This window comes from Methanococcoides alaskense (genome assembly GCF_027594145.1).
Taxonomy (GTDB): Archaea; Halobacteriota; Methanosarcinia; order Methanosarcinales; family Methanosarcinaceae; genus Methanococcoides; species Methanococcoides alaskense.
Genome location: NZ_JAQFFK010000001.1, coordinates 288358 through 346028, shown reverse-complemented (window position 1 = coordinate 346028; position 57671 = coordinate 288358). Strand labels below are relative to the sequence as shown.

The window sequence follows — 57671 nt, the reverse complement described above, 5'->3', positions numbered from 1 at the left end:
AAGATCAGATTATTATAATTCTACGGTGGAACATTAAAATTTCATTAAATGAGGTTTTATTTTTCAGTAGCTTTTGCACGCTCTTCTTGTGTCATATTAGCGAGACGCTCAACTTCCTTTATATCCAGACCCAACCCTTCAGCCACACGGCCACCATAATCTGGATCGGCTTTGAAGAATATAGCAGTCTGTCTGAGTTGAATGCGTTTTTGTGCACCTGAGAGATGGGACACGATATTACCCACAAGGTTCTTACGAGCCTGATCATCCATAACGTCACGATACAGGTTACCTGCCTGCACAAAGTCATCGTTGGGGTGAACATAAGGCGTACGGTCTGCTTTACCGGATACTTCGAATGCTGGCTTCAGAGCATCAGGGTCTGGTGCAGGACCACCAAAGCTGTTAGGCCAGTAATTTGGTCCGCCGCCTCCATTGGCATCAATTCGCATGAACCCATCACGCTGATAGCTGGTTTCTGGGGCATTCTTAGGAGCATTCACAGGGATCTGATGGTAGTTGGGACCCAGACGGTGAACATGGGAGTCATGATAAGAGAATACCCTGGCCTGCAACATCTTATCCGGAGAAATATCAATTCCTGGTACCAAATTACCGGGACTGAAGGCAGATTGCTCCACTTCGGCAAAGTAATTGGCAGGATTCCTGTTAAGGACCATTTTACCGATCTTGATGGTCGGGAAGTCACCATGTGGCCAGACCTTGGTTATATCAAGGATATCAAAACGATATTCTTCGGCCTGTTCCGGAGTCATTATCTGCATCTCAAGGGTCCAGGAAGGATAATCTCCCCTATCAATAGCATCATAAAGGTCTCTTGTAGCATGGTCAGGATCTGTAACGCTCAATTTCTCTGCTTCCTCGCGGGTAAGGGTCTTTGTACCTTGGTCAGTCTTGAAATGATACTGCACCCAGAAGTAGTCCCCATCATCATTGTACCACTTGTAAGTGTGACTTGAGTATCCGTTCATGTTGCGGAAGGTTGCAGGTGTACCCCTGTCTGAAAAGAGGATCGTGACCTGATGAATTGATTCTGGAGTAAGAGACAGAAAGTCCCAGAACATGTTTGGATCTTTGCAGTTTGTGGCAGGATTTCGCTTCTGTGTATGAATGAAATCAGGGAACTTTAAAGGGTCCCGAATGAAGAACACAGGTGTATTGTTACCAGTAAGGTCATGGTTTCCATCTTCGGTATAGAACTTTATGGCAAAACCACGTGGATCTCTTGCTGCATCGGCAGAACCTTTTTCCCCACCTACAGTGGAAAAGCGGGCAAAAACTTCAGTACGTTTACCAATCTCAGAAAGGAATTTGGCTTTTGTGTACTTGGTCACATCGGCAGTCACTTCAAAATAGCCGCCAGCACCTGCACCTTTTGCATGCACAACACGCTCAGGGATGCGTTCACGGTTAAAATGACCAAGTTTCTCCAAAAGGTGAACGTCCTGTATGAGAACTGGACCACGTTCTCCGGCCGTGAGGCTGTTCTGATCGTCCCCCACCGGAATTCCAAAAGCAGTAGTTAAGCTGGAAGTATTTTCATCACTCATTAAAATTCACTCCTCGATTTTATAGATAGGGTATATTGAAGAAACTGATCAAGTAATAACTAAATCAAATTCTTGATCATGCCCACCAAACCCCATGAATAATCTTGTTATTCGACTATAAATAGATTCACATTTTTTAGAGATCTGCGTGTTGAGGAATATAATTAGGTATTTAGTCTCCTTTACAAAAAATAAATGCTGTCTGCTAAAGACAGTCACATTCGAATTAAGATCAATTAAAAAGATGTATTTTCAGAATTCATTGGAATTGAAAATGTGAACGTACTTCCCTTTCCAACTTCACTTTCGACCCAGATCTCGCCACCATGCATTTCAACAAATTTCTTGACAATTGCAAGACCAAGACCAGTGCCACCATAACTTCTGGCAATCGAAGAATCCACCTGTTTGAATGTATCAAATATTTCATCGTGTTTATTTTCGGGAATACCAATACCATTATCCGATATAGATATCTCCAACATATTATCGCAATTGACAGCATTTATCTATATGCAACCATTTTCAGGTGTGAACTTCAAGGAATTACTTAGTAGATTATACAATATTTGTTTCATCCTTAATCTATCAGCATACACTTCAATACTTTTAGAACGAAACTGATTACAAATTTCAATGTTCTTAGTATATGCCATATGTTTAATTATATTCTCCACATCACAAAGGAAGGAAGATAAACTAAACTTTTCACATTCAAGTTCTATTTTCCCACTTTCGATCTTTGAGATCTCAAGAATGTCATTGATAAGGTCCAACAAGTGTTTACCACTATCCATAATATTGTATGAATATTTAGTTTCCTTTTCATTCAGATTACCGGAAGGATTGCTATTTAGCAACTGTGAGAAGCCGATGATAGAATTAAGAGGCGTGCGTAGCTCATGACTCATGTTTGCGAGGAATTCAGATTTGGTACGGTTAGCAGTTTCTGCCATAAGTTTTGCATGGAACATTGCTTTTTCTGCTTGCTTGCGTTCAGTGATGTCTACGAGTATTCCTCTAATGCCTATTGTTCTATCATTATGAAAAATTCTGTTTGAATATATGCTGACAGGAAATGTACTGCCATCTTTTCTCAGAGCTGTGTATTCGCTAGACCCTTGATCATCTCCACACACGACCTTCTCTAGATTCAGTTTAGCCCTGCCCAGATCATCAGAAATTAGCGTCTGATAAATATTTGATTCTTTGGAAAAGTCTTCCTGCGTGTAACCAAACATTTCAAATGCATAACGGTTGACGAATATGATATTTCCTTGTAAATCAGTTTCAAAAACCGTTTGGGGCAAGGAATCAGCCAACTCCTTATACTTGATCTCGCTTTCTTTTAGTGCCTTTTCAGCAAGCTTCTGTTCTGTAATATCATCAGCAGTGAGCAAAACCATTGGTTCATTGTTTTGTTTTATCAGGAGCGTTGAAATTAAAAGATGAAGTGTTACAGACCGGCCATTGGTAATTATTTCCAATTCACCTTCCTTTTTGTAAATGTTCTCACCTGTCTCAAAAGTGTACATTACAGAGTTTCGCACAGTACATTCTGAGCATTCTCTGTTTTTCCCACATCCTTCATCTTTCAACGAATTCATGCATCCAAATAATTCACCACCAAGAAGACCAATACTATCCGTTTTTTCCTTTCCTAATGTAATGGAAGTAGCTTGATTGATGTTTTCAACTCTGCCCTTCTTATTGATAAGGATCAGAATAAGAGGAAGATTCTCAAAAATAGAATTTAAGACCCCATGATTTTTAAACGATTCAGCTGGAATATTATAAGATTCTTCGGCAGATAAATTACTCAGAACATTTTCTATTCCATTCATTTTTTATTATCTCTCAACAGGTCATATTTTCAATATGAAATAAATAAATTTATATTATATATAGTAGTCGTCATAATATTGAATATATTTTGTAATTTTCAAAGAAAATGTAGAATTAAGTTGGCATACAATTTCAAACTGAGATAAATATGATCGCAATCAAAGCAGCAGCTAAACCTAACCATTGTTTTGAAGAAAGCTTTTCTTTGAGTATAACCCATGCAAGCAACACTGTCCCTGCAGGGTAGAGGGAAGAAGTGATAGATGCTATGTCAAGTCGACCTGCCTGAGATGCAAAAGCAAAAAAAGTATTTCCTCCTGTATCAAAGATCCCGGCAATGACGATGATAGGAAAGACACTTTTGGGTGGGATATAGACCTGCTTTTTCAGCGCTATAAATATGATCAATGTTATAGCTGCTGCTATCCTTGCAGCAGTAAGAGGCCAGAGTACAGCCGTATCGCTAACCTTGTCGATGGATATGAAAAATAATCCAAAACCCATCCCAGCGATCAGTGGAAGTATGAGATCGGTGCGTTCAATTTTACGATTCCCATCTCCTCCACTAGCAATGAGCCAGACTGCTACAAGTGCGAAAGCAAAGCCTACCATTTGATGAGCAGCAGGAAGTCCTTCGTAAAAAGTGCCGTAGATGACTGGTACAGAAGCTGCTACTATTGCTGAAATGGGTGCAACAAAACCCATATTACCTTGTGAAAGACCACGATAAAGGGCCAGAAGCCCAATGCCTATGAAAACTCCTGCAACAACACCCCAGACCATACCACCAAAAGGTGGCATCTCTTCTGCCATTAAATGGGCTGAAAATGCAAGAAGGAAAATACCAACTATCTGGGTTATCAGAACAACACTATAGACATTTGCACGTTTTGATGCAAATCCTCCACTGAAATCTCCGGCACCCCAGCACATAGCTGACATGAGACCAAAAAAAACCACAAGGAATTCGACAGGTATCATAGATCTGATTCTCCGAGAATAACTATATTATATTAGATCTGCTTGGATTTATATCCTTACTTTTCTGTATGGGCAAAATACTGTTAATTAGTTCAGCAACAATATGAACTACTATTTTGAGATGCAGAGCTTGTTGAAACTACTGTGAATCTCTTCACAGAAAATAAGTGGAAAGTGGTCCTGTACTGAAATAAAAAGGTAAAAATGGTTATTCATCAAATGATATACTGATATCTTGAAGGTTCGAATTCAGAGGAGCGGTTGGCATTGTAAATGTGAACGTACTTCCTTTTCCAATTTCACTATCAACCCAGATCTCACCACCATGTATTTCAACAAATTTCTTAACGATCGAAAGACCAAGACCAGTGCCCCCATAACTTCTAGTAGCTGAAGATTCCACCTGAAAAAAAGGATAGAACAAATTTTCCTGGTCCTTTGCTGAAATGCCAATGCCATGGTCTTTTACAGAAATATGCATGAAGTCATCTGAGATATTCCCTCCGACCTTCACTGCTCCCCCTTGATAGCTGAACTTAATGGCATTGTTCACGAGATTGTAAACTATCTGCTTGAATTTGATCATATCTGCTTTTATAGCAGGCATTCCAATGTCAATTCCATAGCTCATGTCAATATTTTTTACTGATGCAATAGGTTCCATCAATTCTTTTATTTCATTAATAGTATCAGATACAAAGAATTCATTCATATGAAGTTCCATTTTGCCAGCTTCTATCTTTGAGATAGAGAGGATGTCATTGATAATATTCAAAAGATGTTTTCCATTACTAAGAACATTAGACATGTATTTTCTCTGATATTCATTCAAAGAGCCATGACTTTCATTGCAGATCACATCCGAAAAACCAATTATCGAATTTAGAGGTGTCTTCAATTCATGGCTAATGTTTGCGAGGAATTCACTCTTGGACTGGTTGGCAGTTTCTGCAACAAGTTTTGCATGCATTATTGCATTCTCTGCTTTCTTGCGTTCAGTAATATCCCTTATAATTGCCATGTCTGCTGGCCTACCTTCATATTCGATAGCAGATGGGCTTACGTCCACTGGAATTCTCCCCCCTTCCTTTGAGATTATCTCGATCTCATAATTAGTGGAGACCTCTCCCCCATTCAATCTCTTCATATACCTTTCTTGTACCACTTCTTTGTATTCAGGTAGAATAAAATCAATGAACGGTTTTTCGAGTTCTTCTTCAATAGAGAAGCCAGTAATACTCGCTATCGTTTGGTTCCCGAATTTTATTAGACCATCTTGAAGAATGATAATTCCATCGTTTCCTTTTTCGACTAGCGTGTGGTACTTATTTTCACTAGCCTTAAGTGCCCTCTCTGCTTGTTTGTGCTCAAGACTGGCCCCGATAATGTTGGCCACCATACGTAAAAGGCTAATGTCCTCTTCTGCCCACTCTCCAATATCAACCACATTGTCCAAACCGATAAACCCAGCAAGCTTATTATTCATATGAATGGGGAAAACAAGCAATGATCTTACATCCTGTATTTCAAGGAGTTCTTTCTCTGCCGCTGCTTCTTCGGGTAAAGCTGAAACATCGCTAATGCAAATTGATTCGCCATTATTGAGTTTTTTCATCCACCAAGGGAACATGTCTAAAGGAAGATTCTGAAGGTTTTCTTTTTGGCATGAATTACCCCCTTTGCAATATTCATGCGTATTATCCATCGTAGTTCCATCATCATTAAACAGAAAAATATAACTTCGACAGCTCTCACATATTTTGGAAATATCCTCAAGAGCTTTATCGATATTAAGATCAATATCATCAGAAAAAACAAACAAAGAGGAAATAGAAGATACTGCTTTTTCAATTTCAAGCTTCTTCACAAGGCGTGATTCTATATTCTTTATACTTGAGATGTCAATAAAACTTTCGACAATAACCTGACAATCCTTTTTATTTACCAACGTTACAGTTTTCAAAATGGGAATTCTTTTGTCACCTTCGATCAACAGTTCACTTTCTGATCTATCGATAGTTAGCTTCATATCACTAATTGGACATTTTCCACATTCTGTAGGACAGATGTATTTGTGACATGTATGACCAATAATTTGTTCTCTTGGTCTACCGATCATCTCAGCAGCTGTAGCATTCACATCAATTATTTCATGAGTTTCCAGATCAATGATCACAATGCCAGCAATTAAAGAATCCACTAGGGGTGATAAATATTGATCATTTTCAAATTCCATGTACACTCCCCTGCAACGTAGTAAATTTACCAGTAACACAAAAATACTTGCCCCCAAAACTTAATCGTTCTTATTTAATATAAATAATGCCCCATATATAGTATTTTCTTATTATAACCCTATCAATAGAATCACAAAAACACAGAAAAAAGCTGTCAAAATATCAGCTTCTGACCAATCAAACGAAGGGATTAGAACTTTCAACTTCACGCATTATTCTGGAATTTTTTAACTTGGTCTATACTGGTGTATGGAAAACTACAAAAAGGTCAACGAATCAATGATCTGGGAGGAGATCGAGCACATTCTGAGCAGGAACTGGTTTTAATTAAGTGCCTGCCGATATACCTCTCCAGTCTTCTTTGCTATATCTTGCCAGTCAAAGGATGAAATTACCCTCTCGCGCCCTTTTTTCCCCATCATTCGCCTCTTTTCCGGATCATTGTATAATCTAGCAATCGCTTCTGCAATATTTGCACCGCTTTCCGGCTCCACCAGAAGCCCGGTCCTGTTGTGGTTAATTATATCTGGTATCCCTCCGACCCGTGACCCAATGCATGCGGTCTCACATGCCATGGCTTCCATGAGCACAATACCGAAAGGCTCATAGATGCTTGGTAGCACGAACACGTCGGAGAGAGAGTATAATTTAATGAGTTCATGCTTCCCCACATGCGGAAGGCAGAGGATATGCTTATCATGATATATATCCGGCTGGCCGACCAGAACCAGAATTACCTCTGGAATATCTTTCTGGAGTCTTCGCACGGCATCAACCAGATACCTCACACCCTTTTGTGGGTCATTCCTTCCAACAAACAGCACAACGAATCGGTCATCAAGTTTGTATTTTCTTTTGAGGTCATCCGCATTTTGGTGTTTGAATGTCTCAGTATCCACACCATTTGGAATGATCGTAATCCTATCAGGTTCGATCTCAAATGTTTGCTCCAGTTCTTCTTGTATGGACTTTGATACTGCAATGAACCTGTCCACCATGCCCACAACATTTTTCTCCATCATGACACTCAGACCGTCTGGCTTCGTTCTGTTGACATCTATACTGTGAGCTGTCATCACCAGTGGCAACTGGGTGCTTTGCTTTGATAATGTAGCAGCTAACTGGATCAAACCACCATGCGAGTGCAACAGATCCAGACTGCCATCTAAGAACTGTTTCTTCACCATAGCAGCTACAGTGGTGTTGGTCAGTATCTTCTTATATACCGCACTAAAATCATTAGATGCCTGATAATGAAGTTCTGGTGGTCCGTGTACACATACATTTTTAACCAACTGTTCATTCGATTCCTGTACATTGGCCGTAAACACATGTACCTGATCATTTCCGATTGCAAGACTTCGGGTTAGCTCACCTACATGAATACCCACACCACCAAAAAAATAAGGAGGATACTCATAAGAAAGGATACCAATATTAGCACCAAACTCTGTCTTTTTTAGACTAAAACCCATACTTATACCCCACCACTTAATTCCGTTATAATATCAAAGCTAATTTGATATCTTGACCCTTTAAATTAGAACCCCAATAATTTAATGGCGTCATTTCTCGTTTCCCATAAAGCAGGAAACTACTTTAGCTCATGATGCGTAATTATACGTGAGAATCTACATTAAAGGTGACGCTCAAATGCCTAAACCACTCGTTGTTGGAAACGGTTCACTGCTAGTGAATCTTGATATGAATGAAAGCATCCGGGACATGTATTTTCCCCACATAGGAAATGAGAACCATGTGAATGGACGACATTGTAGGATAGGGGTGAAAGTAGATGGGAAAAATCTTGGTCTGGTCTCTCTGATAGGGGATGATTGGAGCCACAAACTTGGTTACCAAAATGACAGGTTAGTAACTGATACCTACTATCGCAATGATCGTCTTGAAATTGAGTTGAGGCTCAACGAATGTGTACACCCTCATGAGAATATATTCATTCGAAAGATAGCAATAACCAATACCGACACCATAGACGTGGATATGAAGCTACTTTTTAGCCATGATATTGCCCTTTACGAGAACCCGAATGGCGATACGGCTATCTATGATCCTGCACTACGATCCATAATACATTACAAGGACTCACGCTACTTCCTTATCAGTGGTTCACCATACTTTGACCAGTATGAAGTAGGTCAAAAAGGGACGGATGAATCTGGTGCTATTAGGTCTGGAGAGCTTAACATGAACTCCATTCAGGTGGGGGCAGTGAACAGTTTAATAAGTTTCTCCCAGCAGCTGGCAGCTGGAGAAACAAAAATAATACATTACTGGATCGCAGTAGGGAAAACTTTCTTTGAAGTCAAGCGACTCAACGAGCTTGTCCTTGATGCAACACCTGAAAAGATCATGAGTGAAGCAGGACAGCACTCTTATTCATGGGTGAACAAGGAAAAGTACGATTTTTATGATCTTCCAACAAAAGTGGGTGACTTATTCAAACACAGTCTGCTTATTATGAGGTCACAGATCGATAACGGTGGCGCGATAATAGCTGCCAATGACAGTGATATTCTTGAAAGGTTCAACATGGATTCATACAGTTATATGTGGCCACGAGATAGTGCATATATCGCTATGGCACTGGATATAACACGTTACTCCGGGACTGTACAGAAATTCTTTGAATACTGCCAGGGACTTATCCATGAAAACGGGTATTTCCTGCAAAAATACAATCCCACAGGTACCCTTGCAAGTGGTTGGATGCCTTGGCTAACACCTGAGGGAAAGATCCAACTTCCGATACAGGAAGATAGTACAGCGCTTATTATCGTTGCTTTGTGGAACCATTATAAAATGACAAGATCCATCGAGAACATCGATCCGGCATACCACTCACTAATAATACCGGCCGCTGAGTTCATGATCAAGTACAGGGATCCCTCTACCGGACTCCCAAAACCCAGTTATAATCTGTGGGAGGAGAAAAGAGCGGTTCACAGCTATACATGTTCAACAGTGTATGCGGGGCTCATATGTGCTGCCAAGTTCGCGACAATGTATGGCGACACGGATCTCGCAGAAAGCTACAACAAGGCTGCTCTGGAAATAAAAGAGGGGATCGAGAATCACCTATATGATAAAGAACTGGGGAGGTTCCTGCGAAGCATCAATCCTAGGGATGAGACCGTAGATGCCAGTCTCTACGCCGTATCCCAGTTCGGGGTGCTTCCTCACGACGATACCAGAATGGTTAGCACCATGAAAAGTATAGAAAGCATACTTTCGGTGAAGACTAAGGTGGGAGGCATCGCTCGCTTCTATAAAGATAAATATCAAGAGGTTTCACAATACGATCCGGAGATCGTTCCAGGCAATCCCTGGTTCATATGTACCTTATGGGTAGCAGAATGGCATATACAGATGGCAAAGAGCATCGGCGACCTGCAAAAAGCAAGGGAAATGATACTGTGGGCCACAGATAGAGCCACAGAGACCGGGATGTTGGCAGAACAGCTGAATCCGTTTGATGGGAGTCCTTTAAGTGTGAGTCCTCTCACTTGGGCACATGCCACTTTTGTACTAACTGTCATGGCCTTTGTCGAGAAAGCAAGATCATTGGAGTAACAACAGTTGATTATCGATATCCGAGATACTATGCAATAGGATCTTATGATCAATAACAGAGAAATAAAAGAGATAAAAGATCACTTCAATAAGGGCATATGAGCCAATTATAAGAGAATACCACCTTTTCGGTAATTCTCATCCCCCATAAGTCCCCAAACTCGCTTCGTATTATAGACTCCCACACCCATTTACTATATTGGTTTATAGGTTAAAAACGATTACGATTAAATACTTAATTATTTTAAAAGGTAGTTATTTCCTTGTAACTATTATTCGAAATTAAAATGAAATGATAGCTTGAAAACACTAATGGATAGCTGAAGAGAAAATGCTCCCATTTCCTTTTTTAAATTTTCAAAAATTTGAATAGAAGTACCATTTTGCACCTTAAATCATCTCAAGAAAATAACACAGTCTTATATTTTTTAAGTAATGTACACTTATATTGATCAATGGATCTTGTCGGTTATTTCATTTATTCATTTATCACATTGTTCGTCATTATGAGCCCAATTACCGCAGTAATTACATTTATAACGCTCACCAATGATCTGACCCTGGGTGAAAAGAATGTAATTGCAAAGAAATCGGTTGCTTTAGCTTTTGTCATTGCCGTATTTTTCATGTTTACGGGAAACATTATCCTGGATGTTCTTGGGATCAGTCTTGATTCACTGAAAGTTGCTGGTGGCCTGTTACTTATTATGATAGCTTTTGAAATGATGCAGGCTAAGACCTCAAGAGAAAGCATTACTGATAAAGAGATGGATGAATCTTCTAAACGTGACGATATCTGGATCTTCCCAATTGCAATGCCTATACTAACAGGTCCTGCCACCATAACAACAGTCATAGTTCTTACAGAAACCGCTGGATTAGTTCAGCAAAAAACGCTCATTATGCTCGCATTGGTACTAACTTATTCAATAACCCTGGTAACATTTCTCTTTTCCAGGAGAATACACAAAAAAATAGGATATAATGGAATGCTGGTACTTACCAGACTTTTTGGTCTGTTCCTAGGTGCAATTTCAGTGAGTATGGTCGCCAGTGGGATATGGGGAATTTATTTGAGTCTGAATCCACTATAAATGTAACCTCCGAGATATTTTGGAAAGATCGATGTTGATTTCTATCCTGAATCTTTTTTCTTTCACCAATAATTAGAATTATTTTTCAACTTTCATTTATATAGTCAAACGTTACCCCACTGAATAAACAATTCGGTGGACCTACAAAAATTGATGGAAATATCCGGCATATGTTATCAATTCTGTTACCATTTTATATCTATTAGTATCCAATCATGGGGTCAAAAACCGTTATCAATCAATAAACCAACTTTCAAGAATATATCATAACACAGGAGAAATGAAACATGTCAAATTCACAAATATTATCAACAGAAGAGCTTTTTGCACTCCCAAAGAATGAATTCATTAACAGGTGCAAAGAATGGTGTAATGAGTTCAATGATGGACAACCTATGAAAACAAATGAAGATAATCCATGCCCTGTTCACGCATGGGTAGCACTTAATGGGAAGAAATGCGCTCATGAGACCGTTGCCAACATTGCACAGTGTCCCGTATGCGATCAACCAATGTGCCCGGATTGTATGAATCATAATGTACACCAACTCTCAAGAGTAACCGGATATATATCAAATGTTAGTGGATGGAACGCTGCAAAAAGGCAGGAACTTAAAGACCGGGTGCAATCTGATATAAAATGATGTGATCTACAGATAAAGGGACAATTGGGGGGCCTATTTATCAATCTGTTTTCTAATTCATTATGATCACATTCGAATTAGATATATCATCAGAATATTCATTGTGCTCTCTAACATATCCATTGATTTCAGAGATCAAAATAAAGGAAAAAACCAAATGATCAAAGCACAAAGTTTAAACTGACATACTCATATATTTTTGAATGGTAAATATAAATTATTTATTACAGAAGATATTTGTCCACAATTAAATGTTGAGTAACTAAATGTCTGTATAAGACATAGATACCAACAGAGTGGGGGGAAAAGATAATGATATCAAGAAATGCAAGTAAAGCACTAATGGTGATACTGTCGGTGCTCATAATACTAACATCCGGCTGTGTTGAAGACGAAGGGGAGGTCGGATCAGAGCAGCTATTCGATCAAAGTAAACTGAATGTTATCGAGGTCACAAATTTGCCAGTAGTGGATGGTGAAGTGGATGATCTATGGGTTGATGCTCCGGAACTGAACGTGCCGCTTGGTGAGACATACGATACACAAGACCCTGAAAGTATTACCGACTGTGCTGGATGTCATGCCTATGACAGCGACACAACAGTTACACTAAAAGCTCTTCATGATGACACTCGTCTTACCGTCTTGGCGACCTGGCCTGACCCAACAGCAAGTTTCACCCGCGGAGGTTCCTGGTCATTCATTGATGGAGCATGGATGAAACTGAATTCGGAACAATCCGAGGACCGCATATCTTTCTTCTGGCCTATCGGAGAGATACAGGGCGAACCTTTTGATACCGGGGGATGTATGGCTAAATGTCATATGTATTATCCAACGGACACTGACCCTCATGTCAGTACCCATGGAATCATTGATGATTCATGGTTAAAGGACGGAAGAGCGGATATGTGGCATAGTAAGGCAGGAAGAGGAACAGGGCTGACATCGACCACAACCTCAGACCTTACGGTAGATCCAGATTCTCATGAGGTTGTTGCTGGAACTATCTCTATGATCGGGTATGCTGATGACAAGTACGTTGATGTTTGGGCAAACGATACCATCAATGGAGAAGATGGTGGCCGCTATGGTGATGACGGTACCAGTGCATATTCGCATAATCGTATTGCTGATAAGTCACGTCCAAAATACATGGAAAAGGACCCTCTCGATTTTGCTGATGCCATGGTCCTAACTCAAGCAGAGATCGATGCGGGCGAGACCATCGGAAATGAAGACACAGGCCTTAGCGATGAAGATGCCGTCACTTACTGGCCTAACTATGAGGTTTTGGATGCCATAGTTCCAGAACGAGTCCTCAGGACTCCAGACAGTAGCCGTGCTGACATACAATTTGGAGCTGTGTGGAAAGATGGGATATGGACTGCTGAACTAGGAAGGGACCTTATCAATGCCAACGAAGATGATGTTCAGTTCAATACAAGTGAAGAACATTTCTTCGGGGTTGCCATATTTGATAACTCCCGGCATGGTTATCAGCACATGACCTCCCGGATGTATTACATGAAGTTCGTCTGAGTTCTTCATTTGATACGGATCGTTGAGAGGATGTGGTTGTGCAAAGGCGATCACTTCCTCCTTTACTATTTAGTTAAGAACTGTGCTCTTTTTGCTCCTCAATAATATGCAGCTTCGAATTCCAGGACGAAGTCTAACCTTATATATACTTTAAAGAAAAAAATAGAGTATAGTGATATTGTGGGGGAAAGGCAATATTTGCTTTAAAGAGGGGGAATTTACAATTACAAAAGATCCAGAAAAGATTCCAGATGTAAATCGATCGCCTCAAAAAGACTTAGTGAGTGGTGAACGTATTGCAGGAACATCAAAAAGCGTGTGTCCTGAATGTCTTGTATAGATTGCCAGATAATACTGCGTGAGAACATGGTCTTCTTGCGTAACCATTGTGTGGACCATGGTTCTTTCGAAGTCCCTGTATATTCGGATGCCAATGATTATCTGGATGCGATAAAGCACAACAAACCCGGTTCAAAACCCTTGCACCCAACTCCTGTTTCCAAGGGCTGCCCTCATGATTGTGGATTGTGCGAAGACCATCAACAACACACATGTGTAGGGATCATAGAGATAACTGATATGTGTAATCTGAATTGTCCGGTTTGTTTTGCAGATTCAAAAGGACTTTTTACACTGCCTTTTGAAAAGGTAAAGGAGATGATAGACCTTTACGTTGAGCATGAGAAGGAACCCGAGGTACTTCAGATCAGTGGAGGTGAACCTACATTACATCCGGATATCCTTGGGATTTTGAAATACATGGGCCAAAAAAATATCCTTTATCCGGTCCTGAACACCAACGGCCTAAAATTTGCTGACATGGATTTTGCAAAACAGGTAGCATCCACCGTACAAAATGATGTATCTGGAGTCGGTAAGCCAGTCATATATTTTCAATTCGATGGGTTCGATAACAAGACCTATACAGCCCTTAGAGGAAGGCCACTTATCGATATAAAATTGAAGGCGCTTGAGAACTGTGAAGAACTGGGGTTAACGGTTGCTCTGGTAGCTACCATTGTCAAAGGAGTAAATGAGCACGAGATGGGAGCTATTATAGATTATGTGCTGGGGAAAACAAACATAAAAATGGTCAATTTCCAACCAGCTACACTGACAGGAAGGTATGAACTGGATAAGAAGATAGAAACAGCGCTTACAATTCCTGAAGTGTTACATGAGATCGAGAACCAGACAGGAGGTCTATTGAACAAAAAGAACTTCATTAGCATCCCCTGCCCCCATCCAACCTGTTCAGTTTGCTCCTATGTTTATAATCATAAAGGAAAGAACATCTCGCTGACCAAATTCCTGAATTCCAGTGCCTGCAGGGATTATCTTGTTGACCGCACGATTGCAGATATTAAGGTCACTTCCAAGATAGAAAGATCGATCAATGCTCTCAATATGGTCATGTCCAAAACAAACAAGTGTTGTGGCGATGGTGAACAAAAGTGTGATTGTACATTGTTTCAGGGCATGGTTTCAGATACCGGAAAAATAATCGATAATGTAACCCTTATCTCGGTCCATGCATTTATGGATGAATTTAATTTCGATCTGGAAAGGGCAAAGAAATGCTGCATAACAGAGATCCTTCCTAACGGACAGATGATACCATTCTGCGTATACAACATCCTCTACAGGAAAGGATTGACCGAACAGCTCAGGAACGTGTATCATAACGAGTTCATGAACATTGGCGATCATACAAATTAAACCGGGGGTTGATTATGGATCCAATAGAAATAAAAAAGATGGTAAAACAAGGTTACTCCGAAGTTGCAAGAACCGGATCATCCTGCTGTTCAACGAAAAGTCCATGTTGCAGTTTGAGTGGAGTAGCAGAGGAAATAAGCAAGAATATCGGCTATTCAGAGAAAGAACTTGATGAGATCCCGGAAGGTGCAAACCTCGGTCTTGGCTGTGGGAATCCCACTGCATTAGCATCTTTGAAATTGGGTGAGACTGTTCTTGACCTGGGTTCGGGTGCAGGCTTTGATTGTTTCCTTGCAGCCTCCAGGGTGGGAAAGGAAGGAAAGGTCATAGGTGTGGATATGACACCGGAGATGATAAAGAAAGCCAGAGAAAACGCCTCAAATGGTGGCTATACGAATGTGGAATTCAAGCTGGGTGATATTGAAGAGATACCCATTGCTGATGCTTCCATTGATGTTGTGATCTCAAACTGTGTCATCAACCTGACTCCTTCAAAGGACAATGTATTCAGGGAGATATTCAGGATATTGAAGAACGGTGGACGTTTCATCATATCGGATATGGTTCTTTTGAAAGCCATCCCTGCCAAGATAAAAACATCAGCAGAGGCCTACATTGGCTGTATTTCGGGTGCGATACTGAAGGACGATTATCTGGATACGATCAAGAATTCGGGATTTGAGGATATTGAGATAATGGAAGAGACAAACTATCCTTTCGAACTGATCGTTGAAATGGTATCTCCTGATGAGATGACTGCAATACTGAAGGATATGGAACTTTCCATGGAAGAAGCAAGAGAGATGGTTGAATCGGTAATTAGTATTGAAGTGCGTGGAATCAAACCATTCTGATCTTCGGTTAGCTGCTGTATCCTGCTTTTCAGGCAGCTGCTGAGCAGGCAGGTTTTGGATTACTTGAGTTGGAGAACCTTGATGTTGCAACTGTACTGACAGCTTCATTTGGAAGCATTGAGAGTACTGGCAAGGACTAAAGAACTGGTTTACACAAAAATTGATAAAGCAGAAAAATAATGGTGACATAATATGAACGAATTAGATGCAATAACAACTGAAGCACCTGAATGTATAGAGTGTAAACATTTCATCGAATCGATTGGTAGGCCCGCATGTAAAGCATTTCCATATGGTATTCCATCAGAGATATGGCAGGGGTTCAAGAAACACCATGAATCATACGAAGGTGACCATGGACTTTGTTTTGAAGCTATTGTTCAAAATTAGTGAAAATTGTGGAATATTGAATTTAATTCTAAATTTTGATATTGAAGTAGTAATGAATAAAGTTCTTTTAGAATTTTACCTACTTCTCTACCGTACTTAAATTCTTCTTACCTCTTATTATTTTCATCTTCAAGAACTGATTTTAATGTCCATCCCTTGGCAAATTACTCTTAGCATTGTTGATACAGCACTAAATGATAAGCTCGCAGTTATTCCGAAATATCACTTTATTTTTGTCTATCCTGATAAGTCCATGGTGCAAGGAAAATTATCATAATTTCCTTTTTGTGCTATTTTTTAGTATTAATTTTCCATGTGTCTCGGCGTTCTTTTCCGAATCCATGCACAATAAGGTAAAAATCCCGCATTAATTATCGCGCCAAAAAATAAAGAATTTATTCCATATTTATGTACTTACGTATAAATCGCCAAAGCATAACTAAGCTAACAACAACAACAACTCCACAGAAAAGAAATGGAAACAAGAATATATATATATTAAAAGCAAACAAAAATAGTACTGCTATAATCATACTATCAGGTCTATGTGAACCTTCTATATGTACGATATAATAGGTTAAAACTCCCGATAAAAATAAGCCAATTAATAAAACACCATTAATGATATTGGGTAGTAATTCTGAGTAATCTTCGTTTTTCAAATAAGTGTGTATAATAATTACACTTATAATTAATATTACAAAACTTTGAGCTATAGCTCCAATTTGGTTATCTATCAAAGAACTATCCATAGTAATTATAATTGCGGCAAATATTGAAATTAAAAATGAAACAAAGGCAATGCCTTTTTTATAACTCATAATTGCATAAAGCAATTTAGCATATAAATCTCTTTTTAATTATTATATGATTGATTAAAGATATTCAAATTCTGCGTCAAAAAATAGTTATATAGTTTGCAATATAACCATCAGTTAAGAGCAAAAATATTACAAAAGGGGTTTCAGGCTTTCAAATATCTTCGTTTTGAGTTCCTTTTCAACTTCTATAATGGTATCCGAGATAGATGTGAGCTTTTCAGGATCCTCTGCAATTTCATTCAGGATATTCGCTTCAACCCAGATATTTGCGCTAAATTGATGCCCCCTTGGTTTTACCTCTACAAAATAACGGGTCGAACCAAGTGGTTCTAAAATTTCACTTAATTTAGAATGTATATGCTTTTCCAATAGTGTTGAACGTTTCATAGGTCTGATTTCCTTTATTCATTTTATAGCGGTTTAGACAGAGTCTCTACAGAGTCCTTATTAATTAAATAAAATTCTCTTTATAGGCCTATATATGTTCGATATAAGCCTGATTTAACTTGTACTCGACGGCTGACAACTGTTTACACATTAAAACTCATTGATAGTATTGAGATTGATCCTGAGGATTATGAAGTGACCCACATGAGCCATACTATACATCCATGTCAGATGAAAAAAGTCAAAGATCATTTTAATAATGGGTATAGGAGCCTTTAATCAGAGAATACACATTAAAGTGAATTCTTTCCCCATAAGCCCCAAGCTCGCTGCATATCATACGACTCCCACACCCAGGCAAAGTATTGTCCTGTAAGTTAAAATCAATTACGGCAAGATGTTTAATTATTTTAAGATATATTTATTTCCTTAACTATTATTCAGAAATGAGTAAGGGGATGGGTGTGAAAAGGAAGGTGATGAGTGAGTTTAAAATGGACAAGAATTCGGAAATGGAGCATGAATTGGAAACTATCCTTGGAGAACTCAATAATAGAAACTGCCATTTTTTTGCATATATACCTATCTGCAACGAACAACTGAAGAGGAATGTGATAATGATTGGAATAAGGACATAATTTATGAAGAAAAAGAAGTTTTAGATGAGTTCTAAAAGAGCAAAAAAGAAGTTTTGGGGGGTGGGGGGTAATGCCCTTAAAGAACTCGCTAAATCCACTAAACTTCATGCATCTATAAATAGATTTCCACATAGAATAATCGAAGAGGAACATGTCAATGATCGAAATAATAGCACAACCCGGTCTGCAACACCAGTTCCCGGGATCAACTGCTGATATCGTACTATATAGAGGGGCTACCGGCTCTGGAAAATCGTTTTGTGAACTGATGGAACTCACGCGACACATCAACCACAAAGAATTCGGTGCCGTCATCTTCCGTGCAGGTACGTAATGAAGGTGGCCTGTGGGATACATCCGAACTGATCTATCTGGAGACTTGGCGTAATCCCAAAAGAATCATTCCTCGAATGGGAGCTTCGCTTAATTCATGAGATAGGTTATGAGATTGGAATAAGGCATACTATGGAGGAGGGATTTGTTATGCATCCTTGTAGTCATAAAATAGGTAAAAGATCACTTTGATCATGGGCATGGAAGCCATTTATCAGAGAATGCCACCTTTAGTGGAATTCTCGTCCCCACAAGTCCCCAAACTCGCTCTACGCCATATAACTCCCACACCCATGTAATATATTGGTTTGTAGGTTAAAGCAGGTTACGTCCGAATGTATAATTTATTATACAAGATATATTGTTTTAGAGAATCTGATAAAAATATAAGCACTGAATTGTAATTTATTTTTGTAAAATAAGCAGTAAAATAAAAAGGACTCACAAAAAGAATTTCGCAGTCCCTCCTTTTTTAATATTCACAATACCTGATCGTTACGATCAAGCAGACTTATCCCGCAAAGGGCCTCAGCAAATGTTATTGTTAAAGATAGGATCACGCATCGTGTGAATTAACGAGAACATCTTCTCCCAGGACCTTTCTTTCTGTTTCACGTTTTGAGTGCTCGAAACGTTCTTGCATTGCTGGTTTCTTTCCACCCACCCATTTGTCCATAATAACACAGGTAACAAGGTCCCCGGTGACGTTCACGGATGTCCGGCACATGTCAAGGATCCTGTCCACTCCAATTATAAGTGCTATACCTGCAGTGGGGACACCGACATTGCTCAATATCAAAGCAAGAATAACGATACCTACACCAGGAGTAGAAGGAGTACCTATGGAAGCACCTACCACGGTGACCATAAGCAATAGAAGAGCACCAAAACTAAGCTCCACACCAAATACCTGTGCCAGGAAAACTGCTGCTATACTCTGATAGAGAGCTGTTCCATTCATGTTTATAGTTGCACCCAGCGGGATGACAAATTGGGAAATGGAAGGTCTCACACCTAATTTATCCTCAGCGGTCTTGATTGACAAAGGCATGACAACAGCAGAGCTGGATGTTGAGAACGCAAGTAACAATACCTCCCTTACAGATTTCATGAAATCAATCGGCCCCCTTCTTGAAACAATGAAAACTACCAGCAGGTAAAAGACAAGTAGCAACAGGAGCCCTAAAAGTACAGTCCCTACATACACCAACATTCCCATAAGTGCAGCCACTCCAAGGTTCAACGTGAACTTGCTGATAAGACCAAACACAGCAAACGGAGCAAGTAACATGCTCCATCGTACGATGGTCATGCTTACTTCCTGGAGTGAACCCAGCAGGTCAAGTAGAGGTTTTGATTGTGCAGGTGATATGGATACCAGAGCCAGACCTATTATGACAGAGAAAACCACCACCTCAAGCATCTGTCCTGTAACTAGGGACCCGAGCGGATTGGTAGGTAGTATGTTCGTGACCATACCAGGAACATCTGCAATGCCAGGGGTTGTGGTACTGATCTCATTGACCTGAGTTATTTCCGATCCCATTGTGCTCTGGACCAGTTCACTGCTGATATAGCTACCCGGATTTATAATTAAAGCAAGTGTCAGACCGATAAGTATGGCAATTGCCGTGGTCGCGAGGAAATATGCAACCGTACGCAACCCTATCAATTTGAGCTGCTCTATATCCTCACCTGAAGCTATACCCCGGATAATAGATGCAAAAACAAGAGGAACAACTATCATCTGCAATAGTGCCAGGAAAATATAGCCAGGTAGCGCCAGCCATTCACCAATTGTATATGAGACAGTTTGATTCACCAATCCTGTCGATGGCCCGAGTACCAGGCCGACAATGATCCCAAGAAACATCCCGATCATGATCTTTAGCCAGAGTCTTCCCCTAACTAACGACTGCAGCTCGAAGCTAAGGTGTTTCAATGAACGTGGATGTATCAAAGTAAGTGGTTCGGGAATATGGTATCTTTTTGACATATTGGCAAATTGAATTGTCTGTTCGTTTTTTAGATATTAGTTATACGCACATGGAGAAATATTTGTACTTAAATAATGATTTATCTCTTTATGCCCCCCTCTAATAAATAGTTATTTTGTATAATTTAAAGTCTTTGAATTAAAGAACAACTGTAATTTAGTAAAGCATGAAAAGAAATTAAAAAATGCATTGTTAATTAAACATAGCTAACTCTTTATTTCTGTACTTCATTAAAAGAAGAACAGAGTACTTCAGCATTTCAAGACTCTTAGTATAACACTTTGACTTTATTCTCAATCTTGCCAGAAAGTGCCTGAATATGATGAGATAATGAACACCAATGCCAAGGGTATGTTCCTCTGCACAAAATACGCCCTTCCAAATATTCTTAAAAGCGATTCAGCCAGAATCGTTAGCATATCTTCTGGTGCCGGAAATGTGCCTCCCTAATTCAAAAGTACCGTCAGGCTCATCGATAGAATTCTACAGTCCACCTTTCTAAGAGAGATGGAGGGATTCCCATATTCAAGAACAGAAAAGAAGCAGGAGACAAGCTTGCCATAGCCCCTGATAAATAAAGGAAAGAAAAACCAATCGTCCTACCATCCCGCAGTCATTTAATGAAATCCCTGTTTAGGAGGATAGCTCCAAGCCTTCAAACTTATTCCCTTTATGGAACAGGTCTTATTTCGTTGTCCGCAAGCGTGGTTGTAGCATATCTTCGAAGAAAGTATATTGAGTAAAAGTTATCAAAAAGACAAAGGGATCTTCTCGATTTATTTATTTATTTATTTATTTATTGAAGCCCACGTTTGATACATTCATTATGGTTGAATAAATTTGGATGGGATAATTTTAAAATAAGCATCAAAAAAATAGGACTATCAAATAGAATTTGGTAGCCCGGCACGGATTCGAACCGAGGTTGCGGGATCCAGAGTCCTGCATGATTGACCACTACACTACCGGGCTGCTTAATGATTACAGCACCTACATTGCAAACCTATTTAATAAACCTATCGCTTGGGAATTATAAATCCTTAAGTAAAATTAGGAATTGTCCGGATTTTCACCCAGAATAGCGGTTTGCCACCATCTGGCAAGGTCCATAAGATCACGACTGAACTGACCGGAGAGACGATATTCATTGTTTCTGTTTGAAATAAGACCGGCACCAAGAAGCTTATTACGCATTGAATAGAACGAAGCACGACCAACATCTAGCTCCTTGATAAGATCCTCCCATTCGCTGGTCTTGACCGGATTGCCACTTTTTTGCCTTTCTTCGACCATCATCAGGAACTTCTGCCCACGCATAGCAGTGGCATCTTCCTGAAATAATCGCCGCATTAGACTGAAATAAGGATCTCTTGAACGAGTTATGCGTGCATTTGCATCGGAACGTATGACTATAGTTGTAGAGGTCCGAGGAGCATCTTTTACTGATACCATGATCGATCAAAGCCGACTGACCGAAGGATCAGGATAAAGCGATTCCTTTAGAATTAAGTTCAGCTTTTAAAAGATCGGCATACTCTTCCTTTAAAGAGTAGACGATCGGGGTCTTGTAAGACTCCTTGTGAGATCGTAGAATACCAAGCTTTGAATGGATATATCCTACCATAGAAGCTACTGCGCTCCTGGAAACATCGTACTTTTTAGTAATGGCCTGGTGCAATTCATCTACTGTGGACTTTTTAACACTCAAGAACACAGATAAAACATAGCTCCGAAGTCCATTTACATCCAGCTCAATGAACTTATTAAGCCGGTCCTTAATTCTAGATCGAATAGATGCCATGATAGAATTCTCCCCAATAAAACAGTAAACCTATTATGCAGATGACACTATATATATGTTTGCGAACTGATTCCTTCATAATAAGTAAGCCACAATACCCGCAGCGAGATAGTACCATGAATATACCGGACACAACAAAATACACCTACGACCATAAGAAGAAAACACTTCACATCGAGCATCAGATACCAGCTACTGAGTCCGAAGAAAATGAAGTAGGTACCTGTTCTAAATGCAGATCGCCCATTGTAAGCCTGAGCTATCATGCCATTGACAAGGAATTCATAATCGTAGGTAAGTGCACTAAATGCGGAAAACTCACTGCAAACATTTACGATCAGGACTGGAATTGGGTAAGCGAAATACCTAACTCTCACTTTTCCGGGTATGTTGCTAAAGCAGGAACTCCAACCCCCATGGAGAATGAGGTAGAAGATGGCCAGCAACTATCAGGCATAGAGCTGCTTGAAAGCATTCCAGATAAACAATTGCATACCGTTTTTTCATCCACAGAGATCACTGCCATGTTCGCACGTGCAAAAGGAGAAAGCTGCGTACGACAATACCTCTATAATGCAAGGAAGAAATATCAGAAATTCGAGGATATTTTTGGATTTAAAATAGAAGTATAATGTTTAGTATATACTTTTGCGTAAGTTTATTTTGTTACACAAATTTAAATTATCCTGCAAGTAACATGTTTTAATTACATAAAGAATATTTGACGGTAAATAAATATGTACGAAGTTATTATTTTAAAAATTATAACTTCCCATATATAAATAAAATACATTTTAAAATCAACCACTACATAAATATAATATTATAAAAGACATTTAAAACATATTTTATTCGCATAACAAAATAAATAAAAGTAATACCAAATCAACTTTTTATTTGAACATAGATAACTAGTGCAAAAGGTACCCTATAAGAAGCAAGGAGTTTTCAAAGCTCCACCCATACCAGTTAGAAGTTAAAAAGTGCATGAAACACATAGCTAATTGGGACCAAAAAAGACATGCATCAATAAAAAAGTGAGAATAATAGCCCCACGAAATGAAAGAATGTGAAGAAAAACGGTTGCAAATGATCAAAAAATAAAACTATATCAGAAATGGCTCGACTTTTATCAAGATCCAAAACTAATCTCGATTTTGTAACCCCATTTAGTAAAGCCAAATGGTTATTACAGAGTCTATACGTACGGATGTCCGTAAAAGACCACATATGCATTTCTTGATATTATTTTGTGTAGAATGGGGGGGTTGTAGGTTGTAAACCGTGTATTCCCATAGAGTTTGTAATGAACATGTTGAGATAAATATAGCATTTGTGCAGACTTTACAACCTAATTCTATAGTATATAAGAATAAGCAAAATCTCCATAAATTAAGAATAATCGAATCAATATGTAAAACATAGCCACATATTGAAAGAAGTTAAACCAATTACGCTTATAACTATAAGTAATAATTATTCCAATCGCAATAACTCCGAGTGATTATTGCACTATGCGTACTAACCATTTTTAGAGCTATGACCTATACACTCAGTACGTTGAAAATACCCTAAAACACATAGGCAAAATTCGCATAATATTTTTACAAAAGTAATAATTATCAAGCAGAAATAATTATATTCGAATTAATTAAAGTCGAGTAAATAATAAGTGATTATATTTAGATGGCATTATTTAAATAGGCATGTGCTTTGTCAAATTTTCTGAAAATAAGACCACCATTCCAGAAATAACCGAGATAATCAAATAGGTTACTTAAAAAATAAAGCTATACGGTAATTGATTAATATTACTAATTCGGACGATTTTGAGCAAACTGAGAGCCCAACATAAAAAGAATTATTAATAATAAATAAACCTCTTTTTGTGAATGCTACTTATTATTATCCTTCGATCACCCTTAATTGAGTCATGGTCGTTTGCAATTCATCACATATTTCAACCACCACATTTAACATTACAGATTCAGGAGATACAACTCCAGATCTATCAAGGCTTGCTCCATTAGGTCACGTTCAACTTCCGAGATATTGCTTTTATCGTGCCTGATATTACCCACCATGCCAGACCAACCCATAATGGATTTTTAAGGAATTGATTGTTTTAACACTGCCAAGATCAAACTGCAACCCGATAAAATGATAAGATCCCCATCATTAAAAGTATCCATCAGGATTCCGAACTTCAGATGAGTCACTTAATTGTTAAAAGTTGCAATTTCCAGACCGTAAAGTGCTGCCCCGATCTTAATTAAAAAGACCAGAAGCAAGGTTATAAGCCCCACATACTGCCCAGGATACCAATAAACGTTATTATTACGTCCATTATGACATTAGGAGTAAAATATGCTTATCTCTGGTACCAATGCGATTAGAACGTGGCATCACGATTGTTGAACCATCGAAATCCCCAATAGATCCACCTTCAGCAGCCATAGCCCCCATCCAGCGACCCATTTAAGCCATATTGCCCTTTATTTTGCCAATATACTTCAGGTCACCGGCAATAAGACCGATAGCATAAGCAACAACGGGCAGAAGAGATCTTTACAGCCCCTTCAGTTTTTGGCAGTTACTTTCCAGAGGCTATGGCTTCACGACCCATGCATAATAGTCATTTTTATGTTGTATGATCATAAATCATGCAGTATTGAAAACTATAGATACATTTTTTGATGTGAGAATTATTACATTATTTTTACCTTATTGTGTGCGTGCCAGGAAAAGAACACCGGGACAGCTGGAAAATCCCAACCAACCAATGGCACAAAGAGGATAATCAAATGATTTCCCTTGCATCGATTACTACCAGGACACACAAAGAGTAAGTGATATTCAGGGATAAATGCGAGCTGTCCACCTGTCCCACCCCCACCATGCCAGCCAATTTATCACGATCTGACCGGCTTTATGCCAGAATAGTACAAAGTATTCCCAGTTTGCCAGTATTGCATCATGGCAGGCCATGTGGCCCCTGAATGAGATCAATCACATTACAATACTAAACCACGAGAACATTGAACCAATGCTCATATTGAGATCCATAAACTCACTTTGCCATTTTGATCGTTTTAGTATTATACACACCTGCAACAGTAGTACTGCCAGGATGTCCACAGACAACCCAGCCCTCACGATCGACCCATGCGATTTTTCGGATAATTCGCCATAAATCAGGAATAGGAGATAATCAAAGCAACATAAATGTTTTTTATTAAAAGGAGCCATACGAATATACCCCATATTGAGTCATATAATTTGCTGGCTTGTGCGAAAATGACCAGAGATCCATAGGCAATTGCACAAATATTTCTATAGCATTCCACATACAAGTATGCCATATAATAAGCAGTTAATAGTATATTATAGATAGTAAATAAAGAAAAGGACATATTTGTATATGATTATTAAAAAGAATATAACTAGAATGATATTAGACATATTACATTTTAAAATATTAATAATAAGTAATAAAAATAAAATAATATATTTATGACTAAATTGGAAAAAATAAGGTTAAACACATTACAAAAAAATAGGAATACTTTGCTATGCGAATTGACATATTTTTGAGGTACCACTTATACACTATGCGAACCGAAAATGGATAGAAACACATAGGCATTTTTCCAGGATTTTGGTAAGACATAATATGAACCATTGAGATCATAATCTCAATTATATTAGAAAATGGCTTAATCAAAGTAGAAGATTTAAAAAAAATGTAGGGCATTTTTATTTAAACGTGGATATTATATTTAATTTTATGCCTTGATTTTTATAAAATTGGATTAAAGTGTATTGCTCGATATATATTAACAAAAGAACATATTATAAAATATATATGCAATAATATCGCAAACCTAGTCAATCAAATATTTATGTACAGAAGTATACTTTTAAAAATACATAGATAATACAGTATTATATATTATAGTTAAAAAATAATACATATTATAATGAACAATGCTAATTATGCATAAATAGAAGTATATAATTAATAGCACATATTTGACAATTTTATAAATAAAAATACTTTGAAATATCTTGCTGAAAAATGAGTGTAGATACATAATTGATACTAGAGAACACTCAATGGGAGTCCCCCACAAGACTCATTTCAGGAAGCTGCTAAAATGACCATACAAGGCATCTCACAACAGCAAGGAACTCACTCACCCCCAAGAGCAAGAACGGAAGTAGTTAATCGAACATAAAATCAAAGACTTCGTCACAAAGGCCACAGCAAACCTTTTATGACCAGCAGAAAGTGAAACCCCGGGATCTTTTAGATAAAACTCCCAACATCATTTATGGCGTCAGTACACACAGAGGAACAACAAAGGTTACAAGCAGAAGAACAGACATCAATGCCACTATTTCTTAATATCATTACTGTCCCACACATTTAAGCATCGTACACAGGGATAAAACCATATAGCGATAAGTCAACATTCATATAAGGCTTCTTTCTAAAAAATAGAAGTCAAATAAAAATGATTTGGGGAAATCATGACAAACAATGATAAGGGTACTAAGAATAGATTGATCGATGAAAAAAATCCATACCTTTTACAGCATGCTAACGACCCTGTGGATTGGTATCCATGGACAGAGGAAGCATTTGAAAAAGCAAAAAGTGAGGACAAGCCAATATTCCTCTCCATTGGATATTCAACATGCCATTGGTGCCATGTGATGGCAAAGGAATCGTTCAGGAACAAAGACGTTGCTAAAATGATGAACGAGACTTTTGTCAGTATCAAAGTGGACAGAGAGGAACGCCCAGATATCGATTCAGTATACATGGACATCTGCCAGAAAATGAACGGCAGCGGAGGATGGCCCCTTACCATTATAATGACCCCGGAGAAGGTCCCGTTCATTGCAGCCACATACATCCCCCTCGAAAGCGGGTTTGGAAGAAAAGGAATGCTCGAGATCATCCCATGGATAGAACATCTGTGGAAAGAAGAACACAATAAAATAGTCGAACAGACCGAGCTGCTAAAAACGGCCTTATCCGAAAAAAGTGAGAGCTCGCATACCGAAGGAGTAACTGAAGAGATCATCCATAGAACTTACACATATCTTGCAAATAATTTCGATAACGAAAATGGAGGATTCGGAACCTCGCCGAAATTCCCATCCCCCCATAACATATCATATCTTCTACGCTACTGGAAAAGGGCAGGGAACCCAACAGCCCTGCAAATGGTCGAAAGAACATTGCAGGCAATGAGAAAAGGCGGAATATATGACCACATCGGATTCGGATTTCACAGATATTCTACAGATAGCTCATGGCTCGTCCCGCATTTCGAGAAGATGCTGTATGATCAGGCATTGCTTATCATTGCATATACGGAAGCCTATCAAGCAACCTACAAAGAAGAGTATTCGAATACAGCAAATGAGATCATTGAATATATCATACGGGATATGACCTCACCTGATGGCGGATTTTATTGTGCCGAAGATGCTGACAGCGAGGGAATGGAAGGTAGGTTCTACACATGGGAACTTTCGGAAATTGAGAGTATATTAAGCCGTGAAGACCATCCTATCTTCAGAGATGTTTTTAATGTTATACCTGAAGGCAATTTCCTCGAAGAAAGTACGCATCAGCCTAGCGGAAAGAACATACTACACCTGGAGAAAGACCTGGAAAGTATTGAAAAGCAATACAACATAACACGTAAAGAAATAGATCACATAATAGAACGATGCAGGAAACAACTATTTTTCACACGTGAAAAAAGGATACACCCTTCAAAGGATGATAAGATATTAACAGACTGGAACGGACTGATGTTAGCAGCACTCTCGATCAGTGGTCGCGTAATGGGCAATAAAAGATACATTGATATTGCAAAAAGAAACGCCGACCTGCTAATATCCGAGCGTATGAAGGAAAATGGTGAGCTCTACCACAATTATTCCAGCAACAAAGAACCAACAATTGGGTTCCTCGATGACTATGCATTCTTTACATGGGGACTGATAGAACTATATGAAGCTACTTTTGAGGTCACTTATCTCGAAAAGGCTCTGCAACTTACAGACTATATGATCGAGAATTTTAAAGACAAAGAAAATGGCGGTTTCTTCCATACATCCAATAAAAATGAGACTTTGCTTTTCAGAAAAAAGGAGGTATATGACGGAGCTATTCCAAGCGGAAATTCAGTAGAACTAAACAACCTCCTCAGACTTTCAAAGCTTACCGGCGATCCCAAATTAAATAGTGAAGCAATAGATACGTCAAATGCTTTCGCATCCACAGTAAATGCCATGCCGTTTGGTCATACACATTTCATCGCAGGCCTGGGTCTTGCATTCGCCCCCTCTGTGGAAATTGTGATAGCAGGAGAGCTTGATTCCGAAGACACACAGCTTATGCTAAACAACATCAATCGAGAGTTAATTCCCGGAAAAACAGTTATTGTTAAAAGCGAAAAAAATGAGAAGGAACTGGAAAGAATAGCACCATACACATCCACACTTAAAACACAAAATCAAAAAGCAACTGCTTATGTCTGCCAGGGTCATGAATGTGCGTTGCCCACAACAGATCCCAAAATAATAGTAGAGATCTTGAAAAAGCTCCATAATATCCAGTGATGATCCTATTAGAAACGTTTATTTAAAAGCAGACCACACATTTAATAGGGGTATTAAATGTACGACATTAAACATTCCTATGGCCTATTTATTGCATTAATCATCACATTGGTCCTGATATCCGGATGTATTGGTACTGAGACGGACGAGGGAACTGAACCTGAAGAAGTTATAGACTGGAAAGAAGTAGAACTAACAGATACCATAACCGGCGACACTTTCAAAATAAGCGATTTTGAAGGACAAACGGTGATGTTAGAGACTTTTGCAGTCTGGTGTCCAACCTGCTTACAACAGCAAAAAGAAATGGAAGAGCTTGCAGGAATAAAACCTGGTGTGATCCATATCTCCCTTGATACCGACCCTAACGAAGATACGGAACTCGTCAGAGATCATGCTGAAAAGAATGGATTTGACTGGTACTTTGCAGTAGCACCCATTGAAATGACAGAGTCTTTGATAGATGAATTCGGATTTGTAGTTGTCAATGCGCCAAGTGCTCCAGTAGTACTCATTTGCAATGACCAGTCCACAAGACTGCTGGACAGAGGACTAAAGCAATCAGATGAACTTATAATGGAGCTAGAGGAGGGATGCTGATAAGCACTATCCTTCCTTTTATCACGGATATATTTATCTCTTTCACACTTGGATTACTGACGCCACTTACAGCAGTTTGCGTCTTACCATTATACCCTGCATTTCTGGCATACCTTTCCAACCAGATGTCAGGGAAAGAGAAAAATGAGAAGCTACCGATCATCTTCGGACTAATAATCAGTGCTGGAGTTATCCTTTTTATGGCACTCCTGGGAATATTGTTCACCACAATATTGCAAGTCTCACTTACAAAGGTCATCGGAATAATCTCACCGATCGCATTTGGCATACTGTTCATCATCAGTATATTATTGATACTTGATTTTGATATAGGTAAATTTTTGCCAAGAACCAACATTTCAAACAACAGAAGCCCAATCATAACAGCTTTTTTATACGGATTCTTTTTCGGGGCCATCGTAGTCCCATGCAATCCTGCATTCATTGCAGCCCTGTTTGCTAAATCCCTCACAAGTACGGGCTTCCTAGAGAATTTCCTGAACTTCATTGCCTTTGGAATTGGATTGAGCTTTCCATTACTGGTCTTCTCTGCAATATCAACAACAAAGAGCAAGAGGCTCATCAGATTCCTCGTAACCAACAAAAGAAAGATAAACCTGTCGGCAGGCATCATGATGTTTGTCATATCCGTGTATTACCTTGTATTTGTATTCAGAGTACTGGAGAAATTACTATGAACACCTTAAAAAAGATAGCAGTATATTCATGCATACTTTTCCTGATCCTGCCGTTAGTAGCAGTTGCTGAAGAGGAAACTGCCGGGTCGATCGAAAAGCTGCCCGAACTTATTAAGATGGAAGAAGAAACAGGTATAATGGTCACAGAACTGGGAGTGAAATATATTGTAGATCCAAATAAGATCACATCAGGAGGTCCACCCATGGACGGGATACCCTCTATCGATGAACCTGAGTATGTAACTGTTGATGAAGCTGATAGATGGATACAGGACAATGAGCTGGTTCTGGCACTCATCTACAACGACACTAAAAGAGTGTACCCCCTTCAAGTGATGGTCTGGCACGAAATTGTCAATGATCACATAAATGGTGAGCCGATCCTCATAACATACTGCCCACTTTGCGGATCAGGCATCGCCTATGAAAGAACGATCAACGGAGAAGAAGTTGAATTTGGAACCTCAGGAAAGCTATACAATTCAAACCTTGTGATGTATGATAGAAATACAAATTCATACTGGACACAAATAGGTGGGCAAGCGATTGTCGGAGAGCTTACAGGAATGGAACTGAAAGCAATTTCCATAGAAACGGTTGTCTGGAGGGACTGGAAAGTAGCACATCCAGATTCAGAAGTCCTCTCACAGGATACAGGGTTCGACAGACCATATGGTACTGACCCATATGGCAATTATTACGAGAACAGTTTTGTGCTATTCCCAGTGGAGAACAGTGATGACACGATCCACCCCAAAACTGTCATTTTCGGCATCGAAGTGAATGGAACTTATCAAGCATATCGTGAAGAAGACCTTATCAATTCCGGCACCATAAATGACACCGTCAATGACATTGATATCTTTGTTGAAAGAGATGAAGCAGGAATTGTCAGAATAACTGACCTGAAAACCGGTGACGAAATTATAAAAGAAAGGGATTTCTGGTTTGCATGGTATGCATTCCATCCGGAAACAACAATATACCTTCCAGAAGGTTTTGAACCTGAACTTCCAGAAGAAGAAAAAAGCACACCTCTTGGAATTGTGGCGCCGGTAGCTGCAATATTATTTGCATTGGCAGCCAGCAGGAAAAGAAACTGATGAAGGGATAAAACTTCTCGAACAGGGAAAATAGATTAATGAATATGTCGAAAAAGGTGCCTATGGACACCAAAGAGCTTCTTGCATCCCTGGAAAAGGATGCAAGGAGACTATCTAACAATGACATTATGAAAGCACGTTCATTCATGCTCAATTACGTTAAGTTCCTACCAGAGAAATATAAAAAGGCCTATTCAACGGAATTATTTAGTTATTACTATGAGACTTTTATGGAAATAAAGGGCTTAAGATCGAATCCTGCGAGAGAAGAGATAGATGCTGAAACATACAAAGAACTTATCAAAAATTACGAGCAGCAAGTTAGTGAGGATCCTCTCGAAGCTTACTTTCAGAGATTTATGAATGTAGTAACACCATACCTCATATTCATCGCAAAAAAACCGTTACACCCCGTAGGTATGATCTTGCCGGGAGGAATGACAATAATGGAACTGAACGGTGAATATTATTGCCCTATCAAAAACAAGCAAAAGGAAGTTGACATTGCCCTTTGCAAATATTGCATTTGCAAGGACAACGAAGAAGTTGCAAAAACAGATGGAGATATGTGGTAAAAGCTTTAGATATTAGCTCCATCCAATAAACGTTTGAAATATCCGGTAGTTTTCCCGGAACTATCGAGTTGACCATCAAACTTGATTAACTCCCAGCCATCAATACCAAGTGAATTTAGATCTTCCTTGGTAGTGTCGATCTTTTCCATTCGAATCATCTTAATATCATATTCCCAGCAAGCCATATGTTTTACCTCTTATTTTAGGAGTATTGGTTACAATAAAAAGACTGCTTTGATGCTATATAACAGTTTTTAAAAATTAGATTTACCTATAACACAAGTAAATTTGATTATGGTGGGTAAATCACTTCAAATAAGGCATGGACGATTCCCCAATATGAATAGGTTCTATCGGCAAGCTGAACGAAAACTTGCTACCCTTGCCAACCTCAGATTCAACCCAGACTCTCCCCTCATGAAGCATAACAAAACACTTGACAAGAGCAAGACCGAGTCCTGTCCCTTTTTCCACTTTTGTTTCGAATTTCTCAACTTGTGAAAAAGGGTCAAAGATAGAAGAGAGGTAATCAGGTGCAATACCTTTGCCAGTATCTTCAACACTGAAATGACCCTCATCCCCAATAATTGAACCACTAATTGTTATAGAACCGCCTTCTGAAGTGAATTTTACAGCATTGCTGAGTAGATTATAAAGTATCTGCTTGAACTTTGTAATATCAGCAAATATCCACCTCACATCCTCATCAACAGAAAAGTTAAGTTTAAGGTCCTTTTTGAGGATCAGGGGCATCAAAGAATAACAGACTTCATCAATTGCATCCAGAGAATTGAATTCTTCGATAAAAAGTTCCATCTTTCCTGCTTCTATTTTTGAAAGGTCCAGAATATCATTTATAAGATTAAGAAGATGAGTGCCGCTTGAAGAAATGTTCTTAACATACCGTTCTTGCTTTTCATTAAGCTCACCAAAATTCTTACCCGCAAGCATTTCTGAGAACCCGATGACCGCATTTAGCGGAGTTCTTAACTCATGACTCATATTCGCAAGGAACTTGCTCTTGGAAAGATTTGCAGCTTCAGCCTCTGCTTTTTCAAGAAGTATTTTTTCAGTTTCCTTTCGATCAGTAATATCCCGAATGATTGCCAGCACCTCATCTTCCCCGGTGGCAACAAAACGAGATTCATAATAACGAACGCCGTCATCCAGATCCATTTGATAATTAAATATCTCGATATTATCATCCTTCAACGCTTTTTTAATGTTCACAATTGAAGGAGTTGAAATGTGTTGTGGAAAAATATCGGAAATATTCTTTCCAATAAAATCACTAGCAGGAAAAATAAGAGAACCCTCAGAAGGTTTATTGTAATCTACAAACGTTCCATCACCACTGAACTTGAACATGAGATCAGGAATAGAATTTAGTATTGACCGATTTCTCCCCTCACTTTTATAGAGATCATCTTCTGCTTTTCTACGCTTTACCATCCTCCACATACCATCCATTAACAGGGTTAGTTGACGAACATCTGATTCAACATATGGCATTTCCTTATTGCCTACACCTGCAACAGCCACTATCTTGTCACCATCGAACACAGGAATATCCATATGGCGCAGGATCTTTAAGTGTTCCCCAAGATAGCCTTTTTTGAGAGGATCAAGTGCTGCATGATCATTAGTAATGACCGGCCTTTCCTGCCTAACGGCCTCAACCCAAAAACCAGCAGACTCAAGAGGATAGTCCGGAACATCATCTTTGACAATACATTCATCCACAGTAACCTGAGTTCGAGAATGCATAGAAAGCAATGTTCCATCATCATTTAAAATTGCCAGATAACCGATCTTACTATTCGTAAGGGCAATACTTTCTTCACGTACAAAATCGGTTATATCTTCAAAAGTGGTATCGTACATCTGGTTAAGCTTTAAAAGAGCTTCAAGTCGTTTTTCATCAAGTAGAAGAGCTTCTTCAGCCCTTACAAGCTGCAGGTTTTGTAAACCAATATCCGTAAGAAAGGAAGCAAGCTTGATATAATAATCTATAATGTGAGTAACTTTATCTTTACTAAGGACAGGAACCTTATCAAGAGCTTTAAGATATTCATCCACGTCAAAACCAACTTCATTTGCCTGCTTTATAAAAAAATCAGGGTCTGGTTTTTCGTAAACGAATTGACCAAGAAAAATATTTGCAAGATGCTTTCCCTCAACGTGAATCGGAATACCAATATCGATCATTCCATTCCCACAGATATATTCCATATATCCTTTGTCCTTTGCAGAACTATTCTCAAAGAATTCAATAAAATGTTTATCACTTTCCCTGCAACGTTTCTCAGTAACAGGATCTAAACGATGGAATTTTACACAAATATCCTGCCATCCAACAGCAATCAGGATATTACCTTCCATATCAACGATCCCACAGGGAATGTTAGTTGCAGCGTAAAAACTTTCCATAAGGTACTGTAACTTGCAAGTATCAACAAGATCAACGAAATTGTAGTTTATTTCAGTAGTTGGACCTGACGAAAACATATTGATCAAAGTATGAACCCCCGCTTTTATTTAAAATGTTGTATATTGTCAATTCATTGAATTTATTATAGTTCCACTCGAACTCCTTAAGTTATAATTTGTCTATTATTGATTAAAAAGCTTTATGAGATTAAGCAAATAATACAATACAAAATTGTCATCCAATGCCTATATTCTGGCATTACAGAATATTTTAATACATTTGAAAATATTGGGAAAGTAGAGATAATAGAAGCTTTCAGCCATATACCTTACGAGAAGTTGAACATGCTTGAAATATAAGAACAAAAAATTTACAATAACTCATTACTGACAGGAAAACTATCATTGAGGTCCCAAGACCTTAAGTCCCATTATCCCAATGGCTATCAATGATATGCAGACCAGCCTGACGATATCCATGGATTCATTGAAAAGGAAGATGCCCAGCAAAGTCGTACCGAGGATACCGATTCCGGTCCAAACAGCATATCCGGCACCCACAGGGATAACACGCAGTGCTTTTTCCAGAAAAGACATGCTGATCACAAGAAAGACCAGAGTAAAGAGAGTAGGGTAGATCTTCGTAAATCCTTCACTTTATTTCATGCTGATCGCCCAACCAGTCTCAAAGATCCCTGCTATTAAAAGATATATACATTCCATGAAAGAGCATTGAATTGGATATATTTAAAGCAATTGATTTAGATCATCTTTTCTGATAACGAACTGCATATGAGGTTCATCGAAAAATTCAATGTCAACAATACCATTGTTCACCATCCCCAGTTTTAGTGCAAGCTTTTCAGATGCTATATTGTCAGGATGAGAATAAGCGGTCATCATTCCTAACCCCAGTACAGAAAAAGCATATTCAAGGAGCTTTTTGGTAACTTCAATACCATATCCCTTTTTCCAGTACTCAGGAAGGAACATCCAGAACATCTGATATCCTGAACATTTCCAATCCGGACCAAAGCCGACAGAACCAATGAAATTTCCATCGGCTTTACGCTCAACTGCCAGAGCATATATCTGCTCTTCATTATCGTAATTTACAATAGTCTTATCGAGCAGCTCTTTAGTACCTTCGAAGGTCTTTTGATCAGCAGTGAAAAGAAGATATTTAGTAGCTTCCCCATCAGACATGAAAACATAGAAGCCATCAAGATCATCTCCTTTGAAAGGACGGATGAGCGTTCTTTCGGTTTCAAGTACTTCAGGCACTTTTAAAGACATAAACGACCATAGTCCGTCAAATAAATAACAATAACGGTCTTAGCCAAATTGATAAAAATTATCTTTACGACCAGTTGAATGGTCAGCAAAGGAAAGAAAAATATTTGGTATATCAAAAGAGGAAGGAAGAGAAAAACACTTTACTGTTCTTATCCCCACTTCACGATCAATAGACACTGCTTTTTAGAGAGGCAGCTGCAAGAGTACTGGTGTATTCCAGGGACTTCAGGTTGAACCCCAGAAGGAAAGAACCAATGTAGGCCGAATTACCATCCTGAGAAAGAGATCGTATGTATTTATCCGACGCTACTGAAGGAGAAGCAATAATTGCCCCAGAAATGCCATAGACCGCCTCAATGGAGAGGAAAGGATGTGCATTGATGACCATATCTATAGGATCGGTTGAGGACCTTATATTCAGAAACTCTTTGTTGAGTATTACAATATTACCTAAGACGCGATATTTGGGATCGTCCAGGTACCCCTGAAGTTCCACAGGATCAAGCACATCTTTACCGATGAGTTTGCCACCGTGCATCAATTTAACATTATTTTTAGGCCACTGAAACTCACTGTTGGTCAAAAAACATAGCATCAAATCACAGCCAAGAACTTGACGGATCCCAACGTTGCTCTTTTTACCACACAGAACTAGTCCTTTTTGTTCATCCTCTTTTTCAAGCTTGAGTATCTTCTTCCGGTCAGTTTCGTCAAGGAACAGAACTGAACTGATCCCTTTTGAAGAGAGAAGTTCCGTTCGGACCCCATCCATAATATCTTCGTTTGTAATTTAATAACCCCCCACTAATGTTAACTGATCGATCAAGATCAATTAATCAATGTATATTGTTATAATTCAATGTTACTTAAGTATTATTGAAATACTTTTGATACTGATACAAAAAAGTAGGTTTCTACAGAGCCTGATCAAGATAATCTTTTCTGATACCGAACTGTACAATGGTTCATCGAAAAATTCAATACCAACAATACCATTGTTGACCTCCACAGTTTTAGTAACGGCATAACCCAAATTAATAAAATATTATCTTTACGATCACTTGAATGGTCAGCAAAGTAAATAGAAATATTGAGAATGTTAAAGGAGGTGGGAAAGCATCCCCAATTTCCTATTATTTCCTTCACTTTTTGATCAATAAACACTGCTTTTTAGAGGAGCAGCTACTAAATTGCTGGCATATTCCAAGGGCTTTAGGTTGAACCCAAGAAGGAAAGAACCAACATGCACCATTTTGTCCTCTTGAGAAAGAGATCGCATATATCCATCCGATGCTCTTGAAGGTGAAGCGATCAGTGCCCCGGAAATCCCGGAAACCACTTCAATGGAAGGGAAAGGGTGTGCATTAATGACCATATATATCGGATCAGTTGAAGACTTGCCCTTTAAGAACTCCTCATAAAGTATTACGATATTACCCAAAACACAATATTTATGATCGTCATGATACTCCTGAAGATCCAGAGGATCACACACATCTTCACCGATGAGCTTGTCACCGTGCATCACTTTGATATGATTTGTGGGCCACTGAAACTCATTGTTGGTCAAAAAACCCATCATCACATCACAGTCAAGAACCTGACGTATTCCAACGTTGTTCTTTTTACCGCATACTATTGATCCATTTAGTTCATCCTCTCTTTCAGATTCGATTATCTTCTTTCGGTCAGTTTCGTCAAGGAACAAAACTGAACCAATTCCTTTTGAAGAGAGAAGTTCTGTTCTAATCTCATCCATGATATCATTGTTTGAAATTTAATAACCTCCATTAGTTTTAACTGTTCGACCTATATCATCTAAATCAACATAACTTGACATAAATCAATATAACTTGACATGACTCAATATTATTTAAGTTTTATTGAGCTACTTTTGATACAGAGCCAAAATAACAGCAATTATCTGGTAAAAAATAGATTCAGCTAGCATAAATAATAAAGAAGATAAAAAAGGTGATATTACCCTGGACTATACAAACGCCAGATCGTGTTTTTTATGTATAAGGAATAGTAAAATTAAAAGTACTTCCCTTATCAGGTTCAGATTCAACCCAGATAGTGCCTCCATGCAATTCAACTATCTTCTTAACGATCGGCAACCTCAATCCAGTCCCCCGATATTTTTGCACGTGGAACTTTCTAACTTTTAGGAAAGGCTGAAAAATGTTGTCTAGCTCGTCTTCTGGTATTCCGACACCTGTATATTGGATAGTAATATGCAATTCACTTTCATTAACAGTAGCATAACATCTTATCGTTCCATTATCAGATGCAAATTTAATAGCATCATTCATAAGATCATACAGGATCTCTTTGAACTTGATCCGATCAGCTTTTATGCTTCCAACATCAGATCCTACATTGCATTCTAAAATAATACCCTTTTCCGACGCAAGAGGATCTAGCAGAACTTTTACATCCTGAATAGTTTCTGATACATCAACATCCTCGATCCGAAGTTGCAATTTGCCAGATTCGATTTTTAAAAGTTCCAATAAACCATTAATAGCTTCCAGTAACTCATTTCCACTTGTAGAAACATTGCTCAGATATTTTAATTGCTTTTCATTAAGCAAGCCGAATTGTTCAGTTAGCAGTACATCAGAGAAGCCTATGATCGAATTAAGGGGTGTGCGTAGCTCATGGCTCATGCTCGCAAGGAAATCACTTTTTGCTTGACTGACATTTTCGGACTCTATTTTTGCTTCAATGAGTGCCTTTTTAATTAGTTCATTCTCATATGCCTGTGAAGTAACTAAAAGATCAGTTTCAATGATTTCCTTAAACTCAAACATTAATTCGCGAGAAGAATTGGACAAAGAGTTATCGTTATTATACAAGACACAAATTGTACCAAATCTTTCACCATTTGGCCATTTGATCGGAAAACCAAAATAAAACTTCAGCCCTAGCTCAATATCAAGATCATGGTCCCACCCAGGATCAACTCGCTCCCCCGCTTTGTATGGATTACCTTTTGTTTTGCTCGATACAAACACTTCGAGATGGTTAGGCTTCGCCTTCATGATGAGACCAGCAGGAACGTGTAAGGTCTGAGCCATCAGATCCACGATTCTTTGCCATTTAGCAACTGTTTCCTCACTAATTTTGACATCATCAATATAAGAAGATGTAACTATTCTAACCAACCCCATAGAATATTAGGGAGTCAGTTTCTTAAATAGATATCATACTAAAAATAGGATATATGTGATATAATTTATTTGAACTATAGGTTAAACAATATTTAGAGACGAACATCTCAATATGTTCATCCCCGGGTTAATATGTAGCAGTTCACGATTAGAGAAAAAATAAAAAGTGAATGATTCAGCTCGAAGTTCATTCAACTTTTTCAACAGCACTCATCTTACCAAGAATTAAATTATACGAGTCCTTTTCCTCATTGTATTTAACAAGAACATCATAGATCTTTAAAATCCCGCCATACTCCACTTCTTTGATAGCATTGTTTTCCACATTCATATTATGGAATGGTAAAATTACATATACCTGCTTTCTTGAAGTGCCGTCACATACTTTGTAAACACTATACTGATTGTCCCCAAGATCACCTGACATCAGAGAACAAACGATATTTATGCGTTTGTCTGTAAATTTGTCTATGGTTGCAAGTCTTGCGAATTTCGCTTTTAGAGGCACCTTGTACTTGATACGTGTTAGCCTGTCCTTTCTCAGGATCACATAGGAATATTTGATATCAGTGTTCAAATAACGGAACGGTTCTTCACAATCTGCAAGCTTCTTCATCAGAACTGGTGGATTGATATCATTTTTCTGCTCAAAGCTCCAGCATTCATCTGGTTTGCATCCGGCACACCAAATGAACGAGCAGGGGCTGTAAACATTAAGCCCTGATCCTTTAAGAGCAAACATCAGTCTTCTTAGTTCTGTAGAATTCGCTTTGTCAGCAGGTTCGATCAGAACGATGTTCCCATCATCAACGAGCTTTGTAGATAATTCCTTAAGAAGAGCTGCCTTCTCATCGAGGGATAACTCACTTATCTCATTGAGCACGTTCGAGAAAACCATCATATCCACCTTATCAGGAAGATCATCAGCTTTAAGGTCTTTAATATTTGCCTTTATGGTATCCTCGACCTTCACATTCAGATTGTCCTTTGCATACTCAGGGACAATGTGCTTATAGGCTTCGATGTTCTCATCGTAGAGCTCCACACTGTGGATCTCGACTTCTGCATTACCCAATCGCATGTAATGGTCTGCTATTGCAGCAGGAACGGTTCCCGGACCGGTACCGAAGTCAACTATTTTCATTCTCGTCTTGAGCAGGCCATCAAGCTCCATACCGTAGAGGATATGCTGGAACTGGATGAAATATACAGGGAACTGATAAGCAAGATAAGCAAGGATACTGTAGCCTTTTTCATAGCTGATCTTCTTTGCCTTGCCCTCTTTCCAGTAACCGGCCTTCTGGGATTGTATCGCCCATCTTATTTTCTCCAGGACTATAGGGTCATCCCAGTCCTTAGAGGTCTTCTCGCCAATGTACTGTTCAATTAGCCTTTGGAGCTTCTTAGGAATAGTACCAAACTTTAAAAATGAACTCATCAATTCCTTATCTTCAGGACTAAGCACAAGGGTTTCTTTCCCAGGAGCTCTTGTTATTCTGAAATCGTTCCCCATAGGTACAGCATTGAGCCTAAGGTCGAACAGAGATGATGAAACCTCATCATAAATGGCTTGTATAGATATTTCGTCTTTAACATGATCTTTGAGCTCAGATAGCATGAACTCCTTTTTCATACGAGAGACATATTTCAGGACAGAGAGTACTTTATTAGCAGGCATCTTGTGGAGTGGAACGATGCCAAATGATAAAAGCATTGTTGAAGAAAAATTGAAAAATCTTATGCTGAAACTATTCTTTTTTAGAAGCAAAATATATATCACCGATACCCAAGATAGTTTTATTAAGGAATAAAATGGGGGAATAATATCTTGAACAAACTAATTGTATTGCTGGTATTACTTGCGGCGATCCTCGTCGCTGGGTGTGCAGATAACACTGAACAGATCATAGACGAACCAGAAATCGTAGAAGATGAAGTATCCGATCTTGTCGAAGCAGAAGACAATGAAACCATGGACATGGATACAGAAGAGCACATGGGAGCAACTGTAGAAGTGATTATCGAAAACTTCGAATTTGCTCCAGAGGAGATCCGCATATCCGTTGGGGACACAATTACATGGACAAATCTGGATACAGCACCACATACAGCCACAGATAACAACGATATGTTCGATTCAGGAACACTTGCCGAAGGAGAATCATTCAGTATGACCTTTGAAGAGGCAGGAACTTACGATTATATCTGTACCATTCATCCATACATGAAGGGAACTGTAATAGTTGAAGCCTGAACACTCTGGTTTGAAAGATATAGATACTAAGAGCTTGACTTTTCTCAAAAAATGAGGGGAATACCCCTCAAATTTTATTTACAGGGATCTGCACCTCGGTTAGCAATTCATCTTATGGGACCTCTGCAGGGTCATTGAGGTAAATGGAACGTGCAGGACTAAGGGTCGTTTAAAACCATTTGATATATTATTTTTGAAAAAGCAAGATATGGGGGAGCTGGTACTTTTAGCTATAAGTATTAGAAATTTGTATTTCGTAAGTTCTTGATGTTCGAATTTAATGGCCCGCACAATATATCGGGGATATAGGTAACTCACAAAAATGCAACCTTTTAAAATATTTACTTTTTTTAATGTTCAATAAAAATTATCCTAACATATTATCCAATACCCTTATTTCAAATAATGAGGAATGCAACAACACGAACATTTTGTTGTATTTTACAATTGAGTGAAACAATTAGTTGCATTTAATTGCTAAACTAGGAATGAAATGATTGCATTTTTATTTGCTAACAGTGTTAACTTTTCAAGTACTCCAAGTTCTAATCACAGGTTCACAAAGAATATAGTGCATTGCAAGACAAATGTAAACCATATATAAAAAACTCAGATTCAGTATGAATTCATGGGGAAATAAAAATGAGAATTAAAAAGAATATGGTTGTTTGTCTTGGAATATCCTTGATATTACTGGCAATGTCTGCAGGGATTGTTACTGCTAACAGTGTTTTAATAAACCAACCACCAGTGCCAGATGCCAATGGTCCATATGTTGGTGTCGTAGGTTCATCCATAACCTTGGATGCATCGGGTTCCTATGATCCGGATGGATTCATTGTTTCATGGGAATGGGATATAGATGGCGATGGAGTATTTGATGATGCCACGGGCGAGACCGTTATGTGGACATGGAATAACGTGCATACAGGAGTAGTTGCTGTCAGGGTTACCGATGATGCGGGAGACACAGACTTTGATGCTACCACAGTAACAGTTAATGAAGGAGGAGGAGTTGAAATTCCAGAATTCCCAACAATTGCACTTCCAATAGCAGCAATTCTAAGCCTGGCATTCTTCTTCCAGCGCAGGAAAGACTAAAAGTAAAATGAGGAATTGAACGTCTGGTAAAACCGATGTTTAATTCTTTATCTGTTTTTGATTATAACTTTTTTCGCTTTGATCGATGAATGTGTCCTGATAGGCAGCATTTGTATTTCGTGGAAGCTTGAGGTTCGAATCTTTTTAGTATGTATAATTAGACGTTTGTGTCAATATTAGCTCCACACTTAAGGCACGTTATTTTGTACCCGGATGAATCATCAAAATGAAATGAACATTCGATAGATGTTTCTTGATTATATCTCCATTCGTTATCACATTTTTTAGTTTTGCAGTCTACATGCTTTATGGTCCCTGAGTAATATTTTACAACTTGAAAACAGCTTGTTGGTCTGTTTGTTCGATCTTTGCATACAACATGCCGTACAGGTTCATTTGAGTTATCGAGATCATTGTGCTGCAATCTTTCCTCAATCTCTATTTTCGCTTTTCCTTGTTCTGTCTTTCCTCTTTTTAGCCTTTGTCTAGAAATTTCAGCATAACCATAGGCTTTTACTTTAATTTCATCTCTCATGTGTTTGTGGCCACATGAATAGTAAATGGTTTCACTAATAAACTCATCAGTAGCATTTGTATTAAATAATTCTAGAGTTTTAACCCCCTTTCCGCAAGAGGGACAATAATAGCCTGTTTCAGTCATGTTAACATCCTCCCCAAGTTTCTAACCTCTCCATTACATGAGTATTAAGAGTAAATGGCTTGTCACTCTTGGCATTCTGCTTCATGTAATGCAACGTACCTTTTGAGAATCCCACCTTCTTCCATTCGGCATAAGATATGTCAATAATCTTATTTCTCAACAGATCAGAGTCATCTCTTTCAACCACATAAGCAGGCTTACTAAATTCGATCGTTTTCCTCTTTCCTACAAGTTGATGGCTTAATTCCCTTGCTTTAACCAAAAAAACAGATCCCCAAGAAGTGTTCTTCTTCCTATACTCAACCCTGTTAACATCATTAGTATCTTAGTACATGCCGTTATCATTCGCAGATCCTTCTGGAATTTTTTGTATGCTGTCCCAGTGCTCTACTATTTTTCCATATTCATCAAATCTAAAAAAATCCATTGTAACATATTCTTCGTTACCTGGCCATACCTGATGTGTATGCAGAGCAACCAAATTACCTTCTGCTACAACCCTCACAAATTCGATGCTTTTCTCAGGATATTCCTCCTGCATCCTTTCAAAGTATTTTATAAATTCTCCGATTCCATCTCCCACCGACGGATTGTGCTGAATGTATTCTTTTCCTACGTATTTTTCTGTTGCTTTTCTGGGATTTCCTTGGTAGGCCATTTTATAGAACGCAATTGCATTTATCTTGTTTTGTTCTAAATTTTCTTGCATTATAGTCGCCCCATTCTTGTTTAAAATTCAAAAGGTCCTTCAATTGCATCATTCGGACATTTTTCATAGCAGTTACCACATTCAAGACAAAGCGAGCTTTCAATGCTATAAACATCTCCTTCATTTATGGCTCCAGTCGGGCACGAATCCTTGCATATGCCACAGGCAATGCACTTATCAGTAATTCTATATCCGGGCTCACTTACAGTTTCTCCTCCAAATGCAAACCTTTCACGTTTTGGAGTATTTGTCGAGAGATTAAAAACTTCACCGGTTCCTTTTGGAAGGCAAAATGCTTCCAGAATTTCCCTTGTATCTCCTGGATATATGTGATTCATAACCGGATTCTCATCAAACATTTTATCAAGGAAACTGTTATCAACAAACTCTATTTTCCCCTTAACCCTTACTGTAACATAGTTATCATCCATGGCAACAATGGATATTTCAGGATTAGCTTTTAATTGTTTGTAGTATGGTTTTCCCCTTGCTATCAAAAAGTATAACTTATCATCTTCATGCAGCATCACATCAACTATTCGAACTTCCGGTCTATTGTTATCAACAGTTGCAATAGCTACGGATTTAATGTTTCTCAAAAATTCCAATGGACCTTCCATTTCATCACACCGTGATCTTTATTGTTAAAATTTAATAGGACAAGTTCTTCATGAAAACTTGTCCCTAATGCTTCATAATATATTCCTTACTAAAGTTTCTCGAAGAACTTGTGTTACTTTATTCATCAAGATCGAAATGTGGAGTTTGAGGATCCATCAAATCTTTTGCAGAGAAAGATCTCCAATATATGAACCCGGAAAGAATAGCGATCATAATTTCCACAGATGGTATCACTAACCATATTCCCATTCCTCCGAATATCTTTGGAACTATCAATGCAGCAGGAATGAGAAGAACAAAAGCTCTCAGAGATGCTAATACCAAAGATGACCTACGATCTTCAGTAGACTGGAAATATTTTACTAATGCTATGTTTATTGCTGTAAATATATAGCCAATAGAATAGAGTCTTAATGCAAAGATTGTCAATGAAACAAGCTCAGGTTCTGCAGATACATTTACATACACACCAACTAACTGTTCACTGAATATCGCAACGATAGCGGCTGTTGCAATACTTAGTACAGTTGTTGTTTTTAGTGAATACTTTACAATATCATGTATCCTACTATGTTTTCCATGTCCATAGTTATAACTTATCAAAGGCTGATTTGTTTGTCCGATCCCAACAAAGAACATTGTTGATATCATTGAGACAGCCCCGACTATTGCAAAAGCAGATACTCCGGTAGTTCCATAATACTTAGTAGCCAGAATGTTCATGGTAGCGAAGAAAATAGCTATTGAAACGGTTTCAATAAACAGTGGAATAGCATTGTGAACGATCCTTTTTATGATCGGCAAACTAAAATGTGGCAATACAAAACGTAAATGTCCCTGTTTTCGAAGGAAATGAGTGAATAATACTGCTGCACCTATGAATTGTGACATTCCCGTGGCTAATGCTGCTCCAAAAAGTCCCCAGTGAAGCACAAAGACAAAGAATACATCAAGCGGTATGTTCAGTAGACTTCCACCAAGAGTACTAAGTAGCGCAAGATTTGGATTCCCATCATTCCTTATAGCATTTGACAATGTGATCTGCAAACAGAATGCGACAATGAAATACATGATAACTGACAGATATGTCTGTACCATTCCATGTATCTCTTCAGTGGCTCCTATTGCATAGGATATGTCTTCAACAAAATACAATCCCACTGCTGTGAATAGGATTGCAATTACGATGGTTGTGACAAAAATAACTGAGAAAATATTACTGGCTTCCTTGTATTTTTTCTGGGCTAACATGATGGAAATGATTATTGATGCACCCAGAGAAATTGCCAGAATAATTGCATTTGTTCCCATCATGAGCGGTATCGATAAATTAACAGCTGCTAGTGCAGTAGTGCCCACTCCTCTGGCAACAATGATACCATCAGCCACAAAATAAGCTGCCATTATTAACATTGAAGCTATTGAGGGAATAGCATATTTCCAGAAAATTGTTGAGATCTTGTCATTTCCAAGATCCATGCTTTTAGTATCCATATCTATCAGTCCTTTTCCAATTGTATTTGCACCATGTTACAGCTTTTCAGTGGAAACTCCTTCCATTTCTTATCGTTTTTACCATAAGCAGCTTCATAACTGTTCTGTGCCATTTTGTGGAGCAGTACCTTCGCATGTGTCCTTTCTTCCTCAGTTAATCCTGATAATGTAGTTTCTTCCAGTTCCTGGTCAATTTTGAGAACTTCCGGGATAAGCTGCTCCCCGGTTTCCGTGAGATAAATAAGTACAGCTCGACGGTTACTTTCATCGGTAATACGTCTGATAAATCCTTTATCTTCAAGGATCTTGACAGCCCGGGCAATACTTCCTTTGTCTATGAGAAGCCTCCAGGCAAGTGTGTCCTGCGTAATGCCCTGATCATGTGAAAGCACCATAAGCACGAAGAACTGGCCAGCAGAAAGTCCGAGTTCTTTCATCTTGGTATTTACCATCACAAAATTACTGCGATAGGTCATTGAAATTAATGCTCCGATAGGTATGTTGTCCATATTTTACTCCTTTTGAACTAGTTGTTTAGACTACTGTTGTTGTGACAACAATAATTCAAAATATGATATTTAAGGATATTGCTGCAGTTTTGCTAAAATTATAAAATAATCTGTAATAATAGAGGCGGAATATGCAGGAAAATTGTTATTCCGCAATTGAAAACAAAAGGGGTATAGTTCTTGTTTAACTACCCCCAGCTTTCTCTAATATTACTTTTCAGAGTGAACGTTTTCCTTCCTTCAATAAAAAGAAATTAGATCACAAGATCTGAAATGGGGAGAGCTTACAGACTCTTTTGTCGCTTAACAAACCCAACTCCCATCTCAAATACTTTTTCGCAGTCTTGCGGGAACACTTCTTCTCGCCATTTAGCCTTTGCCACAGGATCAAACATGGATGAAACATACTTAGAATAATCTTTGAACTGATATGCATCATAACTGCACAGTGTTTCAGAATATCCGAAAACTATTTTTGCAAACATTTCATTTTTTTCTATAAATTGACTGCCAAACGATTCAAATTGGCTTTCTGGAGCACCCATTGTAAATATGTAGCCAAGAGGGATCTTTTTAGGATAGAGTGACGGCATGTTCGGGGAATAAACGATATATGGGAAGAAAAAGCGTTCTATGAACGATCTCATTTCACCTGTCTGACTCATAAAATAGATGGAAGATCCAAGTATCACAGCATCAACATCTTTCAACTTTTCCAGTATAGGTGTCAGATCGTCCTTCATTGCACATTTCCCATAACTTTTTCCATCTTTTAATTTGCAGGCAAAACAGCTTGTACAACCCTTAAAGTTAAGGTCATAAAGATGGATCATTTCTGTTTCTGCACCCTCTGAAGCTGCTCCCTCAAGAGCTTTTTCTAATAAAGTTGCCGTATTCCATTCTTTTCTTGGACTTCCGTTTATTGCGATTACTTTCATTTTGATAACTCCATACTTTAAATCTTGAGTGTTTTTTATAATGTCATAGTGTTGAACGCTCTGCTGTGCTGTTTAAGAACTCTTCACCGGCAGTTTTAACAGCATAATTTATTGTCTCGATCATTTTTTCTCGGTCTCTTGGAATTATCCCGGCAATACTAGTTGCATTTATAGGGTGGTTACCATAAAATGGCATATTCTCCACTTCTATTAATTCGATCAACTTTTTCTCTTCCTCAAGAATTTCTAATTCAGTTGCTGGTATGAAAGTGCCATCCTTTACTTCTCTGGTCAGTTCACTTCCGTCAAAAAAACCCAGTGAAGTGATCCCCACAAATTGAGGTTTTGTTTTATTGATCAGTTTCGCTGCACCAATAGCAGCTTCAATACCATTTCCTCTACCTGCTGTACCGAGCATAAAGATAGCATTGTGGCGAATCCCAGCATTATTCAATCTTTCTAATTGCTCATATGAATCCTTCAGAGTAGAACCTTTATTAAAGCGTTTTAATATCTCATCATTGCCAGTTTCAAGACCAACCCACAGATCATTAATTCTCAAATCCCGCAGTTCCCTTAATTCTTCATCGGTTTTTGTGATGATATTTCGTATTGGTGCATACATTGTTATTGTTTCCATCTCAGGGAAATATTCTATTATTTTTTTAGATATTTCTTTAAGCCTTCTGGCACTCAAAACAAAAACATCACCATTCAGAAGAAAAATTCTCTTAAGTGATCTATATCTTTCTTTAGCTTCTTTCAGATCATTTTCAATTTGATCAATTTGCTCAATACAAAATTGTGTACCTCTGTACATAGTACAAAAAGTACATTTATTATGTGCACACCCAACAGTAACTTGCAATAAGACTGTATTTGCCTCAATTGGTGGTCTAAAAATTGGTCCTGTGTATTTCATTTTTCCTCTGTATCTTCATATATGAGTTTCACTAATTTGTGGGAAAAGTTTTCCAGCAAATTGTATTATATCCAATTCCATAGCATTGTTGTTGCAGCAACAGTTGTCGTTACAACAAAATGGGCACATGTGTATAAATACTTCATACAATCATTCCACATAGTCACTAACAAAAAGTATACTGTTATGAGATCGTGGAAAACGGTAAATTTTTATTAACATAAGGGACAACAAAAAGTTTCACTGTCTTGTGATTGAATTGTATTTTTAAGAATTAATAAAAATATATAAAAGAAAACCACCATTTAAATGGTGGCAAAATACAATTTTGATTACTAGTATTACTTTTTTAATCCTGTATCTTCTTCAACAACCATGCCATATTCTCACCGAGGATTTTCATTGTCTGGATCCCTTCTTCATCAGATTCAACATCTCCCGGTGCAAGCCCGATACCCATGTTCCAGTACCTTGAACCCGGGATCAACATTTGGTTAATTGTAAAGAGGTGATTTATGGAATCAAATGCATGAATTGCACCTGCCCTCCTGACAGCTACAACAGCAGCTCCAACCTTACGCTTGAAAAGGTTATCGTTTGCAAGAGATACAAAACCTGCTCTGTCGATCAGAGCCTTAGTTTCTGCATTGACATCAGCAAAGTATGTAGGAGTTCCAATTATGATCCCATCAGCTTCGATCATCTTTTCAATGCAATCATTGATCATGTCGTTCTTGATGATACAGCGATTGTCCTTGTTCTCCCAACACTTCATACAGCCAATGCAACCTCTGACAGGGTTGCCGCCAAGCTGGATAATTTCTGTCTCAATTCCTTCTTCCTCAAGTTTTGAAAATACATTTTTTATGAGCTTTGCTGTGTTCCCTTCTTTTCTGGGACTTCCATTAATTGCTACGACTTTCATTTTGATAACTTCCATATTTTGAATTATGCAAATACAACGAGTTGCCTTATATACAATTAAATGACATCTAATATACATATACTCCATACAGACATCCCATATAGTCACTAACAAAAAGTATAGTAAGGCGAGATCATGGAAAACGATGAGAAACTGATCAATATCAGGAACAACAAAGAATACCACTGCCCTGTGGAAGCAACCCTTGATGTTATCGGGGGAAAATGGAAACCTCTTATCCTCTGGCAACTAAAAGAAGTTGAGGTAATACGTTATAACAAACTACAGCAGAATCTCCATGGCGTTTCCCCGAGAATGCTGACAAAACAGCTAAGGGAGCTTGAAGAAGATGGCCTGGTAAACCGGAAGATGTATCCGGAAATTCCCCCAAAGGTCGAATATTCATTAACAGAATTTGGTAAGACCGTTGCTCCCATACTAGAAGCACTTTGTGACTGGGGTAGTGAGTATCTGGGCAGGCAATGCACTCTTGGACAGGAAAAATAATACATTACTTTTGCTATGTAGATAACCTATTAAAACAACTATCAACAGACTAAAACTGGCAACTTTATTAAACAAAATAGGTTGCTTTTAAAATTATTGTGAGTTTCCATTTGAGTCTGAATAAAAAGGATTTTTACAAAGCCTGAATTTTATCAAATATTAAATGGTGTGACGTTAATCACACCTTGTCCAGCCACATGCTGAACAACTTCTACATCCATCAATGCGTCTTATCTCTTCACCACATTCCGGGCAAACACCTTTCAATGATGTCTGTAGGTTAATGACTTCTTGAACACTTCTTGGTGTTTCGATTACTTTATCCATTGTACCGGCAACCGAATCTTGTGTCAATGATCTGATGTAATTAGCCACGATTGAAGGACATGACTTACCATCAGTATCACGGCCTTTACATGCATCACACTGGATCTTACTCCAATGATGTGTGAGGCTCTTGATATTTGCTCTTCCCTGCAATGCAAGTGATACAGTGATCGCAAGTGCAGCAGAATGAGCTTTACAACCACCACCGACAGTGGTCATGAACAGCTCCCAAAGGATTGAATCATTACCATCGCCTATTGGATTCTGGAACGATTTACAATATAATTCACCACATCCGGTTGTGAACTTTGTCCTTCTGCCATTTACAGTTTCCTTTGGATGCAAGTCAATTTCTGTGTTGTAATTCAATTTGAAGAGATTCACCCTCTGAAGAAGCTCACTCTTCTCTTCAGGAGATAACCTTTCCATTGCAAAAGCGAATGCCTCAGGATTCATGATGTCGATCAGAGTAGGAGCGATGTCTTCTTCGATATCAGCTTCTTCAATATCTGTATCACCGCATATTTCAAGGAGCTTTATATCTACCTCATCTGATTCTTTAACAGCAACGATCACCTGGTCGTCCCTGGAGCCATCACGATAGACTGTTATGCCCTTGCAGCCGAGTTTCCAAGCCATCATATACAATTCTCCTATTTGCTCAGATGTAGCATCATACGGGAGATTTATGGTCTTTGAGACAGCGTTGTCAACATACTTCTGGACTGTAGCTTGCATCTTCACATGGTCTTCAGGTGAAATATCGAAAGCTGTGATGAAATATTCCTTCACGTGTTCCGGGACTCCAGCCAGGTTTCTCACCTTCAGAGATGGAGTTGTCCTGAGCGTTTCCATCAGTTCTTCAGAATAGAAGCCTTCTTCCTTCGCCACCTTCTCAAAGAGTGGATGAACTTGAATGAATTCACTATCAACGATCTTCCTTCTATACACGAAATTGAAGTTAGGTTCAATTCCAAATGAAACACCAGCAAATGTTGCAAGTGTACCTGTAGGTGCGATCGTTGTGATCTGACAATTTCTTGGTGTCTTCTGTGATGGAAGGTTTTCTTGCTGGAACTCAGGGAATGTACCTAATTCACGACCAAGCATGTTTGATGTAGCCCATCCAACATCATCAATGAACTTCATTACCTTTCCAACCATTTCACGACCTGCATCACTGTCATAAGGTAATTTCATGTACAGCAACATGTCTGCAAGTCCCATGACACCTAATCCAATAGGTCTGGTATTGTGTGCCATATCATGGATTTCAGGTAATGGGAAATGATTCACATCGATGACTTTATCCAGGAATGTGACTGCAATTTCAGTGATCTTCTTGAGACGGTCAAAGTCAATTACATAGCGTCCATCTTCCACAGATTTTAGCATATTGACCAAGTTTATTGAACCAAGATTACATACACCGAATGGAATGAAATAGAACTCACCACAGGGATTTGATGATTTGATCGCACCGAGATGAGGAACAGGATTAGTGGAATTTACCACATCAATGAATATCATTCCGGGTTCGCCGGATTCCCAAGAATTCTTGCATATGATATCAAATATCTCACGGGCATCCGTAAGGATCACTTCTTTATTATGAGGATTCACCAGTTCAAAATCATCGCCCTTCTCAACAGCATCCATGAAAACGTCAGACACACCAACGGACAAATTGAAGTTTGTCATCGTCTTGTCATTCTTCTTACAAAGGATGAAATCAAGAATATCTGGATGATCCACACGGAGAGTACCCATGTTTGCGCCACGTCTCATACCACCCTGTTTGACTTCTTCTGTAGTTGCATTGATGATTTTCATCCAGCTGAGAGGACCAGATGCAACACCATTTGTTGATGATACAGGGGAACCCTTTGGTCTAGTTGAAGAGAAGTCAAAACCAGTTCCACCACCGCTTTTATGAACAATCGCAGTGTTTTTGACGGTCTCCATTATTTCAACTATATCATCTTCAACAGGTAATATGAAACATGCAGAAAGCTGTTGTCTGTCACTTTCTTTACCTGCATTTGCCAATGTAGGAGAATTTGGCAAGAAATCAAGGTTGTACATCACATCAAAGAAGTCATCTACTAATTCTTTGTCACCATTTGATATTACAGATGCGACTCTTTCACATAGTCCTTTCCAATCCTCACCCTCATGGTAATACCTTTTACCGAGGATATCTTCAGCAATCGGGCTAAGTGTTTTGCATTGCGTTGTTATTCCCATTTTTTCACCTTATACTTTTAAGCAAACAAGTTCATCATTTGTACTCTAATAATCAATCTTCAGATTTGTAGAAATCCTTTTTATTCAGACTCAAATGGAAACTCACAATAATATTAAGAGCAAACTATTTTGTTGAATAGAGTTGCCAGTTTCAATCTGTTGATAGTTGTTTTAATAGGCTGTTTTAATAGGTTTTCTACAAACCATTTTATTCATGGTGATGATGTTTCAACACCATGCACTGTAGTATCCATCTTTTTCCATTACATACACAGGAAGGCCGAAGAGTTCCGAGAGTTTTTCTTCAGTTAGCATGTCTTCCTTATTGCCATCGGCAAATATCTTTCCATTCTTGATGAGAACAACTCTTCCTATCTCGGGAATGATGTCTGCAAGTTCGTGGGTAACAAGGATAATGTTTGTTCCGCAAGCTGCTATCTTCCTTGTGGTTTCCCGGAACTTGTGATGACTCTTTATATCAAGACTGTTGGCAGGTTCATCAAGCACAAGTACCCTGGGATTGTGAACCAGTGCTCTTGCTATTAGCAGCCTTCTGGCTTCCCCAGTTGACATTTTGGATATCAGTTTGTCGCATAAAGGAGATATCTCAAGGAATTTCATGACCTCAAATACGGTCTCTATCATTTCCGGCTTTACTTTATGGTTCGGATATATACCTATGCTGCTGAAAAAACCTGAGAGTACCACGTCGAAGCCACATATACTTCTGGCGTAATTGAACTGAAGGTCTCCGGACACAATTCCCATCAGATTCTTGAGCTCGGGCAGGTTCCATCTTTCCCTGCCAAGTATGCGAAAGCTCATATCACGTTCAGCACGGGGCCGATAATCACCGGTTATAACTTTTATTATGGATGATTTTCCTGACCCATTGGGTCCCACAATGGCCACGTTCTCACCCTGCTCTATTCGAAGATCGATGGAATCCAGTATGTTCTTTCCATCTCTGGAAACTATCAGGTTCGCCATTTCTATAAGTGCCGTTTGATCGAGATAATCTTCTTGCAGTTCGGTCATGTTAACGTGTACCTGTTTCTTACAGATTTATTTGCTCCCTTCCTGGAGTGAAACATTTATCATACTGGCATTGCCTCATTCAATATATTCCCTAAATTTGGTTTTTGGGTTTTTTTGGGCACAAGGTCTACTTTTATTCCTAAAGAGTCAGAAAGGTAGTTTTCAACAACCAAACCATGTTATAGCAGGGTTTTTCGTAGTTTGTATTCTTTCGTCATCAAATTCATCATCTCTCGGTGCAAGCCCAATTACACAGGTTCCAGTAAGTTGGACCTGTGTTCATCATATTATTTATCCTAAAGAGATCGTTGAAGAAATCACAAACATGTACTGTACTTGTCCTGCGAACAAAATACACTCAATGTACATATACCCCATACAGACTTTCTAAGTAGTTACTAACAAAAAATATACATGAGTGAGACAAAATAAAACGATAAGAAACTGATCAATTATCCTTCGAAATATCCATATTCTCCCATTCAGCATAAGCCATTACATGAACTTGCGAATCACAAATTTAAAGTAGTTCAGAGCCCGAGGTTGTATGGAACTAATTATCAGAGATATCAGCCTATATTGAACTATTTACACAGGAATGTTAGCTCAGATCGAATAAAGGAGGGGTTCACCTGACAGATATTACACCAAAGGAAAGATTCATCAGATCGCTTGAAGGCAAAGAAGTCGACAAAGTACCCGTCTGTGCAGTTACACAGACAGGGACCATTGATCTAATGCAAGCATCGGGTACACAGTGGCCGGAAGCACATTTTAATTCTGAGAAAATGGCCACACTCGCCATTGCAGGACATGAGGTAGCTGGCCTGGAAGGTATCCGTTATCCATTCGATGGAACTGCTATTGCCCAGACATTAGGGTGTACCATGGGAGAAGGGACATTTGACACACAACCTTCCATAAACGATTTTCCTTTTGCGACCGTAGATGATGTGAAGGACCTGACAGTGCCTGAGAATTTCCTTGAGTCTGAAAGGATCAAGACCATTCTGGATGCCACGGAGATCATCAAGAAGAGAGCTGATGAGGATATACCAATAATTGCAGGTCACCTCGGACCAGCTGCTATTACTTTATCGCTTGTTGGTGTGAGGAACTACCTCATGTGGTTCATTTCAAACCCCGAAACCATCAAGGAACTGATAACTTTCAGTACTGATATTTGCATAGAATATTCAAATGCACTCCTGGAACGAGGAGCTGATGTCGTCTGTATACCTGATTCAGAAGCAGGGCCAGAATTGATCCCACCGGAATTCTTTGAAACGATGATATTTCCGGAATACAAAAGGCTTAACCGTGAGATAAAAGGAAAGACCATAGCACATATGTGCGGGGATGCTGCCGATATCCTTGAGAAGCTTTCAACTTCAGGTTTCGATGGGATAAGCATAGAAGAAAAGGTAGAGATCCAATATGCAAAAAATGCCATCGGTAACAATGCCTGTTTGATAGGGAATGTTTCACCTGTGCATACACTTCTTGGGATGAAGCCCGAAGAGGTGAAAGAAGAAGCAAAGCAGTGCATAGAGGATGGAGTAGATATTCTTGCACCAGGTTGCGGACTGGCACCGCATACATCCCTGGATAATTTGAAAGCATTCGTTGCTGCAAGGGATGAATATTATTTGGAGAAAGGGCTCCTGTGAGTCCATTCTCCAATGATTTATCTTATTTTTATAAACTCTTTTGTATTATTTACACTCATTTCCAATTTACCCTCGCAGGTTCCCTTCCCGGAATACCATTGACCTTATGCTCAGGATGACCGAACATCATACTGTATTGGACCACATGGCCTTGCGGAAGGTCAAGCTCATCCATGAGTGGTTTGTAGGATGTTGCCGCAATAGCAAGGAAACCAGCCCAGCATGTGCCGATATCGAATGCCTGTGCTGCAAGCTCGAACCATGAAAGTGCTATGATACTATCGGTATAACCAGTCGGATTCTCAGCCTCAGTGTGAGCAAAGACCAGATGCGGAGCTCCCCTGCATATAGGGTCAATGCCATTTTCATGAACTGAGATCAGAGTGGGCATCAATGCCTTGAGGAGATGCTCAATATCATCAGCAACGACCTCGCGCATCCAGTCAATGGTCAGAGAAGTGATCTTCTTTACTTCCTCCGGGTCGTGGACAATGGTCCAATGAACAGGCTGATTGTTCATCCCGGAAGGAGCATAGCGTGCAATATCAAGTATCTCTTCAATCGTAGACCTTTCGACAGATTCATCCTTATAGCTTCTGACAGAGCGCCGCATCACCATATATTTGCCAATCTCTGATGATGTAAGAGAAGGAAAACTATCATCCTGAAGCTGATAGTAGGTCGAGTCGAACAAAGTGGAAATTGCACCCTCTGGACAGAATACTTCACAGTGCCCACATTTGGCACAATAGGCAGCTGCTTCTTCTGGACTGTAAGGGGTTCCACCTTCCTCAGAAGGGAGGATTATCGACATCGGACAAAGTTCTACACATATATCACAATTGGTGCACAGTTCAGGGTTTACAGAGATCACTTGCATAATATCACCTAACATTTCAAAATTAATGTTCGTTTAATGTTGGTGTTAAGAACGTATAAACTTTTCATCTGTTGAGTTCTAAATTTAAAATGGAATAATTTCAATTTTAGTTAGATCTTTGATCAACACAATTCAGATCGGTCGTTTCAGACAATCGATCTGTTCTGCATTAACATCATATAATATCAGACAAAAATGTATTAGGGGGAATTTATGTGGGTACTACACGATCGATAAATAAAATAATAAAGAGCAGGCCGACCATTGAAGGAGCAGGAGTACACCTGAAAAGAGCTTTTGGCTTTGATCAGGCACCTCAACTTGATCCATTTCTCTTGCTTGATGACTTCCATTCGAACGATCCGAATGAGTTTTTAATGGGATTTCCCTGGCATCCTCACAGGGGCATAGAGACTATCACCTACGTGTTGTCAGGAAAAATAGAACATGGTGACAGCATGGGGAATTCAGGCGTGATCAATTCAGGGGATGTACAGTGGATGACTGCCGGAAGCGGGATAATTCATCAGGAAATGCCAAAAGGTGAATCCGATGGCAGCCTGTGGGGATTCCAGTTATGGGCTAACCTGCCGGCATCCCATAAGATGATGAAGCCAAGGTATCGGGAAGTAAAAAACGAACAGATCCCAGAAGTGGTATTAGAGAATAATGTTCGCGTAAAGGTAATTTGCGGGGAAATAGAAGGAAATAAAGGACCTGTACAGGACATTGTGACAGATCCTGAATATCTTGATGTGACAATTCCAGCTAATACAGTATTCACACACTCCACTAAAATGGGATATACCGTCTTTGCATATGTGATGAAGGGAAACGGTTCTTTTGATGAAAATGAATACACCTATGCTTATGAAGTAGAAGATGCTGAATATTCAGACCTTGAAAATTCATCTTCCATTGGTCCCGAAAATCTGATCATGTTCAATGACGGAGACCGCATCTCAGTCACTTCTGGAGATAAAGGCGCTCGCTTCTTGCTTATTTCAGGAAAACCACTCAATGAGCTGATTGCATGGTATGGCCCTATTGTGATGAACACACAGGAAGAGTTAGAGATAGCTTTTGAAGAATATAGGAAAGGGACATTCATAAGATCCTGAGATCGAAAGTTAGTGAACATGTTTATTTAGCAAACAGTCAATTGTTCACTATGGAAGATGAAAAGCAGAAGATCTTCAATGAACTTAGGGTTATTCTTTCTTCTTATGTGCCACCCCTGTCTGTAAAAATAGATGAGAGCAGACGATACGATATTTACGGAACAAAAACCGTACAGATTGGGAGAACAAAGAAGAAAGAGATGTTCTTTGCTTCCATCATTATACAGAAATATCACGTTGGATTATATTTCTTGCCCATATATACACATAAAGACAGATTCGATGATGCTCCTGAAGAACTGTTACATCTTCTTAAAGGCAAGTCCTGTTTTCACATAAAAAGGTTCTATACCGCTGTTTTTGAAAATATCAGGCAGGCAATGGACAAAGGTATAAGAATATATGAGGAAGAAGGGTGGGTTTAAGCCTAAAAAAGTGCCCTAATGTCAACAAAATAGCAAGATATCATTAGATGAGGGTTGAATTATCTAACTTCTTCAATTGACTTTATATAGATTGAATGGATTTTATAATTAAAGAATACGATTATGATTTGTTATTCAAAATCATCTCATTTTCAATAATGAATTGTATGGGTCCTTTAAGATTGAAAATGGTCTTAAGGCGGTGAAGATAACCTCAATGTTTTGAGGTATTGCACCTATTATCTGAGTGAAATGTATCAACCAATTTCAGAACTTTCATTAAACTAAAGAGGAATTAATCTGGCCAATTATAGAAGTAATATGAAAAAAACTAGTGGAGGTCGTGGTAGCAAG

Annotated in this window: 54 protein-coding genes, 1 tRNA gene and 2 pseudogenes (1 of these 57 running past the window's edge); 22 read left to right on the top strand and 35 right to left on the bottom strand. The window is 38.7% G+C overall.

The window, feature by feature from the left end:
- Positions 1–56: 56 nt before the first annotated feature.
- The 6 genes from PBV53_RS01705 to PBV53_RS01680 all read right to left on the bottom strand — a co-directional run bounded on the left by PBV53_RS01705 (position 57) and on the right by PBV53_RS01680 (position 8109).
- On the bottom strand, positions 57–1571 hold the full coding sequence (locus PBV53_RS01705) for a catalase (protein ID WP_270095453.1): 1515 nt from the start codon (positions 1569–1571) through the stop codon (positions 57–59).
- A gap of 236 nt (positions 1572–1807) precedes the next feature.
- On the bottom strand, positions 1808–2056 hold the full coding sequence (locus PBV53_RS01700) for an ATP-binding protein (protein ID WP_270095452.1): 249 nt from the start codon (positions 2054–2056) through the stop codon (positions 1808–1810).
- A 24-nt stretch (positions 2057–2080) separates the two neighbouring features.
- Positions 2081–3415: a PAS domain-containing hybrid sensor histidine kinase/response regulator gene (locus tag PBV53_RS01695; RefSeq protein WP_270095451.1), complete on the bottom strand. Its 1335-nt coding sequence runs from the start codon at positions 3413–3415 to the stop codon at positions 2081–2083.
- A gap of 133 nt (positions 3416–3548) precedes the next feature.
- The gene (locus PBV53_RS01690) at positions 3549–4397 is read right to left on the bottom strand and encodes an EamA family transporter (RefSeq protein ID WP_270095450.1); all 849 of its coding nucleotides are present in this window, start codon (positions 4395–4397) and stop codon (positions 3549–3551) included.
- Positions 4398–4605: 208 nt separating this feature from the next.
- Positions 4606–6633: an ATP-binding protein gene (locus PBV53_RS01685; RefSeq protein WP_270095449.1), complete on the bottom strand. Its 2028-nt coding sequence runs from the start codon at positions 6631–6633 to the stop codon at positions 4606–4608.
- 324 nt (positions 6634–6957) lie between these two features.
- On the bottom strand, positions 6958–8109 hold the full coding sequence (locus tag PBV53_RS01680; RefSeq protein WP_270095448.1) for a glycosyltransferase family 4 protein: 1152 nt from the start codon (positions 8107–8109) through the stop codon (positions 6958–6960).
- A 178-nt stretch (positions 8110–8287) separates the two neighbouring features.
- Between PBV53_RS01680 and PBV53_RS01675 the strand changes: the two genes are divergently transcribed.
- From PBV53_RS01675 to PBV53_RS01645, 7 genes are all read left to right on the top strand, one after another.
- The gene (locus PBV53_RS01675) at positions 8288–10225 is read left to right on the top strand and encodes a glycoside hydrolase family 15 protein (protein WP_270095447.1); all 1938 of its coding nucleotides are present in this window, start codon (positions 8288–8290) and stop codon (positions 10223–10225) included.
- 455 nt (positions 10226–10680) lie between these two features.
- Entirely contained in the window at positions 10681–11319 is a 639-nt protein-coding gene (locus tag PBV53_RS01670) for a MarC family protein (RefSeq protein WP_270095446.1), read from the top strand.
- A gap of 287 nt (positions 11320–11606) precedes the next feature.
- Entirely contained in the window at positions 11607–11963 is a 357-nt protein-coding gene (gene nrdD, locus PBV53_RS01665) for an anaerobic ribonucleoside-triphosphate reductase (RefSeq protein ID WP_270095445.1), read from the top strand.
- A 312-nt stretch (positions 11964–12275) separates the two neighbouring features.
- Positions 12276–13505: an ethylbenzene dehydrogenase-related protein gene (locus PBV53_RS01660; protein WP_270095444.1), complete on the top strand. Its 1230-nt coding sequence runs from the start codon at positions 12276–12278 to the stop codon at positions 13503–13505.
- 327 nt (positions 13506–13832) lie between these two features.
- A complete protein-coding gene (locus PBV53_RS01655; protein ID WP_270095443.1) occupies positions 13833–15224 on the top strand; it encodes a radical SAM protein in 1392 nt (463 codons plus the stop codon).
- A 14-nt stretch (positions 15225–15238) separates the two neighbouring features.
- Positions 15239–16078, top strand: a complete 840-nt coding sequence (locus PBV53_RS01650; RefSeq protein ID WP_270095442.1) for an arsenite methyltransferase — start codon at positions 15239–15241, stop codon at positions 16076–16078.
- A 192-nt stretch (positions 16079–16270) separates the two neighbouring features.
- Positions 16271–16468, top strand: coding sequence for a hypothetical protein (locus PBV53_RS01645; RefSeq protein ID WP_270095441.1), 198 nt, complete (start codon positions 16271–16273; stop codon positions 16466–16468).
- A gap of 395 nt (positions 16469–16863) precedes the next feature.
- On the opposite strand, the gene PBV53_RS01640 is transcribed toward PBV53_RS01645, so the two are convergent.
- Positions 16864–17289 (bottom strand): hypothetical protein, encoded by a 426-nt coding sequence (locus tag PBV53_RS01640; RefSeq protein ID WP_270095440.1) that lies wholly within the window; start codon positions 17287–17289, stop codon positions 16864–16866.
- 129 nt (positions 17290–17418) lie between these two features.
- Positions 17419–17676, bottom strand: a complete 258-nt coding sequence (locus PBV53_RS01635) for a hypothetical protein (RefSeq protein ID WP_270095439.1) — start codon at positions 17674–17676, stop codon at positions 17419–17421.
- Positions 17677–18471: 795 nt separating this feature from the next.
- Here PBV53_RS01635 and PBV53_RS01630 point away from each other — a divergent pair.
- Positions 18472–18648, top strand: coding sequence for a hypothetical protein (locus PBV53_RS01630; protein WP_270095438.1), 177 nt, complete (start codon positions 18472–18474; stop codon positions 18646–18648).
- Positions 18649–19203: 555 nt separating this feature from the next.
- Here PBV53_RS01630 and PBV53_RS01625 read toward each other — a convergent pair.
- Positions 19204–20643: a dicarboxylate/amino acid:cation symporter gene (locus PBV53_RS01625; protein ID WP_270095437.1), complete on the bottom strand. Its 1440-nt coding sequence runs from the start codon at positions 20641–20643 to the stop codon at positions 19204–19206.
- Positions 20644–20836: 193 nt separating this feature from the next.
- Positions 20837–20974 (bottom strand): annotated as a pseudogene (locus PBV53_RS01620) (IS1 family transposase); the annotation flags it as partial.
- On the opposite strand from PBV53_RS01620, the gene PBV53_RS01615 reads away from it, so the two are divergent.
- Complete coding sequence (locus PBV53_RS01615; RefSeq protein WP_333482262.1) at positions 20975–21094, top strand: SDR family NAD(P)-dependent oxidoreductase; 120 nt, start codon at positions 20975–20977, stop codon at positions 21092–21094. It begins immediately after the preceding pseudogene.
- Between the two features lie 446 nt (positions 21095–21540).
- Here the strand turns inward: PBV53_RS01615 and PBV53_RS01610 are convergent.
- From PBV53_RS01610 to PBV53_RS01600, 3 genes are all read right to left on the bottom strand, one after another.
- Positions 21541–21616: transfer RNA gene (locus PBV53_RS01610), tRNA-Gln, on the bottom strand.
- Between the two features lie 78 nt (positions 21617–21694).
- Entirely contained in the window at positions 21695–22096 is a 402-nt protein-coding gene (locus PBV53_RS01605) for a hypothetical protein (protein WP_270095436.1), read from the bottom strand.
- A 28-nt stretch (positions 22097–22124) separates the two neighbouring features.
- Entirely contained in the window at positions 22125–22445 is a 321-nt protein-coding gene (locus tag PBV53_RS01600; protein WP_250868604.1) for a DUF2551 domain-containing protein, read from the bottom strand.
- A gap of 116 nt (positions 22446–22561) precedes the next feature.
- Here PBV53_RS01600 and PBV53_RS01595 point away from each other — a divergent pair, with 116 nt between their 5' ends.
- Complete coding sequence (locus tag PBV53_RS01595; RefSeq protein ID WP_270095435.1) at positions 22562–23077, top strand: hypothetical protein; 516 nt, start codon at positions 22562–22564, stop codon at positions 23075–23077.
- 1714 nt (positions 23078–24791) lie between these two features.
- Here PBV53_RS01595 and PBV53_RS01590 read toward each other — a convergent pair.
- Both PBV53_RS01590 and PBV53_RS01585 read right to left on the bottom strand, forming a co-directional pair.
- A complete protein-coding gene (locus PBV53_RS01590; protein ID WP_270095434.1) occupies positions 24792–24923 on the bottom strand; it encodes a hypothetical protein in 132 nt (43 codons plus the stop codon).
- A gap of 378 nt (positions 24924–25301) precedes the next feature.
- The gene (locus tag PBV53_RS01585; protein ID WP_270095433.1) at positions 25302–25433 is read right to left on the bottom strand and encodes a hypothetical protein; all 132 of its coding nucleotides are present in this window, start codon (positions 25431–25433) and stop codon (positions 25302–25304) included.
- A gap of 1545 nt (positions 25434–26978) precedes the next feature.
- On the opposite strand from PBV53_RS01585, the gene PBV53_RS01580 reads away from it, so the two are divergent.
- From PBV53_RS01580 to PBV53_RS01560, 5 genes are all read left to right on the top strand, one after another.
- A complete protein-coding gene (locus tag PBV53_RS01580; RefSeq protein WP_270095432.1) occupies positions 26979–29090 on the top strand; it encodes a thioredoxin domain-containing protein in 2112 nt (703 codons plus the stop codon).
- A gap of 57 nt (positions 29091–29147) precedes the next feature.
- A complete protein-coding gene (locus PBV53_RS01575) occupies positions 29148–29690 on the top strand; it encodes a TlpA family protein disulfide reductase (protein ID WP_270095431.1) in 543 nt (180 codons plus the stop codon).
- Positions 29684–30388 carry a cytochrome c biogenesis CcdA family protein gene (locus tag PBV53_RS09630; protein ID WP_369123341.1) on the top strand — a complete coding sequence of 235 codons (705 nt, stop codon included), beginning with the start codon at positions 29684–29686 and terminating at the stop codon, positions 30386–30388. Before PBV53_RS01575 ends, PBV53_RS09630 begins: the two co-directional genes overlap by 7 nt.
- The gene (locus PBV53_RS01565) at positions 30385–31491 is read left to right on the top strand and encodes a DUF3179 domain-containing protein (RefSeq protein ID WP_270095429.1); all 1107 of its coding nucleotides are present in this window, start codon (positions 30385–30387) and stop codon (positions 31489–31491) included. The genes PBV53_RS09630 and PBV53_RS01565 overlap by 4 nt, the downstream gene beginning before the upstream one ends.
- 62 nt (positions 31492–31553) lie before the next feature.
- Positions 31554–32066 (top strand): DUF2115 domain-containing protein, encoded by a 513-nt coding sequence (locus PBV53_RS01560; protein ID WP_270095428.1) that lies wholly within the window; start codon positions 31554–31556, stop codon positions 32064–32066.
- A gap of 5 nt (positions 32067–32071) precedes the next feature.
- On the opposite strand, the gene sp36 is transcribed toward PBV53_RS01560, so the two are convergent.
- The 8 genes and pseudogenes from sp36 to PBV53_RS01520 form a co-directional block, all read right to left on the bottom strand.
- Positions 32072–32251 (bottom strand): Sp36 family protein, encoded by a 180-nt coding sequence (gene sp36 / locus PBV53_RS01555; protein ID WP_270095427.1) that lies wholly within the window; start codon positions 32249–32251, stop codon positions 32072–32074.
- Between the two features lie 121 nt (positions 32252–32372).
- Positions 32373–34574, bottom strand: coding sequence for a PocR ligand-binding domain-containing protein (locus PBV53_RS01550; RefSeq protein WP_270095758.1), 2202 nt, complete (start codon positions 34572–34574; stop codon positions 32373–32375).
- Between the two features lie 324 nt (positions 34575–34898).
- Positions 34899–35141: pseudogene (locus PBV53_RS01545) on the bottom strand (DMT family transporter); the annotation flags it as partial.
- A 102-nt stretch (positions 35142–35243) separates the two neighbouring features.
- Entirely contained in the window at positions 35244–35792 is a 549-nt protein-coding gene (locus PBV53_RS01540; RefSeq protein WP_270095426.1) for a GNAT family N-acetyltransferase, read from the bottom strand.
- Between the two features lie 166 nt (positions 35793–35958).
- On the bottom strand, positions 35959–36564 hold the full coding sequence (locus PBV53_RS01535) for a hypothetical protein (RefSeq protein WP_270095425.1): 606 nt from the start codon (positions 36562–36564) through the stop codon (positions 35959–35961).
- Between the two features lie 381 nt (positions 36565–36945).
- Positions 36946–37551: a hypothetical protein gene (locus PBV53_RS01530; RefSeq protein ID WP_270095424.1), complete on the bottom strand. Its 606-nt coding sequence runs from the start codon at positions 37549–37551 to the stop codon at positions 36946–36948.
- 256 nt (positions 37552–37807) lie between these two features.
- The gene (locus tag PBV53_RS01525) at positions 37808–38968 is read right to left on the bottom strand and encodes a sensor histidine kinase (RefSeq protein ID WP_270095423.1); all 1161 of its coding nucleotides are present in this window, start codon (positions 38966–38968) and stop codon (positions 37808–37810) included.
- 187 nt (positions 38969–39155) lie between these two features.
- Positions 39156–40646 (bottom strand): small ribosomal subunit Rsm22 family protein, encoded by a 1491-nt coding sequence (locus tag PBV53_RS01520; RefSeq protein ID WP_270095422.1) that lies wholly within the window; start codon positions 40644–40646, stop codon positions 39156–39158.
- A 150-nt stretch (positions 40647–40796) separates the two neighbouring features.
- Between PBV53_RS01520 and PBV53_RS01515 the strand changes: the two genes are divergently transcribed.
- Entirely contained in the window at positions 40797–41222 is a 426-nt protein-coding gene (locus tag PBV53_RS01515; RefSeq protein ID WP_270095421.1) for a cupredoxin domain-containing protein, read from the top strand.
- A 642-nt stretch (positions 41223–41864) separates the two neighbouring features.
- Positions 41865–42323 carry a PEF-CTERM sorting domain-containing protein gene (locus tag PBV53_RS01510; RefSeq protein ID WP_270095420.1) on the top strand — a complete coding sequence of 153 codons (459 nt, stop codon included), beginning with the start codon at positions 41865–41867 and terminating at the stop codon, positions 42321–42323.
- 157 nt (positions 42324–42480) lie between these two features.
- Here the strand turns inward: PBV53_RS01510 and PBV53_RS01505 are convergent, their stop codons facing one another.
- The 9 genes from PBV53_RS01505 to PBV53_RS01465 all read right to left on the bottom strand — a co-directional run bounded on the left by PBV53_RS01505 (position 42481) and on the right by PBV53_RS01465 (position 49102).
- On the bottom strand, positions 42481–42984 hold the full coding sequence (locus PBV53_RS01505) for a hypothetical protein (protein ID WP_270095419.1): 504 nt from the start codon (positions 42982–42984) through the stop codon (positions 42481–42483).
- A gap of 1 nt (position 42985) precedes the next feature.
- Positions 42986–43246: a hypothetical protein gene (locus PBV53_RS01500; protein WP_270095418.1), complete on the bottom strand. Its 261-nt coding sequence runs from the start codon at positions 43244–43246 to the stop codon at positions 42986–42988.
- A 63-nt stretch (positions 43247–43309) separates the two neighbouring features.
- Positions 43310–43693 (bottom strand): nuclear transport factor 2 family protein, encoded by a 384-nt coding sequence (locus PBV53_RS01495; protein ID WP_270095417.1) that lies wholly within the window; start codon positions 43691–43693, stop codon positions 43310–43312.
- 20 nt (positions 43694–43713) lie between these two features.
- Entirely contained in the window at positions 43714–44313 is a 600-nt protein-coding gene (locus tag PBV53_RS01490; protein WP_270095416.1) for a 4Fe-4S binding protein, read from the bottom strand.
- Positions 44314–44431: 118 nt separating this feature from the next.
- Positions 44432–45808: an MATE family efflux transporter gene (locus PBV53_RS01485; protein ID WP_270095415.1), complete on the bottom strand. Its 1377-nt coding sequence runs from the start codon at positions 45806–45808 to the stop codon at positions 44432–44434.
- Between the two features lie 5 nt (positions 45809–45813).
- Positions 45814–46317, bottom strand: a complete 504-nt coding sequence (locus PBV53_RS01480) for a MarR family winged helix-turn-helix transcriptional regulator (RefSeq protein ID WP_270095414.1) — start codon at positions 46315–46317, stop codon at positions 45814–45816.
- A 284-nt stretch (positions 46318–46601) separates the two neighbouring features.
- Positions 46602–47255 (bottom strand): flavodoxin family protein, encoded by a 654-nt coding sequence (locus tag PBV53_RS01475; protein WP_270095413.1) that lies wholly within the window; start codon positions 47253–47255, stop codon positions 46602–46604.
- Positions 47256–47298: 43 nt separating this feature from the next.
- Positions 47299–48177 (bottom strand): radical SAM protein, encoded by an 879-nt coding sequence (locus tag PBV53_RS01470; RefSeq protein ID WP_270095412.1) that lies wholly within the window; start codon positions 48175–48177, stop codon positions 47299–47301.
- Between the two features lie 349 nt (positions 48178–48526).
- Positions 48527–49102 (bottom strand): flavodoxin family protein, encoded by a 576-nt coding sequence (locus tag PBV53_RS01465; RefSeq protein WP_270095411.1) that lies wholly within the window; start codon positions 49100–49102, stop codon positions 48527–48529.
- 135 nt (positions 49103–49237) lie between these two features.
- Here PBV53_RS01465 and PBV53_RS01460 point away from each other — a divergent pair, with 135 nt between their 5' ends.
- A complete protein-coding gene (locus PBV53_RS01460; RefSeq protein WP_270095410.1) occupies positions 49238–49609 on the top strand; it encodes a winged helix-turn-helix transcriptional regulator in 372 nt (123 codons plus the stop codon).
- 174 nt (positions 49610–49783) lie between these two features.
- Here PBV53_RS01460 and PBV53_RS01455 read toward each other — a convergent pair whose 3' ends face one another.
- Both PBV53_RS01455 and PBV53_RS01450 read right to left on the bottom strand, forming a co-directional pair.
- A complete protein-coding gene (locus PBV53_RS01455) occupies positions 49784–52183 on the bottom strand; it encodes an adenosylcobalamin-dependent ribonucleoside-diphosphate reductase (protein ID WP_270095409.1) in 2400 nt (799 codons plus the stop codon).
- A gap of 228 nt (positions 52184–52411) precedes the next feature.
- On the bottom strand, positions 52412–53221 hold the full coding sequence (locus tag PBV53_RS01450) for an ABC transporter ATP-binding protein (RefSeq protein ID WP_270095408.1): 810 nt from the start codon (positions 53219–53221) through the stop codon (positions 52412–52414).
- Between the two features lie 632 nt (positions 53222–53853).
- Here PBV53_RS01450 and mtaA point away from each other — a divergent pair.
- The gene (gene mtaA, locus PBV53_RS01445; RefSeq protein WP_270095757.1) at positions 53854–54891 is read left to right on the top strand and encodes a methylcobamide:CoM methyltransferase MtaA; all 1038 of its coding nucleotides are present in this window, start codon (positions 53854–53856) and stop codon (positions 54889–54891) included.
- 55 nt (positions 54892–54946) lie between these two features.
- Here the strand turns inward: mtaA and PBV53_RS01440 are convergent, their stop codons facing one another.
- Positions 54947–55771 carry a nitroreductase family protein gene (locus tag PBV53_RS01440; protein ID WP_270095407.1) on the bottom strand — a complete coding sequence of 275 codons (825 nt, stop codon included), beginning with the start codon at positions 55769–55771 and terminating at the stop codon, positions 54947–54949.
- A gap of 215 nt (positions 55772–55986) precedes the next feature.
- Here PBV53_RS01440 and PBV53_RS01435 point away from each other — a divergent pair, with 215 nt between their 5' ends.
- The 3 genes from PBV53_RS01435 to eif1A all read left to right on the top strand — a co-directional run.
- Complete coding sequence (locus PBV53_RS01435; RefSeq protein ID WP_270095406.1) at positions 55987–56892, top strand: pirin family protein; 906 nt, start codon at positions 55987–55989, stop codon at positions 56890–56892.
- 50 nt (positions 56893–56942) lie between these two features.
- The gene (locus tag PBV53_RS01430) at positions 56943–57317 is read left to right on the top strand and encodes a hypothetical protein (RefSeq protein ID WP_270095405.1); all 375 of its coding nucleotides are present in this window, start codon (positions 56943–56945) and stop codon (positions 57315–57317) included.
- A gap of 321 nt (positions 57318–57638) precedes the next feature.
- Positions 57639–57671: the 5' portion of a translation initiation factor eIF-1A gene (eif1A, locus tag PBV53_RS01425; RefSeq protein WP_270095404.1), read on the top strand. The gene runs 288 nt beyond the window's last position; the window shows 33 of its 321 coding nt (coding positions 1–33); it begins with the start codon at positions 57639–57641; its stop codon lies off the right edge, out of view.

Excerpts from the sequence above, each read along its gene's own strand:
- PBV53_RS01590 (WP_270095434.1), bottom strand. The coding sequence starts at position 24,923 with ATGGGTCGCTGGATGGGGGCTATGGCTGCTGAAGGTGGATCTATTGGG.
- PBV53_RS01705 (WP_270095453.1), bottom strand. The coding sequence starts at position 1,571 with ATGAGTGATGAAAATACTTCCAGCTTAACTACTGCTTTTGGAATTCCG.
- PBV53_RS01615 (WP_333482262.1), top strand. The coding sequence starts at position 20,975 with ATGAACACCAATGCCAAGGGTATGTTCCTCTGCACAAAATACGCCCTT.
- PBV53_RS01695 (WP_270095451.1), bottom strand. The coding sequence starts at position 3,415 with ATGAATGGAATAGAAAATGTTCTGAGTAATTTATCTGCCGAAGAATCT.
- PBV53_RS01680 (WP_270095448.1), bottom strand. The coding sequence starts at position 8,109 with ATGGGTTTTAGTCTAAAAAAGACAGAGTTTGGTGCTAATATTGGTATC.
- PBV53_RS01670 (WP_270095446.1), top strand. The coding sequence starts at position 10,681 with ATGGATCTTGTCGGTTATTTCATTTATTCATTTATCACATTGTTCGTC.
- PBV53_RS01565 (WP_270095429.1), top strand. The coding sequence starts at position 30,385 with ATGAACACCTTAAAAAAGATAGCAGTATATTCATGCATACTTTTCCTG.
- PBV53_RS01465 (WP_270095411.1), bottom strand. The coding sequence starts at position 49,102 with ATGAAAGTCGTAGCAATTAATGGAAGTCCCAGAAAAGAAGGGAACACA.
- PBV53_RS01450 (WP_270095408.1), bottom strand. The coding sequence starts at position 53,221 with ATGACCGAACTGCAAGAAGATTATCTCGATCAAACGGCACTTATAGAA.
- PBV53_RS01485 (WP_270095415.1), bottom strand. The coding sequence starts at position 45,808 with ATGGATACTAAAAGCATGGATCTTGGAAATGACAAGATCTCAACAATT.
- PBV53_RS01535 (WP_270095425.1), bottom strand. The coding sequence starts at position 36,564 with ATGGATGGGGTCCGAACGGAACTTCTCTCTTCAAAAGGGATCAGTTCA.
- PBV53_RS01605 (WP_270095436.1), bottom strand. The coding sequence starts at position 22,096 with ATGGTATCAGTAAAAGATGCTCCTCGGACCTCTACAACTATAGTCATA.
- PBV53_RS01510 (WP_270095420.1), top strand. The coding sequence starts at position 41,865 with ATGAGAATTAAAAAGAATATGGTTGTTTGTCTTGGAATATCCTTGATA.
- PBV53_RS01635 (WP_270095439.1), bottom strand. The coding sequence starts at position 17,676 with ATGAAACGTTCAACACTATTGGAAAAGCATATACATTCTAAATTAAGT.
- PBV53_RS01440 (WP_270095407.1), bottom strand. The coding sequence starts at position 55,771 with ATGCAAGTGATCTCTGTAAACCCTGAACTGTGCACCAATTGTGATATA.
- PBV53_RS01575 (WP_270095431.1), top strand. The coding sequence starts at position 29,148 with ATGTACGACATTAAACATTCCTATGGCCTATTTATTGCATTAATCATC.
- PBV53_RS01455 (WP_270095409.1), bottom strand. The coding sequence starts at position 52,183 with ATGGGAATAACAACGCAATGCAAAACACTTAGCCCGATTGCTGAAGAT.
- PBV53_RS01630 (WP_270095438.1), top strand. The coding sequence starts at position 18,472 with ATGATCGAAATAATAGCACAACCCGGTCTGCAACACCAGTTCCCGGGA.
- PBV53_RS01595 (WP_270095435.1), top strand. The coding sequence starts at position 22,562 with ATGAATATACCGGACACAACAAAATACACCTACGACCATAAGAAGAAA.
- PBV53_RS01520 (WP_270095422.1), bottom strand. The coding sequence starts at position 40,646 with ATGCCTGCTAATAAAGTACTCTCTGTCCTGAAATATGTCTCTCGTATG.
- PBV53_RS01580 (WP_270095432.1), top strand. The coding sequence starts at position 26,979 with ATGACAAACAATGATAAGGGTACTAAGAATAGATTGATCGATGAAAAA.
- nrdD (WP_270095445.1), top strand. The coding sequence starts at position 11,607 with ATGTCAAATTCACAAATATTATCAACAGAAGAGCTTTTTGCACTCCCA.
- PBV53_RS01495 (WP_270095417.1), bottom strand. The coding sequence starts at position 43,693 with ATGCAAGAAAATTTAGAACAAAACAAGATAAATGCAATTGCGTTCTAT.
- sp36 (WP_270095427.1), bottom strand. The coding sequence starts at position 32,251 with ATGGCTTGCTGGGAATATGATATTAAGATGATTCGAATGGAAAAGATC.
- PBV53_RS01585 (WP_270095433.1), bottom strand. The coding sequence starts at position 25,433 with ATGGCCTGCCATGATGCAATACTGGCAAACTGGGAATACTTTGTACTA.
- PBV53_RS01430 (WP_270095405.1), top strand. The coding sequence starts at position 56,943 with ATGGAAGATGAAAAGCAGAAGATCTTCAATGAACTTAGGGTTATTCTT.
- PBV53_RS01540 (WP_270095426.1), bottom strand. The coding sequence starts at position 35,792 with ATGTCTTTAAAAGTGCCTGAAGTACTTGAAACCGAAAGAACGCTCATC.
- PBV53_RS01480 (WP_270095414.1), bottom strand. The coding sequence starts at position 46,317 with ATGGACAACATACCTATCGGAGCATTAATTTCAATGACCTATCGCAGT.
- PBV53_RS01645 (WP_270095441.1), top strand. The coding sequence starts at position 16,271 with ATGAACGAATTAGATGCAATAACAACTGAAGCACCTGAATGTATAGAG.
- PBV53_RS01505 (WP_270095419.1), bottom strand. The coding sequence starts at position 42,984 with ATGACTGAAACAGGCTATTATTGTCCCTCTTGCGGAAAGGGGGTTAAA.
- PBV53_RS01560 (WP_270095428.1), top strand. The coding sequence starts at position 31,554 with ATGGACACCAAAGAGCTTCTTGCATCCCTGGAAAAGGATGCAAGGAGA.
- PBV53_RS01660 (WP_270095444.1), top strand. The coding sequence starts at position 12,276 with ATGATATCAAGAAATGCAAGTAAAGCACTAATGGTGATACTGTCGGTG.
- PBV53_RS01690 (WP_270095450.1), bottom strand. The coding sequence starts at position 4,397 with ATGATACCTGTCGAATTCCTTGTGGTTTTTTTTGGTCTCATGTCAGCT.
- PBV53_RS01475 (WP_270095413.1), bottom strand. The coding sequence starts at position 47,255 with ATGAAAGTAATCGCAATAAACGGAAGTCCAAGAAAAGAATGGAATACG.
- PBV53_RS01640 (WP_270095440.1), bottom strand. The coding sequence starts at position 17,289 with ATGAGTTATAAAAAAGGCATTGCCTTTGTTTCATTTTTAATTTCAATA.
- PBV53_RS01470 (WP_270095412.1), bottom strand. The coding sequence starts at position 48,177 with ATGAAATACACAGGACCAATTTTTAGACCACCAATTGAGGCAAATACA.
- PBV53_RS01685 (WP_270095449.1), bottom strand. The coding sequence starts at position 6,633 with ATGGAATTTGAAAATGATCAATATTTATCACCCCTAGTGGATTCTTTA.
- PBV53_RS01675 (WP_270095447.1), top strand. The coding sequence starts at position 8,288 with ATGCCTAAACCACTCGTTGTTGGAAACGGTTCACTGCTAGTGAATCTT.
- PBV53_RS01550 (WP_270095758.1), bottom strand. The coding sequence starts at position 34,574 with ATGTTTTCGTCAGGTCCAACTACTGAAATAAACTACAATTTCGTTGAT.
- PBV53_RS01650 (WP_270095442.1), top strand. The coding sequence starts at position 15,239 with ATGGATCCAATAGAAATAAAAAAGATGGTAAAACAAGGTTACTCCGAA.
- PBV53_RS09630 (WP_369123341.1), top strand. The coding sequence starts at position 29,684 with ATGCTGATAAGCACTATCCTTCCTTTTATCACGGATATATTTATCTCT.
- PBV53_RS01460 (WP_270095410.1), top strand. The coding sequence starts at position 49,238 with ATGGAAAACGATGAGAAACTGATCAATATCAGGAACAACAAAGAATAC.
- PBV53_RS01530 (WP_270095424.1), bottom strand. The coding sequence starts at position 37,551 with ATGGATGAGATTAGAACAGAACTTCTCTCTTCAAAAGGAATTGGTTCA.
- PBV53_RS01700 (WP_270095452.1), bottom strand. The coding sequence starts at position 2,056 with ATGTTGGAGATATCTATATCGGATAATGGTATTGGTATTCCCGAAAAT.
- PBV53_RS01490 (WP_270095416.1), bottom strand. The coding sequence starts at position 44,313 with ATGGAAGGTCCATTGGAATTTTTGAGAAACATTAAATCCGTAGCTATT.
- PBV53_RS01600 (WP_250868604.1), bottom strand. The coding sequence starts at position 22,445 with ATGGCATCTATTCGATCTAGAATTAAGGACCGGCTTAATAAGTTCATT.
- PBV53_RS01655 (WP_270095443.1), top strand. The coding sequence starts at position 13,833 with ATGTCTTGTATAGATTGCCAGATAATACTGCGTGAGAACATGGTCTTC.
- PBV53_RS01625 (WP_270095437.1), bottom strand. The coding sequence starts at position 20,643 with ATGTCAAAAAGATACCATATTCCCGAACCACTTACTTTGATACATCCA.
- PBV53_RS01525 (WP_270095423.1), bottom strand. The coding sequence starts at position 38,968 with ATGGGGTTGGTTAGAATAGTTACATCTTCTTATATTGATGATGTCAAA.